This window comes from Burkholderia aenigmatica, from assembly GCF_902499175.1.
GTDB lineage: Bacteria > Pseudomonadota > Gammaproteobacteria > Burkholderiales > Burkholderiaceae > Burkholderia > Burkholderia aenigmatica.
Genome location: NZ_CABVQC010000057.1, coordinates 1 through 57328 on the forward strand (window position 1 = coordinate 1; position 57328 = coordinate 57328).

Consider the following 57328-nt stretch of genomic DNA (forward strand, 5'->3'; position numbering starts at 1 on the left):
GCGTACAACCACTATTCGATGCTGAAGAGCGTCGAGGACATCTTCGGGCTCGACCATCTCGGCTATGCAGGGCAGGCCGGCCTGCAGGGCTTCGGCGGCGACGTGTTCACGAACCTGTGAGGCCGGCACGCAGGTCCGGCCGGAGGTCCGCTGGCGGGGGCTGGCGCGCGCTGGGCGCGGCGCTGGCGATCGGGTGGTGCGTAACGGCGGCCGGCGCTGCGCCGGGCAGTGCGGCAGCGCCGGCGGTATCGCCTGAAGCCACTGCCGGCGACATGGCCGCGCTCGGCAAGCTGATGTTCTTCGATCCGGCGCTGTCGGCGTCGGGCCGGATGTCGTGCGCGACGTGCCACAGCCCCGATCACGCGTACGGGCCGCCGAACGGTCTCGCCGCGCAACTCGGCGGCGCGGACCTGAAGCGGCAGGGCACGCGCGCGGTACCGAGCCTGCGCTACGTGCTGAACCGCACGCCGGTCTGGTCGCACCCGCAGGCCGCCAGCGTGGCGGAGCGGCTGACGGAAACCGACAACGCGCCGATCGGCGGTTTCGGCTGGGACGGCCGCTTCGACCGGCCGCGTGACCAGGCGAGCTTTCCGCTGCTGAATCCGGACGAAATGGCGAACCCGAGCGCGGAGGCCGTGGTCGGAAAGCTGCGGCGCGCGCCGTACGCGGAGCGCTTTCGCCGCGTGTTCGGCGCGCATGCGCTCGACGACCCGCAGCAGGCGTTCGCGAACGCGATGCGCGCGATCGAGCGTTTCGAGCTCGACGATCCGAGCTTTCATCCGTACACGAGCAAGTTCGACTACTACCTCGACGGCAAGGTCGAACTGAGTGCGCGGGAACTGCGCGGCAAGCGGCTGTTCGACGATCCCGCGCGCGGCAACTGCGCGTCGTGTCACATCGACCAGCCGGGCGTGAACGGCGCGCATCCGCTGCTGACCGACTTCACGTTCGAAGCGCTCGGCGTGCCGCGCAACCGCGAATTGCGCGCGAACGCGAATCCCGACTACTACGACCTCGGGCTGTGCGGCCCCGTGCGGAAGGACCAGGCGGCGGACCGCGCGAACTGCGGGTTGTTCAAGACGCCGTCGCTGCGCAACACGTCGCTACGCCGGGTGTTCTTCCACAACGGCCGCTTCCACGCGCTGAAGGACGCGCTGCGCTTCTACGTGCAGCGCGATACCGACCCCGCGAAGTGGTATCCGACCGACCGGCACGGCCGCGTTGTGCAGTACGACGACCTGCCTGCGCATCTGCGCGTGAACGTCGACACGACAGACGAGCCGCTCACACGCAAGCGCGGCGAGAAACCGGTGTGGAGCGAGCACGATATCGACGACGTCGCGGCCTTCCTCGCGACGCTCGATGACGGGTATGTGCTGCCGGCGAAAGCGGCCGGCCGGCGCGTGTCGCGCTGACACGCGCCACGCGCGGCGGCAATCGCCGCCGCGTCGTGGCGTCTGCATTGCCGGGTAATGCTTATCCGGGTATCGCGTGTACCACCCAACCCACTGTTTTTATTCACTTTTCTCGTTATCGTGGTACTCCATGAGCCGATTTTGCGTGGCATAATCGATCACATCCGTAAGGCTTGTAGTCACAACGACCCCGCATACCCATGGCACAGACTCTCTACGACAAACTGTGGAACACCCACGTGGTCCACACCGAGGAAGACGGCACGACGCTGCTCTATATCGACCGTCAGCTGCTGCATGAAGTCACGAGCCCGCAGGCGTTCGAAGGGCTGAAGATGGCGCAGCGTCCGGTGTGGCGCATCAGCGCGAACCTGGCCGTGTCGGACCACAACGTGCCGACCACCGATCGCAGCCACGGCATCGCCGATCCCGTCTCGAAGCTGCAGGTCGACACGCTCGACGCGAACTGCGATGCGTTCGGCATCACGCAGTTCAAGATGAACGACGTGCGCCAGGGCATCGTCCACATCATCGGGCCGGAGCAGGGCGCGACGTTGCCGGGCATGACGATCGTGTGCGGCGATTCGCATACGTCGACGCACGGCGCATTCGGCGCACTTGCGCACGGCATCGGCACGTCGGAAGTCGAGCACGTGCTCGCCACGCAAACGCTGCTGCAGAAGAAGAGCAAGAACATGCTCGTGAAGGTCGAGGGCACGCTGCCGCGCGGCTGTACCGCGAAGGACATCGTGCTCGCGATCATCGGCAAGATCGGCACCGCCGGCGGCACGGGCTATGCGATCGAATTCGGCGGCTCGACGATCCGCGCGCTGACGATGGAAGGCCGCATGACCGTCTGCAACATGGCGATCGAAGCCGGCGCGCGCGCGGGCATGGTCGCAGTGGACGACACGACGATCGATTACCTGAAGGGCCGTCCGTTCGTGCCGACCGGCGCGGAATGGAACCAGGCCGTCGAATACTGGCGCCAGTTCAAGTCGGACGAAGGCGCGCAGTTCGATCGCGTGGTCGAGCTGAACGCAGCCGAGATCGTCCCGCAGGTCACATGGGGCACGTCGCCGGAAATGGTCACGTCGATCGACGGTCGCGTGCCCGATCCCGAGCGCGAGAAGGATCCGGTCAAGCGCGACGCGATGGAGCGTGCGCTGGCCTATATGGCGCTCGAGCCGAACACGCCGATCGAGTCGATCAAGGTCGACAAGATCTTCATCGGGTCATGCACGAACGCACGCATCGAGGACATCCGCGCAGCCGCGTACGTCGTGAAGAAGCTGAACCGTCGCATCGCGTCGAACGTGCGGCTCGCGATGGTCGTGCCGGGCTCGGGTCTCGTGAAGGCGCAGGCCGAACGTGAAGGGCTCGACAAGGTGTTCACGGATGCCGGCTTCGAATGGCGCGAGCCGGGCTGCTCGATGTGCCTCGCGATGAACGCCGATCGTCTGGATCCAGGCGAGCGCTGCGCATCGACGTCGAACCGCAACTTCGAAGGCCGGCAGGGCGCGGGCGGTCGTACGCACCTCGTCAGCCCCGCGATGGCGGCAGCCGCGGCGATCGAAGGCCATTTCGTCGACATTCGCCAGCTGGGGTAACGCGTGACGGCATCGAAACTCGTGGCGCGGCTGGTTGCCGCGCTGGCGCTCGCAGGGCTGGGCTTCGGCCTCGCGGGCTGCAATACCGTCCAGGGCTTCGGGCAGGACGTCAACGCCGCCGGCAGCGCGCTGAAGCGCGCCGCGGAGTAACGTCCCCCGCCGAGAATTTGTCGATGTGCGCCGGCTGAACGCCGGCCCTTCAACCGGATAGACGGATCATGGAAAAATTCACAGTGCATACCGGCGTCGTGGCGCCGCTCGATCGCGAAAACGTCGACACCGACGCGATCATTCCGAAGCAGTTCCTGAAGTCGATCAAGCGCACGGGTTTCGGCCCGAACGCGTTCGACGAGTGGCGTTATCTCGACCACGGCGAACCGGGGCAGGACAACTCGAAGCGTCCGCTGAATCCCGACTTCGTGCTGAACCAGCCGCGCTACCAAGGCGCATCGGTGCTGCTCGCGCGCAAGAACTTCGGCTGCGGCAGCTCGCGCGAGCACGCGCCGTGGGCGCTGCAGCAGTACGGCTTCCGCGCGATCATCGCGCCGAGCTTCGCGGACATCTTCTTCAACAACTGCTACAAGAACGGGCTGCTGCCGATCGTGCTGACCGAGCAGCAGGTCGATCACCTGTTCAACGAGACGGTCGCGTTCAACGGCTTCGAAGTGACGGTCGACCTCGATGCGCAGGTCGTGCGTACGGGCGACGGCCGTGCGTATCCGTTCGAGATTACCGCGTTCCGCAAGTACTGCCTGCTGAACGGCTTCGACGACATCGGCCTCACGCTGCGCCACGCGGACAAGATCCGCCAGTTCGAGGCCGAGCGCCTCGTGAAGCAGCCGTGGCTCAACACCAAGCTGGTCGGCTGACAGCGCCTTTCGGGCGGGCGCGCCGGCGGCGCGTTCGCCGGCCTGCCTCCATCACACTCTACCCAGTCAGGAATTTCGCATGAAGATTGCAGTGCTGCCCGGCGACGGCATCGGTCCGGAAATCGTCAATGAAGCCGTGAAGGTGCTGAACGCACTCGACGAGAAGTTCGAACTCGAACAGGCGCCGGTCGGCGGCGCGGGCTACGAGGCAAGCGGCCATCCGCTGCCCGACGCGACGCTGAAGCTCGCGAAGGACGCCGACGCGATCCTGTTCGGCGCCGTGGGCGACTGGAAGTACGACTCGCTCGAGCGCGCGCTGCGCCCCGAGCAGGCGATCCTCGGGCTGCGCAAGCATCTCGAGCTGTTCGCGAACTTCCGCCCGGCAATCTGCTATCCGCAGCTCGTCGATGCATCGCCGCTGAAGCCCGAACTGGTCGCGGGCCTCGACATCCTGATCGTGCGCGAACTGAACGGCGACATCTACTTCGGTCAGCCGCGCGGCGTGCGCGCTGCACCGGACGGCCAGTTCGCCGGCGAGCGCGAAGGTTTCGACACGATGCGCTATTCGGAACCGGAAGTGCGCCGCATCGCGCACGTCGCGTTCCAGGCGGCCCGCAAGCGCGCGAAGAAGCTGCTGTCGGTCGACAAGGCGAACGTGCTCGAAACGTCGCAGTTCTGGCGCGACATCATGATCGACGTGTCGAAGGAATACGCGGACGTCGAGCTGTCGCACATGTACGTCGACAACGCCGCGATGCAGCTTGCGAAGGCGCCGAAGCAGTTCGACGTGATCGTCACCGGCAACATGTTCGGCGACATCCTGTCGGATGAAGCGTCGATGCTGACGGGCTCGATCGGCATGCTGCCGTCGGCGTCGCTCGACAAGAACAACAAGGGTCTGTACGAACCGTCGCACGGTTCGGCACCGGACATCGCGGGCAAGGGCATTGCAAACCCGCTCGCGACGATCCTGTCGGCCGCGATGATGCTGCGCTACTCGCTGAATCGTGCAGAGCAGGCCGATCGCATCGAGCGCGCGGTGAAAGCGGTGCTCGAACAGGGCTACCGCACGGGCGACATCGCGACGCCGGGCTGCCAGCAGGTCGGCACGGCGGCGATGGGCGACGCAGTGGTCGCGGCGCTGTAACGAAACAGGTAGAAAGGGCGCGAACGGGCCGCGAATTCGGCCGGTTCGCGTGCGGTTGGCCGTTGTGCGGGCCACCGGCTTTGTGTAGACTCGAACGATGGCGCATTTTTCCCTGATCTCCCCGGTCTTGAAACTCCACGGCAACATTGCCCGTGCGGGTGCGCGCGCCATCGTCATCACGAAAACCATTACCACGAAAACGATCATTAAACGCTGATCGTCCGTCGTGCCCGCCTATTTCCCCGCGCGGTCACACCGGGGACGGAAATGGCGGGGAAGCTCCATCAAAGGGTTAGTCATGAACGTAGGTCTCGTAGGTTGGCGCGGCATGGTCGGCAGCGTCCTGATGCAGCGCATGCAGGAAGAGGGCGATTTCGACCTGATCGAACCGGTGTTTTTCAGCACCAGCAACACGGGCGGCAAAGCGCCGTCGTTCGCGAAAAACGAGACTACGCTCAAGGACGCGACCAACGTCGACGAGCTGAAGAAGTGCGACGTGATCATCACGTGCCAGGGCGGCGACTACACGAACGACGTGTTCCCGAAGCTGCGCGCGGCCGGCTGGAACGGCTACTGGATCGATGCGGCATCGTCGCTGCGGATGCAGGACGACGCGGTCATCATCCTCGATCCGGTCAACCTCGACGTGATCAAGGACGCGCTCGTCAAGGGCACGAAGAACTTCGTCGGCGGCAACTGCACGGTCAGCCTGATGCTGATGGCGCTCGGCGGCCTGTTCCGCGAGAACCTCGTCGACTGGATGACGGCGATGACCTACCAGGCCGCATCGGGCGCCGGCGCGCAGAACATGCGTGAACTGCTGTCGCAGATGGGCACGCTGAACGGCGCCGTGAAGGAGCAACTCGCCGATCCGGCTTCCGCGATCCTCGACATCGACCGCCGCGTGCTGGCCGCGATGAACAGCGATGCGATGCCGACGAGCCACTTCGGCGTGCCGCTCGCCGGTTCGCTGATCCCGTGGATCGACAAGGATCTCGGTAACGGGATGTCGAAGGAAGAGTGGAAGGGTGGCGCGGAAACCAACAAGATCCTCGGCAAGCCGGCCATGGGCCAGCCGGGTTCGATCCCGGTCGACGGCCTGTGCGTGCGGATCGGCGCAATGCGCTGCCACTCGCAGGCGCTGACGATCAAGCTGAACAAGGACGTGCCGCTCGACGAGATCAACGACATCCTTGCATCGGCGAACGATTGGGTGAAGGTCGTGCCGAACGAGCGTGAAGCGTCGATGCGCGACCTGTCGCCGGCGAACGTCACGGGCACGCTGACGGTGCCGGTCGGCCGCCTGCGCAAGCTCGCGATGGGCGGTGAATACCTGTCGGCGTTCACGGTCGGCGACCAGCTGCTGTGGGGCGCGGCCGAGCCGCTGCGCCGCATGCTGCGTATCCTGCTCGACAAGTAAGCCTGCATGTCCGGCCCGCGAGATGCGGGCCTCATTGCACGAGATTGCGCGCCGCGTCGGCCTTGAACCTATCAAGGCTGGCGCGGCGCGTTTTTCATGCGCGGGTCAGCGCATGTTCAGGAGCGTCTGGTCGACGGTCTGCTGGGTCTTGATTGTCTGCGCGTTGGCCTGGTAGTCGCGCTGCGCCTTGATCAGGTTCACGAGCTCGGTCGTCAGGTCGACGTTCGAGTTTTCCAGCGCGCTCCCCTGCAGCGTGCCGTGGTTCGTGCTGCCCGGCGCGGAGATCTGCGGCACGCCCGACGCGGCGGTTTCCACATACTGATTGCCGCCGATGTTCTCGAGCCCGTTCGGGTTGTTGAAGTTCGCGAGCGCGATCAGGCCGAGCACCGCGCTCTGACCGTTCGAATAGTTGCCGGTGAGCTTGCCGTCGGCGCCGATCGAGAACGTCGTCAGCGTGCCGCTCGCGAAGCCGTCCTGGGCGAGATTGTTCACGCCGCTTTTCCCGCCGAACTGCGTCGTGCCGCCCAGGTCGAGCGTCAGGTTCTGCGGATTGGCGCCACCCGACGCGTTGGGGATCGAGAACGCGAACTGGCCGAGGCTCGCCGTCGGCTGGCCGGTTGCGGCCGACGTCGTCGAGCTGATCCGGCCCGATGGGTCGAACGTGATGGTGCCGAGATTCGTCGGCGTCTGGCCCTGCACGCCAGCGTAGGCCTGCCACGTGCCGGCCGTGTTCTTCGTGAAATACATCGACACCTGCTGCGCGCCGCCCAGCGTGTCGTACACCTGGATCGACGAATTGTAGTTGTACGTGGCGTTGTCGCCCGCGTTGAACGGCGTCTTGGCCGGTACCTTGTCCTGCGAGTTCAGGTTGAACTGGCCGGCGATCTTCGTCGACGCCTGCGGTGCGATGTTGGTGGTCGGCGCCTGCAGCGGCACCGTCGCCGCGGTGTTGATCGCGCCGCCCGGGCCTGCTGCATAGCCCATCAGGTTGCGGTTTTGCGCGTCGACGATGGCGCCGCTCTTGTCGCGGTGGAATACGCCGTCACGCGAGTACGTCGTCACGCCGTTGTTCGACATCTGGAAGAAGCCGTTGCCGTTGATCGCGATGTCGAGCGACGACTTCGTCGTGTTGATCGTCCCCTGGCCGAATTGTTGCTGCACCGACGTGAGCCGCGTGCCGATGCCGATCTGCGTGTTGGTCGACGTCGCGACCGAATTCGCGTACATGTCGGCGAAGTTCGCGCGACCCTGCTTGAAGCCAACCGTGTTTGCGTTCGCGATGTTGTTGCCGATCACGTCGAGATGGTTCGCCGCGCCGGCCAACCCGCTCAAGCCCTGTTGATAGCCCATGTTCGATCCCCGTAACGAGCTGGTGAGTAAATGCAGTCGTGCGACTGCGCGATGCCTCCCTGGCACCTCACGGCGTCAGCCCGGCCGACCGCGTGCCCGCCTTTCCGGCGGAGGCGGGCGCGATGGTCGAATTGCGCCGATTCTTGTTTGAAGACGATCGTAGCGATGGCAATTATTCGGTCTGTGTAATTTTGTGTAATGTAATTGAATTGCTGCTGAAATGATCGATTTCGTATGAGAAATGAGGTGGGGGTGCGGCCTGGAATCCTTGATGGGCGGGGGGTTGGCGGCGTAAATTCCCAATTCGACGATAAGAGAGGGGAATTGGCCTCTTATCGATCAAATGGAATTTATTGGAATGGATTTGATGGCTGGCGGGATTTATTTTTATTGTTTGCTGTTAATCCATTTACGGCAGGCCGCGCGAATTATTGAGCAAACGTACCCGATTTCCCGGTCGTGGCGCGGCATCGAGCCCGGGGTATGTCAGCCGCCCGGTGAGCGAGCAAAGGCCGCGACGTTCGTTCGGGATGCGATGCGGTCGGTCGGTTTTTCAGCTGCGAGCGGCGTGCTTTCGACTGATCGTGGGCGCCGGCATGCGGCATGCACTCCCTGGCATCGGCGCGGCCCGGTCGCCGGGTGCGCCGGCGCGCGAATGCGACCGGTTGCACCTGCCGGCGACGAATTCGGCCCGAACCCGATCGCGTGAAGTAAACTACGCGGTTACGACGCACAGACCCGCCGAAAGCGTCGCGTTCCACGCGACGCTTTTGCATTTCTGCGGCAACTTTATTGACGCTTTCAACCGCGAATCCGAGCCGCGCCCGCGCGCGGCGATAGAGCCAACGATGTCCCGAATTTCCTTGTTTCCGCGCCTGTCCCGTCTGTCGCGCGCCGTGCGTGGCGCGCTGGCGATCCTGGCGCTCGGCACAACCGCATCGGCCTGGGCGGCCGGCACCGGCGAACTGCCGGCGTCCGCTGCCGGCGGCGCAGTGCCGCTTACCGTGACGGTCCAGCCGGGCCAGTCGCTGAACGACATCGCGAAAGCGGCGACGCAGTCGCGCGATCCCGTCGTGCTCGCGCGCGCCGGCCGCGCGCTGTTCGACGCCAATCCGCAGGCGTTCATGAAGCACGACGCGAGCCGCCTGAAAGTCGGCGCGACGCTGGCCGTGCCGGCGCTCGACGCGACCGGCGCGGCACTCGTGCCGGCCGCCGCATCCGGTGCATCGGGGGCGACGGCTGCGTCCGCGCCTGCGGCGGCATCGGGCGGCACGGCAGTCGCGCAGCATGGTGCGTCCGCACCGCATCCGGGGTCGACCGCGCAATCCGCGCCGGTGGCGCCGGCCATGCATGCGGCGCCGGTGAGCGGCGCGAGCGTGGCAGCGGCCACCGGCGCGTCGGCATCGGTCGGCGCTTCGGCTGCGCACGGCGCATCGGCTGTCGAAAGCATGCAGCCGGCGGCGCCCGTTGCCGGTGCAAGCGGTCCGCATGTGTGGAGCGGCACGATCCAGTCGGTGCCGTCGTCCGCGAGCGGTGTCGCGATCCCGCCTGCGACGGGCAGCCAGGTGCCGGGCACGAACGAACCGTCAGGTGCAGCGCCTGTCGCGGGTGCGTCGCAGCCGCGTCCGTCGAGCCTGCAGCAACTGCTGGCGCTGAAGAACCGCGTGCTGATGGAATTGCAGAAGCACGGCATCGGCAAGCCGGCCACGACGAACGACGCCGCGCCGGCTTCGTCCCCGGCACGCGCGCCCGCCGTGCCTCCGGCCGCGAACGAGGCGGGCGCATCCGCTGCCGCGCCGACGGCAGGCGAAGCCGCGTCCGGCGTCGCCGCCAGCGCGGTGCAGTCGGCATCGGTATCGGCGCCCGCGCAACCGGTCGCACCGGAGGCGGCGCCTGCACGCAGTAGCGAGATGGACTGGCGTCCGGCCGCGGTAGCCGGTGCGGCCGTGATCGTCCTCGCGGCAGGTTTCGCGTGGCGCAAGCGCCGGAAAGGCCGGGGCAAGGAAGAGGCGGGCACGGGTGCGACGGCTGCCGCGTCCGTAGCGGGCGGTGCCGCGGCTGCGGAAGCCGCAGTCGCGCCGACTGTCGAGCCCGAACTGCCGATCCGGCCCGAAATGCCGGTCGCGCGTGACGCGGCTTCCGACTTGACCCTTGCTGCGGCGACTGCTGCGGCGGCGGAGACGGTCGAGCCGTCCGACACGGATATGTCGCCGATGCCGGAAGCGGCGAAGCCGCATGACGAGCTGCCCGCGCACGCCGCAGTGCCGCCCGCAAGCGAGGCGGCTCCGGCTCCGCGCGATGCCGAGCCGGTAGAGCAGATCGCTGCCGAAAAGCCGGCGGAAAAGGCTGCCGAGACGCCGCTTGCACCCGTGGCCGCCGAAGCGCAGCACGCGGCGCTGATGCAGAACGCGATCAGCGCGCTCAACAGCGTCGACATGCCGCTGCCGCCGCGCACATCCGACGAGTCGGTGGCGGACGAGCCCGCTGCACGGGCAGGGCAGTCCGACACCGATAAAATCGCAACTAACGGTCAAGCCGCCCGGCACCTGCCGATGGGCTCGGCCGCACCGGCACCGGAACATCCGGCCGACCAGGACGACGAGTTCGATTGGGATCCGGACGCGGCGACGCCTGCCGTCCACACGGGCAGCCCGTTCGCGACGTCGTCGCTGCCGCCGCTCGGCGGCGCGCAGTTCGGTGCGCTGAAGCTCGATTTCGATCTCGACCTGCCGTCCGCGCCGGGCGCCGCATTGCCGGCGCTGACACCGGACGAGCTCGCCCGCATCGCGCGCAACAAGCTCGATCTCGCGTCCGAGTACGTCGAGCTGGGCGATCTGTCCGGCGCGCGGACGCTGCTGCAGGAAGTGGTCGACGCGAACGACGCCGCGACGCGCGACGATGCACGCGCGCTGCTCGCGAAACTGGCGGACGAGGCGTGATGCGGATCGCGCTCGGCATTCAGTACGACGGCGCCGCGTTCTGCGGCTGGCAGGCGCAGCCGCACGGCAAGACCGTACAGGATCGGCTCGAGCACGCGCTGGCCGAGTTCGCGCGCGTGCCGCTGCATACGACGGTGGCCGGGCGGACCGACACGGGCGTGCACGGGCTCGGGCAGGTCGTGCACTTCGATACCGACCTCGATCGCGAGGTGTTCTCGTGGGTGCGCGGCACCAATGCGTTCCTGCCGTCGACCGTGGCGGTGCAGTGGGCGAAGCCGATGCCGGAGACGTTCCACGCGCGCTTCTCGGCGTTCGAACGCACGTATTACTACACGCTGTACGTGCATCCCGTCCGCTCGCCGATGCTGGCGGGGCGCGCGGGCTGGATCCACACGCCGCTCGACGACGATGCGATGCGTGCCGCCGCCGCGCACCTGATTGGCGAGCACGATTTCTCGTCGTTCCGGTCATCGGAATGCCAGTCGAAGACGCCGGTCAAACACCTGTACCAGATCGACGTGCGGCGCGTGGGCCACTTCATTCATTTCCGCTTCCGCGCCAACGCGTTCCTGCACCACATGGTGCGCAACCTGATGGGCTGCCTCGTCGCGGTCGGTCGTGGCCGCTATCCGGCCGACTGGCTGGCCGACGTGCTGGCCGGGCGCGACCGCAAGCTTGCGGCGCCCACGTTCATGGCCGACGGGCTGTACCTCGCCCACGTCGGCTACCCGGCGGAATTCGCCGTCCCGCCCGCGCAGCTCGGCAGCGTGCCGTGGAGTAGCGTCTGGGCCGATCTGGACCCTCAATCATGACGGATCACGCCGTGTCTCCCTCGATTCCCGCCGCGGCCGGCCTGCCGCCGCGCACGCGCATCAAACTGTGCGGGCTGTCGAAGCCCGAGGACGTGCTGCACGCGGCCGCGCTCGGCGCCGACGCGATCGGCCTCGTGTTCTACCCGAAGAGCCCGCGCGCGGTGTCGATCGCGCAGGCGGCCGAGCTGGCGCGCCTCGCGCCGCCGTTCGTGTCGGTGGTCGGGTTGTTCGTGAACGCGACCGAAGCCGAGATCGAGGCCGTCGTGCGCGACGTGCCGCTCACGCTGCTGCAACTCCATGGCGACGAGACGCCCGAGCAGTGCGACGCGCTTGGCCGCGCGGCACGCCTGCCGTGGCTGCGCGCGGTGCGCGTGGGCCCCTCGACGCAATCGGCCGATTTGGTAGAATCGGGTCTTCATTATTCGAAAGCGCGCGGCCTCCTGTTCGACACCCTGGTGCCGGATTACGGTGGTAGCGGCAAGGTCTTCGATTGGTCTCTTATTCCCGCAGAGCTCGCGCATCGGGCCGTTTTGAGTGGTGGCTTGAGCGCGCAAAACGTCGGTGATGCGATTCGCCAGTTGCGCCCGTTTGCTGTCGATGTCTCGAGTGGCATCGAAGTGGAGGGCGCGAAGGGCGTGAAGGATCACGCCCGGATGGCGGCGTTCGTACGCGCGGTGCGCGAAGCGGACGCCGGGTGATGCAAGCCGGCGCAGCCCCGAAAGCGGGGTGCACCGACCGATCGAGAGAGACACCATGTACAACCTTCCTGATGACCGCGGCCACTTCGGCCCGTATGGCGGCACGTTCGTCGCCGAGACGCTGATTCACGCGCTGGACGAGCTGCGTGCCGCGTATGAAAAATTCCAGAACGATCCCGATTTCGTCGCCGAATTCGAGCGCGAGCTGAAGCATTTCGTCGGCCGTCCGTCGCCGATCTATCATGCGCAGCGCTGGAGCGAAACGCTCGGCGGCGCGCAGATCTACCTGAAGCGTGAAGACCTGAACCACACGGGCGCGCACAAGATCAACAACGTGATCGGCCAGGCGCTGCTCGCGAAGCGCATGGGCAAGAAGCGCGTGATCGCCGAGACGGGCGCCGGCCAGCACGGTGTCGCGACCGCGACGATCTGCGCGCGCTTCGGGATGGAGTGCGTCGTCTACATGGGTTCGGAAGACGTGCGCCGCCAGGCCGCCAACGTCTACCGGATGAAGCTGCTCGGCGCGACGGTGGTGCCGGTCGAATCGGGTTCGCGCACGCTGAAGGATGCGCTGAACGAAGCGATGCGCGACTGGGTCACGAACATCGAGAACACGTTCTACATCATCGGCACGGTCGCGGGCCCGCACCCGTACCCGATGATGGTGCGCGACTTCCAGCGCGTGATCGGCGACGAGTGCAAGGTGCAGATGCCCGAGCTCGCGGGCCGGCAGCCCGACGCGGTGATCGCCTGCGTCGGCGGCGGTTCGAACGCGATGGGCATCTTCTATCCGTACATCGACGACACTTCGGTGCAGCTGATCGGCGTCGAAGCGGCCGGCGACGGCCTCGACACGGGCCATCACGCGGCGTCGCTGATCGCCGGCAGCCCGGGCGTGCTGCACGGCAATCGTACCTACCTGCTGCAGGACGACGACGGCCAGATCATCGAGACGCATTCGGTGTCGGCGGGCCTCGACTATCCGGGCGTCGGCCCCGAGCATGCGTGGCTGAAGGACAGCGGCCGTGCGCAATACGTCGGCATCACCGACGAGGAAGCGCTGAAGGCGTTCCATGACTGCTGCCGGATCGAGGGGATCATTCCCGCGCTCGAGTCGAGCCACGCGATTGCGTATGGCGTGAAGCTCGCGCCGACGTTGCCGAAGGACAAGATCCTGCTCGTCAACCTGTCGGGCCGCGGCGACAAAGACATGCACACGGTCGCCGAGCGATCGGGCATCGAGCTCTGACCCCGACCGATGCGTGACCTGATCGAAGAACCGGGCGGCGGTGCCGCGAGCGAGGCGGGGGCGGTTCAGCCTGCCGCCGCCGTGCCGCGCGCGCTGCCGTCCGGTATCGAACTGCATAACCGCGATTTCCTGACCCATGCCGCGCACCTGCCGGACGCGTCGATCGACCTGATCGTCGCCGATCCGCCGTACGGGCTCGGCAAGGACTACGGCAACGACTCGGACAAGCGTTCGGGCGACGATTTCCTCGCGTGGACGCGCGAGTGGCTCGAGCTCGCGATTCCGAAGCTGAAGCCGAGCGGGTCGATGTACATCTTCTGCACGTGGCAGTACGCGCCGGAAATCTTCAGTTTCCTGAAGACGCAACTCACGATGGTCAACGAGATCATCTGGGACCGGCGCGTGCCGAGCATGGGCGGCACGACGCGCCGTTTCACGTCGGTGCATGACAACATCGGCTTTTTCGCGGTTTCCAAGGCGTATTACTTCGATCTCGATCCGGTCCGCATCCCGTACGACGCCGACACGAAGAAGGCCCGCTCGCGCAAGCTGTTCGAGGGCAGCAAGTGGCTGGAGATGGGCTACAACCCGAAGGACGTCTGGTCGGTTTCGCGCCTGCACCGGCAGCACGCGGAGCGCGTCGATCATCCGACCCAGAAGCCGCTGGAAATCATCGAGCGGATGGTGCTCGCAAGCTGCCCGCCGGGCGGCCGCGTGCTCGATCCGTTCATGGGCAGCGGCACGACCGCGGTGGCCTGCGCACGGCAGGGGCGCGACTTCGTCGGCTACGAGATCAACGAAAGCTATTGTGCGATCGCGCACGAGCGCGTGAACGCGCTCGCTGCGCCGGCGTGCGCGTGAATCGCGCCGCCGCATCGCCGAACGCAACCCGTACTTTGTATGGGACCGGAGTAAGCGCCAAAGCGCTCACTCCGGATCGATACTTTGTATGGGACCGGAGTAAGCGCTAAAGCGCTAACTCCGGATCGACACAGGAAAATTGCCATGTCCCGTATTCAGCAGACCTTCGCCGCGCTCGCCGAACAAGGCCGTAAGGGCCTGATCCCGTTCATCACGGCCGGCGACCCCGATCCGGCCAAGACCGTCGAATTCATGCACGCGCTCGCCGAAGGCGGCGCGGACGTGATCGAACTCGGCGTGCCGTTCTCGGACCCGATGGCCGACGGCCCGGTGATCCAGCGCTCGTCGGAACGCGCGCTCGCGCGCGGCGTCACGTTGAAGAGCGTGCTCGCCGACGTGAAGCGCTTTCGCGAAACCGACCCCAAAACCCCCGTCGTGCTGATGGGCTATGCGAACCCGATCGAGCGGATGGGCGTCGACGTGTTCGCGGCCGAAGCACAGGCGGCCGGGGTCGACGGCGTGCTCGTCGTCGACTATCCGCCGGAAGAGGCGGGCGTATTCGCCGAGAAAATGCGCGCCGCGCAGATCGATCCGATCTTCCTGCTCGCGCCCACGTCGACCGACGAACGCATCGCCGACGTCGGCAAGATCGCGAGCGGCTACGTGTATTACGTGTCGCTCAAGGGCGTGACCGGCGCAGGAAATCTGGATGTTTCGAGCATTGCGGGTAAAATCCCGGCCATCAAGTCGCGCGTGCCGGTTCCGGTCGGCGTCGGCTTCGGTATCCGCGACGCCGAAACGGCGCGCGCGGTGGCCGAGGTATCGGACGCGGTCGTGATCGGCAGCCGCCTCGTGCAGCTGCTCGAAAGCGCTGCGCCGGAGGGGGCTGCCGCCGCGCTGAAGACTTTCATCGCCGAGCTGCGCGCCGCCCTGGACGGCGCGGGCAAGACGGCGCGATAAACACAACACAGGAAGCGGGAGCGGGCCATGCGGCCCGGCCCGCCACGGAACAGGAAACCATACGATGAGCTGGCTCGACAAACTGTTGCCGCCGAAGATCAAGCAGACCGATCCGAAAAGCCGCAAGGGCATTCCGGAAGGCCTGTGGGTCAAGTGCCCGTCCTGCGAGGCCGTGCTGTACCGCAACGACGTGGACGCGAACCTGCACGTGTGCCCGAAGTGCGATCACCACATGCGCATCGGTGCGCGTGAGCGCCTCGACGGGCTGCTCGATGCGGAAGGCCGCTACGAGATCGGCCAGGAAATCGTGCCGGTCGACACGCTGAAGTTCAAGGACAGCCGCAAGTACCCGGATCGTCTGAAGGAAGCGATGGACGACACGGGCGAAACCGACGCGATGGTCGTGATGGGCGGTGCGATCCACACGCTGCCGGTGGTCGCGGCCTGCTTCGAGTTCTCTTTCATGGGCGGCTCGATGGGCTCGGTGGTCGGCGAGCGCTTTGCACGCGGCGCGCAGAACGCGCTCGAGCAGCAAGTGCCGTTCATCTGCTTCACCGCTTCGGGCGGTGCACGGATGCAGGAAAGCCTGCTGTCGCTGATGCAGATGGCGAAAACCACCGCGATGCTGACCAAGCTGGCCGAAGCCAAGCTGCCGTTCATCTCGGTGCTGACCGACCCGACGATGGGTGGCGTGTCGGCGAGCTTTGCGTTCCTCGGCGACGTCGTGATCGCCGAACCGAAGGCGCTGATCGGCTTCGCCGGCCCGCGCGTGATCGAGCAGACGGTTCGCGAGAAGCTGCCGGAAGGCTTCCAGCGCGCCGAATTCCTGTTGAAGACGGGCGCGATCGACATGATCGTCGACCGCCGCAAGATGCGCGACGAGATCGCGCAGCTGCTCGCGCTGCTGCAGCGTCAGCCGGCCGACGCGCTGGCTTGACCGGCGCAAGGTTGTGAATACTGCGCGTCGCCTGGCTTCAGCGCCAGGCGGCGCGCTTCGTTTTTTTGCGTAGTGGCGGTCCCGATCCAGATTTGATCCGATGAGCACTTTTCCCACTCTCGACGCGTGGCTTTCGCATCTCGAACGCGCGCACCCGGTCGGCATCGACATGGGCCTGACCCGCATCGGGCAGGTCAAGGCGGCGCTGCAGCTCGAATTCGCGTGCCCCGTCATCACCGTCGGCGGCACGAACGGCAAGGGCTCGACCTGCGCGTTCCTCGAGACGATCCTCGTGCGTGCCGGCTACAAGGTCGGCTGTCACACGTCGCCGCACCTGCTCGAATTCAACGAGCGCGCGCGCGTGAACGGGCAGAACGTCACCGATGACGAACTGCTGCCGCACTTCGAGGCCATCGAAGCCGCGCGCACGTCGCTGCCCGAGCCGGTGTCGCTCACGTATTTCGAATTCACGACGCTCGCGATCCTGCACCTGTTCGCATCGCGCGGGCTCGATGCGGTGATCCTCGAAGTCGGCCTCGGTGGCCGGCTCGACGCGGTCAACATCATCGACACCGACTGCGCGATCATCACGAGCATCGACATCGACCACACCGAGTATCTCGGCGACACGCGCGAGAAGATCGCGTTCGAGAAGGCCGGGATCTTCCGTCCGGGCAAGCCGGCGGTCTGCGGCGATCCGGCCGCGCCGCAGACGCTGATCGACCATGCGGAAGCGATCGGCGCGGATCTGTGGCTGGTCGGCCGCGATTTCCGCTACGAGGCGCAGGCAGGCGCCGAGCGCCAGCAGTGGAGCTACCTCGGCCGCGAGAAGCGCTATCCGGCGCTCGCGTATCCGGCGCTGCGCGGGGCGAATCAGCTGATCAATGCCTCGGCCGCGCTCGCTGCGCTCGAAGCGCTGCGCCCGGTGCTGCCGGTGTCCGCGCAGGACATCCGGCTCGGCCTCGCGAACGTCGAGTTGCCGGGGCGCTTCCAGGTGCTGCCCGGCAAGCCGGCGATCGTGCTCGACGTCGCGCACAACCCGCATGCTTCGGCCGTGCTCGAGCAGAACCTCGGCAACATGGGGTTCTTCCCGTACACCTACGCGGTGTTCGGCGCGATGCACGACAAGGACATCGATGGCGTGCTGCAGCATCTGAAGGGCGAGATCGACCACTGGTGCGTGACCGACCTGCCGCTGCCGCGCGCGGCCTCCGCGGAGCAGCTCGAAGCCGCGCTGCGCAAGGCCGGCGTGGAGGAGGGGCCCGATTCGAGCGTGACGCGTTACACGTCGCCCGCTGAAGCGTTTCGCGATGCACTAAAAAGAGCATCCGAGAATGATAGAATCGTGGTTTTCGGCAGTTTCCATACGGTTGCCGGCGTGCTGGCCTACCGTAAATCGCAGCAACACTGACTGACGGGCAGTTTCGGACTCAGCCATTCATGGGAATTTTCTCGTTCGGCAAAAAAGACGACGACGCGCCCCCGCGGCGCGGCGGTCGCACCGGGACCTCCCGGAACGTGCGCACGGAGCGCACTGAACGCGTCGAGCGACGCTCGCGCCGCACGGAGCGTCCGGAATCGGACGCCCTGCTCCTCGATCCGACCCTTCCAGAAAAGCAACGCGCGCGCCGTCGCCTCGTCGGCGCGATCGCGCTCGTCGTCGCCGCCGTGATCGTGCTGCCGATGGTGCTCGATTCGCACCCGAAGCCGGTCACGGACGACATCGCAATCGACATTCCGAACCGGCCCGCGCACCAGGCGGTCGCACCGCGCGACGATGACGCCTCCGACGTGCAGGCAGGTGTCGCGCACGACGAACCGCCGGCATCCGACGTCGCCGTTGCGGCTGCACCGGCTCCGGTGCCGAAGAGCGCTGACAAGCCGGCCGCGAAACCCGATACCACGACCACGGCGAGCGTGACGCCGCCGAAGCCCGCGCCGAAACCGGCTGCCCCCGTGGCGAAGCCGGCTGCGCCGAAGCCTGCGCCCGCGACCGTCGCGAATGTCGACGCCGCGAGCCCGGACAGCGGCGATGCGTCGTCGCCGTCGTCGCCGGCCGGTGCGCGCTTCGCGGTGCAGCTCGGGTCGTTCAAGGACGACGCGACGGCCCGTTCGTGGGCCACCAAGTTGAAATCGGCGGGCGTGCCCGCATATGTCGAGCATCGCAAGCAGGCAGACGGCAGCACGGCTACACTGTTGCGTGCGGGCCCGTTCGCGGATCGCGCGGCGGCTTCCGCCGCGATCGCGAAGGTGCGCGAAGCCGGTCTGACGCAGTAACGCACGATGCTGACGGCTTTCGACTACGCTGTATTGGCGGTGATCGTGTTGTCGGCGCTGCGCGGTGCGTGGCGCGGCTTCGTGTCCGAGATTTTCGGGCTGATCGGCTGGATCGCGGCGATCGTGATCGCGGGCCGCTACGTCGGACTGGTCGTGCCGTATATTCCGGCGAACTGGCCGGGCGGCGCGCTGACGCAGTGGGTGATCGCCTTCGCGTTGCTCGTGATCGGCGTGGTGCTGGTCGCCGGTGTCGCAAACGCGCTGCTGTCGCGGATCGCGCAGGCGAGTGGCCTGGGCGGCGTCGACCGCTCGCTGGGCATGATGTTCGGGCTCGTCCGCGGCTGCGTGCTGGTGGTGCTGCTGGTCGCGGCGGCCGGGCTGACCGAGCTGCCCAAACAGGATTTCTGGCGCAATGCGCTATTGCGTCCTTTCGCCGAACAGGGCGTGCACGAGCTGAAGCAGCTCCTGCCCGACGGCATGGCCCAGTACGTACGCGTGTGACGACGCGGCCGGGCAGGACGGAACCGATTTTGTCATTCTGAAGGACATGCCATGTGCGGCATCGTAGGCGTTATCTCCCAATCCCCGGTCAACCAGCTGATCTATGACAGCCTGCTGCTGCTGCAGCATCGCGGTCAGGACGCGGCGGGCATTGCGACGGCGGACGGCAGCAATTTCCACATGTACAAGGCGAACGGCATGGTGCGCGACGTGTTCCGCACGCGCAACATGCGCAGCCTGCCCGGCACCTACGGCATCGGCCAGGTGCGTTACCCGACCGCCGGCTCGGCGTCGAGCGAAGCCGAGGCGCAGCCGTTCTACGTGAATGCGCCGTTCGGGATCATCCTCGCGCACAACGGCAACCTGACGAACTGGCAGCAACTGAAGGACGAGATGTTCCGGATCGACCGCCGGCATCTCAACACCAATTCCGACAGCGAAGTGCTGCTCAACGTATTCGCGCACGAGCTGCAACTGTCGACCACGGGCCTCGAGCTCGATCCGGCGTCGGTGTTCAAGGCCGTCGCGGGCGTGCATCGCCGCCTGCAGGGCTCGTACGCGATCGTGTCGCTGATCGCCGGCTACGGCCTGCTCGCATTCCGCGATCCGTTCGGCATCCGCCCGCTGTGCATCGGCAAGCTCGAAACCGAGCACGGCACCGAGTGGATGGTCGCGTCGGAGTCGGTGGCGGTCGAAGGCATCGGTTTCGAATTCGTCCGCGACGTGCAGCCGGGCGAAGCGATCTTCATCGATCCGGCCGGCAACTTCCACAGCCAGCAGTGCGCGGAGCAGCCGACGCTGAACCCGTGCATGTTCGAATACGTGTACCTCGCGCGTCCGGATTCGTGCCTCGACGGCGTGCCGGTCTACAACGTGCGCCTGCGCATGGGCGACTATCTCGCCGAGAAGATCAAGCGCGAACTGCCGAACGTGCCGATCGACGTCGTGATGCCGATTCCCGATTCGTCGCGCCCGGCTGCAATGCAGGTCGCCGCGAAGCTTGGCGTCGAGTATCGCGAAGGCTTCTTCAAGAACCGCTACGTCGGCCGTACCTTCATCATGCCGGGGCAGGCCGTGCGCAAGAAGTCGGTGCGCCAGAAGCTCAATGCGATGAGCATCGAGTTCAAGGACAAGCACGTGCTGATCGTCGACGATTCGATCGTGCGCGGCACGACCTCGCATGAAATCGTGCAGATGGCACGCGATGCAGGCGCGAAGTCGGTGATCTTCGCGTCGGCGGCGCCGCCCGTGAAGTTCCCGAACGTGTACGGCATCGACATGCCGACGCGCGGCGAGCTCGTTGCGCATGGCCGCACCGATGAAGACGTCGCGAAGATCATCGGCGCCGACCACCTGATCTACCAGGACGTCGACGACCTGCGCCGCGCGGTGCGCGACATCAACCCGAAGCTCGAAGGCTTCGAGGCGTCGTGCTTCGACGGCAACTACATCACCGGCGACGTGACGCCCGAGTATCTCGATGCAATCGAGCGCGCGCGCCTCACGCCGGCATCGCAGGCCGATCGCGATACGGCTGGCGATACCGAACGCTCGCAGATGAACCTGCAGCTGTCGGTCGAGTGACACCGGCGCACGCTTCTGACGAGGCGTGATAGGATGTGGCCTTGCGTCGATTTGATATCAGCTTGCGGACGCGGGGCGATTTCCCAAAACAGCTAAAGCGAAGGCCGGTGGCAACCGGCCCGAGTCGATCGCTGTCGTACCGCACCGAAGCCCGCTGATGCCGACGCATAGCGGGCTTTTTGTTTTGGCCTGGTTTTGACTGGGTTCGCGCCACTCGCGCGGCCATCGAATACGGAAAACGGAACATGGACGACTCCCTCAACTTCGACACGCTTGCCGTGCGCGCGGGCACGCTGCGCAGCGACTTCAACGAGCATTCGGAAGCGCTGTTCCTCACGTCGAGCTTCTGCTTCCAGAGCGCGGCCGACGCAGCCGAGCGCTTCGCGAACTCGGAAGACTACTTCACCTATTCGCGCTTCACGAACCCGACCGTCACCATGTTCCAGGAGCGTCTCGCGGCGCTCGAGGGCGGCGAGGCGTGCATCGCGACCGCGTCGGGGATGGCCGCGATCATGTCGGTCGTGATGGCCGCGCTGCAGGCGGGCGATCACCTCGTCAGCTCGCGCAGCCTGTTCGGCTCGACGCTCGGGATGTTCTCGCAGATCTTCAGCAAGTTCGGGATCACGACGACCTTCGTCGACCCGACCGACCTGAACGCATGGCAGGAAGCCGTGCGCCCGGAAACGAAGATGTTCTTCCTCGAGACGCCGTCGAACCCGCTGACCGAACTTGCCGACATCGAGGCGATCGGCAAGATCGCGAAGGCATCGAACGCGCTGTTCGTCGTCGACAACTGTTTCTGCAGCCCGGTGCTGCAGCAGCCGCTGAAGCTCGGCGCGGATGTCGTGATGCACTCGGCCACCAAGTTCCTCGACGGCCAGGGCCGCGTGCTCGGCGGCGCGCTGGTCGGCTCGAAGGAATTCATCATGGGCAAGGTGTTTCCGTTCGTGCGCAGCGCGGGCCCGACGCTGTCGGCGTTCAACGCGTGGGTGCTGCTGAAGGGGATGGAGACGCTGTCGCTGCGCGTCGAGAAGCAATCGGCGAACGCGCTGGAGATCGCGCGCTGGCTCGATTCGCATCCGGCCGTCGCGCGTGTGTTTCATCCGGGCCTCGAATCGCACCCGCAGCACGAACTCGCGAAGCGTCAGCAGAAGGCGGGCGGGGCGATCCTGTCGTTCGAGCTGAAGGGCGACACGCCCGAACAGCAGCGCGCGAACGCGTGGCGCGTGATCGACAACACGAAGCTGATCTCGATCACCGGCAACCTCGGCGATACGCGCACGACGATCACCCATCCGGCGACGACCACGCACGGCCGCATCACGCCGGAAGCGCGCGCGGCAGCGGGGATCAGCGAAGGGTTGATCCGCTTGTCGGTCGGCCTGGAGGATGCGGGCGACCTGCGCCGCGATCTCGCGCGCGGCCTCGAAGGCTGAGCGCGGCACGTCACGCCTGTCGTGACGTGATTTGACGTGATGATGGACGAAGGGCCGTTCGCTTGCGCGAACGGCCCTTCGTTTTGGTGTCGACGCCAATCGCCCGGCTTACCCGGCGGGATGCCCGCCCGCATGCGCGTCGTTGCGCATCGCCTCCACCATCCATCGCAGCGTTTCATCGAGCGGCGTGACAGGCAGCTCGCCCACCGCGCGCCGCAGCTTGTCGCGCGACCCGCTCAGGCTCTTCACCTCGTTGTGCCGCACGAAACGCGGATCGATCGTCACGTCGATCACGTAACCGGCGATGCGCGACAGCATCGCCAGCACTTCCTTCAGCGAATACGCGCGCTCCGAGCAGACGTTGAACGTCTCGCCGGCCGGCGCGGCTTCGACCAGCTTCAGGTACGCGGCCGTCACGTCGCGCACGTCGGAGAAATCGCGGCTCACGTCGAGATTGCCGAGCGAGATCCGCGGTGCGTTGCGCGCGTAGTGCGCGACGAGCTTCGGCAGCAGGTACGCATCGCTCTGGCCGACACCCGTATAGTTGAACGGCCGCGCGATCACGATCGGCAGCCGGTCGGCCCACAGCTTCGCCGCGTATTCCATCGCGAGCTTGCTGACCGCGTAGTCGTTCGCCGGGGCGGGCGCGACGGTTTCGTCGAGCACGCCCGCCGTCGAATTGCCGTAGATGTTCGCGCTGCTGGCGAGCAGCACGGCCGACGGGCGGCGGTCGAGGCCCGCAAGCGCGGCCAGCAGGTTGCGCGTGCCGACGATGTTGACCGCGTAAGTCTGCGACGGCTCGTCCTGCGCGACATGTGCGCGGGCGGCGAGATGCACGACCGCATCGGGCCGGGCGTCGGCGGCGGCCGCGCGCATGGCCTCCGCGTCGAGCAGATCGACCGGCAGCAGCGTGCAGTGCGCGAAGGCCGGATCGTCGGGCCGCGCCATGCCAGGCGCGACCGTGCCCCAGACGTCATAGCCGGCCGCCTGCAGGCGCTCGGCCATGTAGCGGCCCGTGAAGCCCGTCAGGCCCGTGACGAACGCACGGCGCGACGGGCGTCCGGCTTCAGAACGTGTCATGGTGTTGATTCCGCGTCAAATCCGCTTCGACCATCATCTGGCAAAGTTGTTCGAGCGTCGTCTTCGGTTCCCAGCCGAGTTTGCTTTTCGCCTTGTCGGCGCAGCCGATCAGCAGGTCGACCTCGGCAGGGCGGTAGAACTTCGGGTTCACTTCCACGAGCACGTTGCCGTTCGACGCGTCGAGGCCACGCTCCTGCTCGCCCTTGCCGGTCCATTCGATCTGGTAGCCCGCGGCCGCGAACGCCATCCGCACGAAATCGCGCACGGTCTCGGTGCGGTTGGTCGCGAGCACGTAGGTGTCGGGTTCGTTGGCCTGCAGCATGCGCCACATGCCTTCGACGTACTCGAGCGCGAAGCCCCAGTCGCGCTTCGCGTCGAGGTTGCCGAGCTCGAGGCGGGTCGCCTTGCCGAGCTTGATCTTCGCGATGGTGTCGGTGATCTTGCGCGTGACGAACTCGCGGCCGCGCAGCGGCGATTCGTGGTTGAACAGGATGCCGCTGCTGCCGAACAGGCCGTACGACTCGCGGTAGTTCACCGTCATCCAGTGCGCATACAGCTTCGCGACACCGTACGGGCTGCGCGGATAGAACGAGGTCGCTTCCGTCTGCGGAATCGACTGCACCTTGCCGAACATCTCGGAGGTCGACGCTTGGTAGAAGCGCGTCTTCGGGCTCACGACGCGGATCGCCTCGAGCAGGTTCAACGGGCCGATGCCGGTCACTTCGGCAGTCGTCGTCGGCTGGTCGAACGACACGCCGACGAAGCTCTGCGCGGCCAGGTTGTACAGCTCGTCCGGCTGCACGCGTTCGAGCAGGCGCAGGCTCGAGCCGGCGTCGGTCAGGTCGTGCTCGACGAGCGAGAGATTCGGGTGCGTGTCGACGCCGAGCTCGGCGATGCGCCAGAAATTCACCGAGCTGGTGCGGCGGTAGGTGCCGGTGACCTCGTAGCCCTTGTCGAGCAGCAGCTTGGTCAGGTAGGCGCCGTCCTGCCCCGAAATCCCGGTAATGATGGCCTTCTTGCGAGTTTGGCTCATGACGTTGTCCTGGTAGAAACGATGGATGATGAAATTCAGGCGGCCGTGCTGGCGGCGGCCGGCAGCGCGCGGCGCGCGGGGCCGCGCGTCAGGCGCCGTTCGAAGCCGTACCAGCTCGCGGTTGCGTACGCGAGCGTGATCGCAAGCGCCAGCGCGGCCGTGACGAAGCGGTTCAGGTGCAGCGGCCACAGCGCATACAGCACGCTGAGGTGGATCAGGTACACGGTGTAGCTGACGGTGCCCACGTAGACGAGCATCGGGTTCGTCAGCACGCGCTGCACGATGCCGCGGCCGCGCAGGGCGATCACGACGATCGACGTGCACAGCAGCAGCGAGATGCTGTAGAGCGCGGCATTCGACAGCGGCGTGTTCGCGGCGCGAAAGCGCGGGAACGACAGGTGCAGCCAGCCGAGGATCGCGAGCGACACGAGCGCGCCGACGATCGCGAGCGGGTAGAACGGATCCAGCGCGCGCCGGTCGCGGCGCAGCACGATCGCGAGCAGCGCGCCCGCGGCGAGCAGGTCCATCCGGAACGGCGTCAGGTAGTAGATCGGCCAGAACGAGTCAAACCATGGCGTCGCGATCGCGCGCAGCACGGGCGCGGCGACGATCAGCGCGGCGGCGACCCACAGGAGCGCGCGCTCAGAACACCACAGCACGACGAACGGCCAGAAGATATAGAACTGCTCCTCGACCGCGAGCGACCACAGCACGTTCAGGCTGTCATGGCCGATGCTGCCGAGCGACAGCCCGATATTGGTCGAGAAGAACGCGAACCACGGCCAGTGCGGCAGCCAGCTCGCGCCGAACAGGATCGTCGACACCACCAGCAGCAGCACGTACGGCGGCAGGATGCGGCGCACGCGGCGTGCGTAGAAGTGGCTGAAGTACGACTGCCCGCGCGCCTTGCGATCGAGCAGGATGCCGGTGATCAGCAGGCCGCTCAGCACGAAGAACAGGTCGACGCCCATCCAGAGCGGCGCCTTCAGCGCGTGCTGCAGGAACACGGCGCCCACCGCGATCGCGCGCAGCCCGTCGAGCTGCACGATACGGCCGTGTTGCGGCGGGGTGAGGTCTGCGGGTTGCGAGATGCCCGTCATCGCGCCGCTCCTTCGCGACGCGCGGCGTGAGCCGGGGCGTGTCGCACATCCGATGCGTAAACGTGAACGTAATGCATGCCATTAAATGAAATATCGAATCGAAATCGATTCTAGGGAAAAGAAATCGGTAAAAAAACGCGTGTCATTTATCTGATGGAAAACATTCAAATGCCGATTATTCCGGTCGCGGAATGAAAGGTTGCCGCCCGGACAGCCCCGACAGGCGGCGCGAGGCGGCATTTTCTACAGACTGGAAAGCGAAAGGCGGTCGTTATTGCCGCTTTTGAGCGTCTTTTCGACCCTGTTCCGGCTCGATATTTCAGGCGGAAACATCCCCAAATATTTCCAAATTTCTTGTGATTATTTTTGCTTGTAACCTGCATCGCGACGTTTGAAACCCATTTAGCGACAGGACGGTCGGGCGGCCATGCGCCGTGGTCCCGGTCGCTTACGCATCGAGTCTGGAGAAGCGCATTGCGACGTCTGATTCTGGTAGGCATGACGGTAGGTGCGGCGCTGCTGGCGAGTGCCGCATCGGCCGAAACGGTGTTGCCCGCGACGACGTCGTGGATCGGCAACACGTTCGGCTATGGCGACGGCAGCTGGACGCAGATCGACATCCGCGCGATCGCGGTGACGCCTGACGGCAAGGTGTATACGAATGCGCCGTGGGATGAGAGCGGGGCCGAGGCGAGCGTCTACCAGGACGGGAAGATGCTCGGCTTCGCCGGCGGCACGCACGGCTGGGGCAACCTCGGCGGCAGCGCGATCGCCGTGAACAGCAAGTACGTGTACGTCGCGATCGGTGTCGGCAACGAGCGCGGCCACCTGCAGTCGCCCGGCATCTGGCCGGACAAGGGCAAGCAGTGGTTCGGCATCTCGCGCCGCACGATCGGCGACATGAAGCAGCCCGCGCCGTTCCGCGCGGCGCCGCAGGTGGCGCCGGGCGGACGTGCCGATGCCGGCCGCGCGCGGATGGCCGCGAGCTTCATGATGATGAACGAGGTGCCGGCGCCCGCGCGCTCGGAAGTGGGCGAGCAGAAGGCGGAAGTCGGCGGCCTCGCGGCCGACGACAAGACGCTGTTCGCGACGAATCCGTCGCGCGACGCGGTGGACGTGTACGACGCGGAGACGATGCAGCAGAAGGGCACGTGGAGCGTCCATGAGCCGGGCCGCATCGCGCTCGCGGGCGACGGCACGCTATGGCTGCTCACGGACACGATCAACGGGTCCGCGCATCTGGTGCACGTGCGTGCCGACGGCCGCAAGCTCGACGACGCGCCCGCGCTGCCGGAAGGCACCGATGCGGTGGACGTGGCAGTCGACGCGAAAGGGCGCGTGCTGGTCGCGGACAACGGGCCGCGCCAGCAGATCCTGATCTTCTCGAAAGGCGGCAAGGGCTACGCGCAGTCGGGCACGCTCGGCGAGCGCGGCGGTATTTTCGCGGGCCCGGTGCCGGGCCGGCCGGGGCCGCAGCGTTTCAACGGGCTGACGGGCGTCGGCGTCGACCGTGCGGGCAACATCTATGTGTCGATGAACGGCATCGGGCCGCGCCACGCCACGATCGGCGCAGGGCTCGGCGCGGTGCTCGACAGCTACACGCCCGACGGCAAGCAGCGCTGGCAGGTGCAGGGGCTGCTGTTCGTCGATGGCGCATGGCTCGACCCGGCGCGGCCGAACAGTGTGTACACGGGCAACAAGCGCTTCGAGCTCGACCTGTCGAAGCCGCCGGGCCAGGACTGGAAATACGTCGGCTTCCTGTCGAACCGCTTCAAGTATCCGGACGACCCGGTGTTCCATACGGACCAGTGGCCCGGCATGCCGATCGCGCGTCGCCTCGACGGCCGCACGTTCCTGTACCTGACCGACATGTACGCCGATCACCTGAAGATCTACCGCTTCGACGCGAAGCGCGACGGCGAAGTCGCGATTCCGTCCGGGCTGATCGCGGGCCGTGCGCGGCCGGTCGACAACGTGCCGAACAAGCCGCCGGGCGGCGACTGGCTGTGGCGCGATGCGAACGGCAACGGCCGGCTGGATGCCGACGAGTTCACGATCAACACGACCGGCAAGGCGAAGGCGGGCGGCTGGGGCTGGTGGGTCGACACGAAGGGCGACATCTGGCGCACCAGCGACGTGCGCGGGATCCACCGCTTCCAGTACGGTGGCGTCGACAAGGCTGGCAACCCGATCTACTCGTACGACAAGGTCACGACCTACCCGATGCCGCAGCCGTTCACGCAACTGCGCCGCTCGATCTACGACGCGCAGACGGACACGCTGTACGTGACGGGTTACACGGCCGACGCACCGCCGCAGCCGGGTATCAACAAGGAAGTGGGTCGCGTGCTGGTGCGCTTCGACAAGTGGTCGACGGGCTCGCCGGTCGTGCGCTACCAGGTCGCGCTGCCGTGGCAGCTCGACGCGAAGCCGATCTTCGACCTGATCGGGCTCACGGCCGAGGGCCGCTACCTGTTCGGGGTGGAGCCGGTCGGCAAGATCCACGTGTACGACAAGGAAACCGGCAAGGAAGTGGGCGTGATGAGCCCGGGCACGGAGGTCGGCAAGGCATCCGGCTGGGTCGACGTGCCATTCGGCATCAGCGCATTCCGTCGCGAGAACGGCGAGTACCTCGTGTTCGTCGAGGAAGACGCGCGCGGCAAGGTGCTGATGTATCGCTGGAAACCGTGACGAGCGGTGTCACACAAGGCAGAAGCATGGACAAAGGCATACTCAAGAACGTTTCGATCAACTTCATCGGGCTGATCCTGCCGACCTTCGTGTCGCTGGTGACGGTGCCCGCCTATATCCACGCGCTCGGCGTCGAACGCTACGGCGTCGTCAGCCTCGTGTGGACGCTGATCGGCTATTTCGGGATCCTCGATCTCGGGATGAGCATGGCCGCGCAGAACCACATCTCGAAGGCGCTCGCGAGCGGCAACGCCGACGAAAGCGCACGCGTGTTCTGGAGCGCGTTCTGGCTGAACCTCGGCACCGGTATCGTGGGCGGGCTGCTGATCTATTTCGGCGCGTTCATCTATACCGCGTACTTCACGAAGGTGTCGGCGGCGATGCAGCACGAGGTGTATCTCGCGCTGCCGTGGCTTGCGCTCGCGATTCCGCTCGCGAACGTGTCGTGGGTGTTCGCCGGCGCGATCAACGGCGCCGAACGCTTCGGCGTGTTCAACACGAACCAGACGATCGGCACGTTCCTGTTCCAGTTGCTGCCGCTCGGCGCCGCGTGGTGGATCGCGCCGAACCTGCAGACGGTGCTCGCCGCGGCGGTCGTCGCGCGCCTGGTCGCGGCGGTGATGCTCGGTCACGCCAGCATCAAGGTGCTCGGGATCCGGCGCATCGATCCGCCGCAGTGGGGCACCGCGAAAGGGCTGTTCAACTTCGGCGGCTGGATGCTGATCGCGAGCACGACGAGCATGATCGCCGACACGCTCGACCGCGTGATGCTCGGCGCCGGCATGGGTGCGAAGTTCGTCACTTACTACACGGTGCCGCAGAACCTCGTCACGCGCCTGAACATGCTGCCGAACGCGCTCGTGCGCACGCTGTTCCCGCGCCTGTCGGCCGTCGGTCGAGACCACGCGGACACGCTCGCGCGCCAGTCGCTCGAATTCCTGAACGGCGTGTTCACGCCGGTCGGCATCGTCGCGATCTTCGCGCTCGCGCCGTTCCTCACGTTGTGGGTCGGCTCGGATCTCGCCGCCCATTCGGCGCCGGTCGGCCGCGTGCTGGTGATCAGCGTGTGGCTGGTCGGCCAGGCGAGCGTCACGCGAATCCTGATCCAGTCGCAGGTCAACCCGGCCCGCGCGGCGTTCGCCGGGCTCGTCGAGATGCCGTTCTTCGTCGGCGGCCTGTGGTACGGCATCCATCACTTCGGGCTGATCGGCGCGGCGGTGGTCGTCGCGGCGCGCGCGCTCGTCGACTACGGCGTGCTGCTGTATCTGTCGGCGATCCGGATGCGCGCGATCGTGCTCGACATGCTCGCGCACCTCGCGTTCCTGCTGGCGAGCCTGTTTCTGGCGCAAGCGTGGCCGGGGCTCGTCGAGTCGATCGGCATGTGCGCGGTCGTGCTGCTGTTGAATGTTGCGTGGTCGCTCACGATGACACCGGGGTTGCGTGCGCTGGTGCGCGACCTGTTCGTCCGTCTCAATGCGAGGAAAACTGCATGAATCGCGATCTGGCGGAACACGCCGTATTGAATCTTGCCACCGCCGATGCGGCCGTGGCCGAAGCGGGCGATGCCGCCGCGCTGCGCCGGTCCGTGCCGGCCGAACGCGCCAGCGCGCGCCATGCGTCGCGCACGCTGCGCGTGGCGATCGTCCACGACTGGCTCGTCACCTATGCGGGCGCCGAGCGCGTGCTCGAACAGATCGTCGCGTGCTTTCCCGACGCGGACCTGTTCAGCCTCGTCGACTTCCTCGACGATCGCGCGTTCGTGCGCGGCAAGCCGGTGACGACGTCGTTCATCCAGAAGCTGCCGTTCGCGCGCACCAAGTACCGCAGCTACTTGCCGCTGATGCCGCTCGCAATCGAGCAGCTCGACGTATCGGAGTACGACCTGGTGATCTCGAGCAGCCACGCGGTCGCGAAGGGCGTGCTGACGGGGCCGGACCAGGTGCACATCAGCTACGTGCATTCGCCGATCCGCTATGCGTGGGACCTGCAGCACCAGTACCTGGAGCAGTCGAACCTCACGCACGGGCCGAAATCGCTGCTCGCGCGGATGATCCTGCATTACATCCGCAACTGGGACACGCGCACCGCGAACGCGGTGGACGGTTTCGTCGCGAACTCCGCGTTCATCGCGCGGCGCATCAAGAAGGTCTATCACCGCGACGCGGCGGTGATCTTCCCGCCGGTCGACGTCGACGCGTTTTCGCTGAATGCGGAGAAGGAGGACTTCTACCTGACCGCGTCGCGGATGGTGCCGTACAAGAAGATCGACCTGATCGTCGAGGCCTTTTCGCGTACGCCCGAGCGCAAGCTCGTCGTGATCGGTGACGGCCCCGAGATGCAGAAGATCCGCGCGAAGGCCGGCCCGAACGTCGAGATCATGGGCTACCAGCCGTTCGCGGTGCTGCACGACCGGATGCGGCGCGCGAAGGCGTTCGTGTTCGCGGCCGAGGAGGATTTCGGGATCTCGGTCGTCGAGGCGCAGGCGTGCGGCACGCCGGTGATCGCGTACGGGAAGGGTGGCGCGCTCGAAACCGTGCTCGACCCGCAATCGAACCTGAACCCGACCGGGCTCTTTTTCGACGAACAGACGCCGCACGCGATCGTCGCGGCCGTCGACGATTTCGAGCGCGCGCCGCAGCGCTTCACGCCGAACGCATGCCGCACGAATGCGGAGCGATTTTCTGCCGATAAATTCCGCCGGCGCTTTCTTGATTATGTGGAAGCGGCGCTGCCCGGCTCGACCGCGCAGCGCGACACGGCCATCGCGCCGATGCCGGCCGCGCGCGGCCCGGCGACGCTCGTGCTCGACCAGAGCGGTGTGCTTGGTGGCGCCGAGCTGTCGCTGCTCGAGATCATGAAGCACATGCGCGCGAACGCCGACGTGCTGCTGTTCGACGACGGCCCGTTCCGCGCGGCGCTCGACGAGATCGGCGCGCGCGTCGACGTGGTCGACCAGGGCGCGCTCGCGGGCGTGCGCAAGCAGGGCGGCGTGTCGGTCGGCGCGGTGAAACAGCTCGTGCGGCTGGTGCGCGACGTCGCGCGGCGCGCGCGCCGCGCCGAGGTGATCTACGCGAACACGCAGCGTGCGATGGTGGTCGCCGCACTGGCCGGGCGGCTCGCCCGCAAGCCGGTGGTGTGGCACCTGCGCGACATCGTCAGCACCGACCATTTCGGCAGCAAGCAGTTGCTGGCGATCAAGTACTGCGCGCGGCTCGGCGTCACGCGTGTGATCGCGAACTCGGACGCGTCCGCGCAGGCGTTCCGCACGCTGACGGGCTTCACGCCGCAGCACGTCGACGTCGTGTTCAACGGCATTTCGGCCGAACCGTTCGATGCGCTGGAAGGTGTCAGCCAGGCCGCGCTGCGCGCGCGGCTGGGGTTGCCCGAGCACGCGTGGCTCGTCGGCTCGTTCAGCCGTCTCGCGCACTGGAAGGGGCAGCACGTGCTGCTGGAGGCCGCCGCGCGGCATCCCGACATGCACGTGGTGCTGGTGGGTGCACCGCTGTTCGGCGAGGACGAATATGCCGCGCAGTTGCGCGAATACGTCGCGCGGCACGGGATGGGCGGGCGCGTGCATTTCCTCGGGTTCCAGCGCGACGTGGCCGCGTGCATGACGGCGGTCGACGTCGTCGCGCACACGTCGATCACGCCGGAGCCGTTCGGGCGCGTGATCGTCGAGGGGATGCTCGCGCGCCGGCCGGTCGTCGCGGCCCGTGCGGGCGGCGTCGTCGAGATCATCGAAGACGGCGACAACGGGCTGCTCTGCGCGCCGGGCGATGCGACTGCGCTGGCCGATGCGCTGGATACGCTGAAGCGCGACGGCGCGCTGCGCGAGCGGCTCGTCGCGAGCGGGCGCGCGACGGCGGTACGCCGGTTCGGCACCGAAACCTACGTGGAGCGGGTCGAGAAGATCCTCGCGGATACGGCGAAGGCCGCGAAGGCGAAGAAGCAGTAGCCGGCGCGAGCCGGCGGGAAATGGGCCCTCATGCGGCGGTGCGCTGCGTGGGGGCTTTGTTTTTTGGCGCCGGGGGCCTTTGTCGGGCGGGTGGTGGGCAGGTTGCCGCGTGCGGTGTAGGGCGCGTGCTTGACCGGTCGTCGGTTGGAAGGGCGCGGTTGGTGACGCGAGAAGGCGATGCCAAGAGGCGATGCCAGAAGGCGATGCCAGAAGGCGATGCCAGAAGGCGATGCCAGAAGGCGATGCCAGAAGGCCGCGCCCAGGCAGTCCAGGTGGTGAAAGTCGGTCGAGGACGGCTCATGCGGGCCGTAGCGCGGCCCGATGCCGGAAGGCTATCCCATCACGCCAACCCGGCATACCAACGCGTTCAGGCCATGAAAAAGCCCCCGCGCGGCGGGACGCCGCGCGGGGGCTCGGGAAAGCGGACCTGTCGGGTCAGACGGCCCGTTCGGGCGCCGGCGTGACGACGCGAGCGGGTCGGGTCGGCTTGAAGCTGGCCGACCATGTCATCGCGGGCCGTTCGAACATCCGGTAGAACAGGTACGCGACCGGGATCGCGGCGGCCATGAACGCGAACGACGGCCAGATCGACAGCTGCAGCTCGGAATGGAACAGCACCGAGCCGAGGCAGACGAACAGCGGCAGGTGGATCAGGTACAGCGAGTAGCTGAAGTCGCCGAACCAGCTCAGCACGCGCAGCGGCGGCGTCGGACGCGACGGGCGGGCAAGCGCGCGGTACAGGAAGCACGCGAAGCCGGCCGACCAAAGCTGGAACGCGCCGTACTGACCGAAATGGAACGCGCCGCAGCCGGCGGCGAGCAGCACGGCGGCCGCGCCGTACCACGCGCGCGACGGCACGGTGGCCGCGCCGCGCGCCTGCTGCGCACGCACGTCGGCGATCCACGCGCCGATCGTCCAGGACAGCCAGTACGACGTGAAGAACTGCAGGTCATGCCGTTCGAGCAGCCACGCCGACGCGACGTTGACGAGCGCGACCGCGGCCACGACCGCCGGCATGCCGATGCGCCGGCGGATCGCGAACAGCAGCGGATAGATCGCGTAGAACTGCACTTCGAGCGACAGCGTCCACAGCGCGCCGTTCGACCCGTACGTGTAGCCGGCGACGCCCTGCAGCGAGAACAGGTTCACGAGGAACGCGATCAGGCCGACGTCGCGGATCTTGTGGCTGACCGGCTCGATTTGCAGGCTGACCGAGTCGAGCGCGAGCGTAAACAGCAGCGCGGCGAGCAGCACCGGGTAGATGCGCGCGAACCGGCGCACCCAGAAGTTCGGCACGTCGAGCCGGTACGCGGGATTGGCCGAGAGCTTGAGCGCCGCGTTGCGGTGGATGCAGTAGCCGCTGATCACGAAGAAGATCGGCACGCCGGCGGAGCCCCACGCGAACGGGAAGGTCAGGTAGCCGGCGATCGCGCTCGGGGTGAGCGCATGACCGTAAGCGTGATGGAAGCTCTGCATGCCGACCCAGACGACCTGGCGGCAGTGGAAATAGGCGACGAGCAACGCCGCGAAGCCGCGCATCGCGTCGATCACGTGTTCCTTGTGGTCGGCGACGGGCGGCGCGGTCAGAGACGATCCGCTGAAAGCTTGCATGCGATTCGATTCCTTGCGACGGATGGACGGGAAGTTTCATCCAATCGTAATGCGCAAGAATTCGATCAATGAATAAAAAAATCTCGCCGGGAAATATCGGAATTCCACATCATGGTTTTATCGCGTTCCGAAAGCGGTTCCGCGAGGCGGGTCAATTATTTGCCGATTTTTTTCTGATAGTTTGAAGCTCCAGTTGATTGATGCAAGGAGCGGCAAGATGGACATGCATTGGATCGCGAGCGCTGCAGTACTGCTGGTCATGGCCGTGCTGTCGGCGTACCGCGAGGCGCTGAAGAACGAACCGATTCGCCCGGGTCTCGAACGGGGCGGCGTGCCCTATATCGAGGAATTCGAATCGTAAGAATTTGTATCTGGAAAATCGGTAATTTGTTTCTGCTTCGATACTCGGTTCGGCAATATCGACCGGGTTGAAGGGATTATATTTTTTCCGGAATCATTGGGCAATCAGTCCATATCGAAAATGAGCGGAGTCGAATTGGCAGTACCGTCGATTCTCGATATGCCGTTCGGAACACAATCGCGCCGGGTCGCTGGTCGACGCGGCGTAGTCAACGCAATCAGGATGCGAACATGTTGAAAGTCACCAAGGCCGTGTTCCCCGTTGCCGGTCTCGGCACGCGGTTCCTCCCGGCAACGAAGGCGAGCCCGAAGGAAATGTTGCCCGTCGTCGACAAGCCGCTGATTCAGTACGCGGTCGAGGAAGCGATCAACGCCGGTATCACCGAGATGATCTTCGTCACCGGGCGCAGCAAGCGCGCGATCGAGGATCACTTCGACAAGTCGTACGAGATCGAGGCCGAGCTCGAGGCGCGCGGCAAGGAAAAGCTGCTGGAGCTCGTGCGCGGCATCAAGCCGAGCAACGTCAACTGCTTCTACGTGCGCCAGCCGGAAGCGCTCGGCCTCGGCCACGCGGTGCTGTGCGCGGAGAAGCTGGTGCACGGCGAGCCGTTCGCGGTGATCCTCGCCGACGACCTGCTGCACGGCGAGCAGCCGGTGCTGAAGCAGCTCGTCGACGTGTTCGACCACTATCACAGCTCGGTGATCGGGGTCGAGACGATCGCGCGCGAGGACAGCCGTTCGTACGGCGTCGTCGAGGGCCGCGAATGGGAAGAGGACGTCATCAAGCTGTCGGGCATCATCGAGAAGCCCGCGCCCGAGGATGCACCGTCGAATCTCGGCGTGGTCGGCCGCTACGTGTTCATGCCGACGATCTTCGATCACCTGCGCAAGCTCAAGCCGGGCGCCGGCGGCGAGCTGCAGCTGACCGATGCGGTGCAGTCGCTGCTCGCGAACGAGCAGGTGCTCGCGTATCGCTACTTCGGCACGCGCTTCGACTGCGGCAGCAAGATCGGCTATCTCAAGGCCACAGTCGAGCTCGCGCTCCAGCATCCGGAAGTGAGCCGCGAATTCGAGGCCTACCTGCGTACCTGCTTGCCCGCGCTGGCTGCTGTCGCCTAAGCAGCTGCGCGCTCCGTTGTTTCAGGTGGTGGTTGTTCCGTTGGCCCCGGCCGCTCGCGCGCCGGGGCTTTTTTGCGTGTGCGGGTGCCGGGTGCGTGAGCGTGGTGCGCGCCGTCGGCGGGTTTGCGGTGGCGGGTTTGCTTCGAGAGCGGTGCCGCGTGTGGCGCAGGGCGCTCTGACAAAAACGCGCGTCACGCCTGAAACCGGTGCCGCGGCGGGCGAGACCGGGCGACCGGATCGGCGGTTCTTCAATTGCGAATTGCGCGATGCACATCGACGCTCGTGACCGCACCGGTTCTGCCGACGCCGGTCGCCGACGCGACACCTCGCTCGCTGCGCATCAGCGTCAGCGTCCGGACGTGGCCGGTATCGCGGTTTTCCCGCTCGATCGTTACCGCGTCGGCGTGGCGTTCAACGCGCCGACGTGCTCGGCCGCGCGACGAAATGCCGGGCCAGCCTCGCGGCGACCGGCTTCTTGAAGTCGAGCAGCCGCTTTTCAAGATAGCGCCAGGACAGGTGCGCGAGCAGCACGGCGAGCGCGAATTGCAGCATCTCGGATAGCGCTTCGCGGGCGATTTCCGGTATGGCCACGTGCGCGACGTGCGCGGGCAGCAGGCCGAAGCGCGCCGGAATCAGGTTGTGGAACAGGTAGAAGCCGTAGCTGATCGTGCCGAGATAGACGAGCGGCGCCCAGTCGAGCAGCGCCACGACGGGGTGCTCGGGTTCGCTGACGATCCACAGCAGCAGTGCGCCGAGCGATGCGGACAGGCCGAGATCCGCGAGCCCCGCGATCGCGTCGGGCAATGCCGTGCAAGCGGGCAGCACGAGGAAGAACACGACGCCTGCCGCGCCGAGCCAGCCGGGCGGAATCCGCCGCAGGGCGGCCGCGCCGCGATCGGCGAGCGCCATCGCGCCGACGCCGCCGAGCGCGATCAGCGCGAAATTCCACGGCGAAAACGCATAGATCAGCACCGGCGACGCGTCGGACAGGTAGAGCGCGAGATGCGCGACCGCACACAGCGCGATGGCCGCGATGCCGAGCGCGACGTGTCGCGCGGCGGGCACCGCGAGCAGCGCGAGCGGTGCGATCAGATAGAACTGCTGTTCAACCGCGAGGCTCCAGAAGTGTGACGTGGAGCCCGGCCAGCCGTCCTTGACGACGCCGATCCAGTAATTCGACAGGAACACCGCGTGCCACGCGAGCCCGAGGTTGACGCCGCGCTGGTAGAACAGCGCGTGCGCGATCGCGAGCGCGGCGAGCAGCAGGTAATACACGGGAAAGATCCGCAGCGCGCGCTTCGCGAGGAACAGCGCGAGCGCATGGCGGCGCGTCATGGTGCCGCACTCGACCGCCTGACGATTGCGATGCAACTCGCCGACGATCAGGAATCCGCTGATGAGGAAAAACGTCCACACGCCAAGCTTGCCGACGTCGACGGCAAGGACATGGCCCTTGTGGGACAGGAAAACGAGGATGACGGCGAGGGCTCGCAGGCCGTCGAGTCCTTTGACGTATCTGGCTTCGCGCATGGCGGCATCCGAGCATTGAGCGAGCCCAGTATAGGTGCGCAAATATCGAACGTAATTCGCATTTGGGTGCCTACGTGAAGGCGTTTTCTGATGCTGGAGCGTCGATGAAATCGGTCGCATGCAAAAAAACCTGCGGGAAACCCCGCGAAAACGCACAAAAGTACTCCACGAAGCGTCAAGGCGCTTGTAGAATCCGGCGTTGAAGCGCGCGCGTTGCACGCTTCGTGTATCCAACGACCACACCTGGTAGGAGAAACATGGCGACTTCCGCAAAAAAGGTGGCCAAGAAGGCTGCCGCACCGGCCACCAAGAAAGTGGCTGCCAAAAAGGCTGCGCCCGCGAAGAAAGTAGTGGCCAAGAAGGTTGTCGCGAAGGCGGCACCGGCTGCTCCGACGCCGCTGAAGGACAAGTTCACGAAGGCATCGCTCGCAACGCACATCGCTGAGCGCGCAGCTGTCGAAGTGAAGGCGGTCAAGGCAGTGCTCGTCGCACTCGAGAACGTCGTGCTGGGCTCGGTCCACAAGAAGGGCGCGGGCGAGTTCACGCTGCCGGGTCTGCTGAAGATCACGGCACAAGTCGTGCCGGCGAAGAAGAAGCGCTTCGGCAAGGATCCGTTCACGGGCGAAGAGCGTTGGTTCCCGGCGAAGCCGGCCAGCGTGCGCGTGAAGGCACGTGCGCTGAAGAAGCTGAAGGACGCGGCAGCGTAATGCTGCGCAACGGCGCCGAATGCATGTCGGCAGCCGTTGCGATGTCCGACGATCCCCGTACGCGAAAGCGTGCGGGGATTTTTATTGCGCTGCGCCAATCGCGCGGCAGCAACCGTGACGCAGCGCAAGAGCGCATGCCCGTCGACGCGTGACGCACGCGGGATGACGTGCCGCGCATGCGCGATGACGAACGGCAATCCTCGTCCGTGCTCGCGGTCGATCCGTCGCGGCCCGTCACGCTCGCTGCACGTGTTGCGCGGACATCGCGAGACACACGCATCGTGACTGACTCCATTCCCGACGAAATCGCGGTGCAGGTTGCCGCCGCATGCGACACGATCGAGCGGCATCTCGGCACGACGCTGAAGGCGATCCACCTGTTCGGATCGGCGCTCGATGGTGGACTGAAGCCGCGCAGCGACATCGACCTGCTGGTGACGGTGTCGGCCCGGCCCGACGACTCGACGCGGCGTGCGCTGATGCTCGACCTGCTCGCGGTATCGGCGCCGCCCGGTCGCGCCGACGGCCTGCGCGCACTGGAAGTGACCGTCGTCGCGCACGATGAAGTCGTGCCGTGGCGTCATCCGGCGCGGCGCGAACTGCAGTTCGGCGAGTGGCTGCGTCGCGATCTCGAAGCCGGCATCGTCGAACCGGCGCTCGTCGATCACGATCTGGCGATCCTGTTGACGAAGGTGCGACAGCACAGTGTCGTGCTGGCCGGCCCGTCGGCCGCCACGCTGCTCGAGCCGGTGCCCGCACACGATTTTGTCGCCGCGCTGCTGGCGACCGTTGCGCAGTGGAATGTTGAACCCGACTGGCGCGGCGACGAGTGCAACGTGGTGCTCGCGCTCGCGCGCATCTGGTACAGCGCCGCGACCGGCAGGATCGCGCCCAAGGACGTCGCCGCGGCATGGGTGCTGGCGCGCCTGCCGGACACGTACCGGCCGGTCGTAGCGGCGGCGCGCGCCGCCTATCTCGGCGGCGAGGAAGACGCGGCGATCCTGTCGGGCGAACCGCTCGCCGCATTCATCGGCCATGCGCGGCGGACCGTCGAATCGATGCTGTCGACGTCGCGACAGATGCCGCGAACGTGATCGGCTAGCGGGCGACACCGATGAGGATCATGAGCCCTTACCCGGCGGCCGCACACGCACACGCATGCCGTCGAGCCGGACGTTTGTCGGCGGCCCGGTGCGTCATCGCGCGCGCTGTTGCCGTGCGGCGTGCTTCGTCAGCCCGCCGTACCGGCATAGGCGGCTTTCAGCGCGGCGTCGTCGAGCTTGATCATCTGCATCATCGCGGCGGCCACGCGCGCAGCCTTGACCGTGTCCCGGTCGGACACCATCGGGATCAGCGCTTCCGGAACGATCTGCCACGAGACGCCATAGCGGTCTCTCAGCCAGCCGCAGGCGTCGGCCGTGCCGCCGTTGTCGAGCAGGGCGCTCCAGTAGCGGTCGAGTTCCGCCTGGTCGGCGCAACTGACCAGCAGCGAGATCGTGTGGTTGAACGTCTCGGTGCGCGGGTGGCTCATCGCGAAGAACGGCTGCCCGAACAGCTCGAACTCGACCATCCGCGTGCCGTCGGTGCCGGGCACCGCCGTGACGCGCACGATGCGCGAATCCGGAAAGATGCCCGCATAGAAGGCGGCCGCTTCTTCGGCTTCCGCCGCGTACCAGAGGAAAGGCGTGATCTTCTGAATCGTCATGGCGTATCTCCTGTCTGTATGGGCCGGGGCGCACATCGCGTGCCGACCTCGATACGACGGATGAAGGCCGTCGAAATCGACACGCCGGGGCGAACGGCCGTCGCACCGGATTCGTGGCACCGACAGTGCGGATGGTAGTCGTCCGGCGCGCACACAGCGAGGGAAGCCGGCATCGGGAAAGCGCGTTTCCGGCGCATGGCAGCCGTCAGGCGCCGCTGCCGGCCGATGGACATGCCATCGTGTTCGGCGATCGACCGTCGGCCGCTGCAGGCCGTGCCGGCCCGCGGGCGACGGACGAAAAAAAAGCCAGCCACGGCCGAAACCGATGACTGGCTTTCCAGTTCGGCGACAAGGCGTCGGAGACGCCTTGCACGCCGGGTACGTCGTTTTTAGAACTTGTGGCGCAGGCCGAGTGCGACCAGCTCTTGCGAGCTCTTGCCGGCGATACCGTACGAGCCGATCGACGCTTGCGCATCGCTGCCGTCTGCGTTCTTGCCGCTTGCGTGCTGGTACGCGCCAACCAGGTAGACGTCCGTGCGCTTCGACAGCGAGTAGTCCGCGCCAAGCGAAACCTGGTGGTACTTGCCGTTGTTGTCGCCGTTACCCTTCGTGTAGATGTAGCCGAGGCCCAGCAGCAGCGGTGCCGATGCCTGATACGTCACGAATGCGCGACCGGTGTTGTACTTCTGGTTCGTGCCGAACACCGAATTGGCATCCGACTTGTACTGCGCGTTGCTGTAGCCGAGGCCGAACGTCACCGGGCCGAATGCGTACTGGCCGGCCACTTGTGCGATGCCGATCGACGACGACGACGTGAATGCATTGTTGATGAACGTCGTGCCCGGATCGCCGTCGAAGATTGCGTCGGACGAACCGGTCCAGCCGGTACGCTTGCCGGCGGTGATCGGAGCCGAGTTGTTCGCGTGGAAGTAGCCAGCAGCCAGGCCGAGCGGGCCGTTGTTGTAGGCTGCTGCCGCTGCCCACGTCTGGCCGCTGCCGGTTGCGCCGGCAACACCGCCGAATGCGTACATTGCTTCGACTTGCAGGCCTGCCCAGACCGGCGACGTGTACTTCACTGCGTTGCTGACGCGCAGGCTGTTGTCGTTGTTGTCGACGTCGCCCGGCGTGGCGAACACGCTGCCGAAGTAGTTGTCAGCCGTGACTGCCTGAACCATGTCGACGAGCGGGTCATATTGACGACCCAGCGTGACCGTACCGTACTGGTTGCTTTGCAGGCCGACGAATGCCTGGCGACCGAACATGCGACCACCCTGGCCCAGTGCGCCCGATGCCGAGTTGAAGCCGTTTTCCAACTGGAAGATCGCCTTCAGGCCGCCACCGAGGTCCTCGGAACCCTTCAGGCCGAAACGGCTGCCTTGCAGGTTGCCGCTACCCATCGACCACGAATTGTTGCCTTGACCTGCGTTACCGTGAACATAGGTGATCGACGTGTCGATCACGCCGTACAGCGTCACGCTCGACTGGGCCTGAGCAGCGCCGGCGGCGCCCAGCAGGGCGAGCGAGAGGGTCGAGAGAGCAAGTTTCTTCATCGTTGAGTTTCTCCACGCAAGTGATTCATCGTTATTTGTTGCGGATTGGAGAATAGCTCAGTGCCATAGACGCAAGAAAGCTTAAAAAATAAAGTGTCTCGAAAAGGTAACAGCGTGAAAAAGTCCATATATATCAAGCACATCAACGACTGTTCCTGTTTTTGAAATAGTTGACAATTGCTGCGACGCGATTGTTTCAATAGGTGATACGCATGGCAGCATCTCGCCTGTTTCGGCCCGTTGGCGCACGAAAACAATGGCGTGCAAACGTTTGCGTTTGCAGCGGCGAATGCGCGGTCATGCAAAGAGCGCATCAACGCCACGCGAATGCGTGGCGGGCAGCGTGGTTGCAACGACGCGGGCAGGTGTGCGGGGGTGTGCGGCGGTGCGGCGAAGGGGCGAGTCAGTCGTCGCGCAGGCGATCGGTGGGGCGATCGGCTTGCGCGGAAGCGGCCGGTGCGGTGGTGCCGGCGAGCCGATGTGCGTTGCCGCGCGCCGCCGCGAATTCCGCTCCGAGCAGCAGCACGATCGCGGAGAAGTACAGCCACATCAGCAGGACCGCGAACGATCCGGCCGCGCCGAATGCGCTGGCCGTGCCCGCATGTGCGAGGTACAGCGCGAACAGCTTCTTGCCGCCGGAGAACAGGATCGCGGACACGATGCCGCCGATCGCAGCGTCGCGCCACGCGACGCGCGCATCGGGCAGGAACTTCATCAACGACGCGAACGCAGCCGCGAGCACCGCGATGCCGACGAAGAACTGCACGAGGTTCGTGACGATCACGTACGGCGAATTGCCCAGCAGCCAGGTGCCGACGAACGTGATCGCGGTGTCGAGCACGAGCGACACGATCAGCAGGAACGCGACCCCGAGCACGAGCCCGAACGAGATCAGCCGCACGCGCACGAGCCCGAGCATGCTCGACCAGCGATTTTCGGTGGCCGGCCAGATCACGCTGAGCGCGGCGCTGAGCGACGCGAAGGTGGCCGACGCGCCGATCGCGAGCGCCGCGAACGAGATCAACGTGGCGAGGCCGCCGCGCTCGCCCGCGCGGTGCGCGTTCTGCACGATCGTCTGGATGCTGGCCGCCGCGTCGTCGCCGATCAGCTGGTGCGCCTGTTCGAACACCTGGCCGCGCGCGGCATCGTCGCCGTAGAACCAGCCCGCCACCGCGATGACCATCACGAGCATCGGCGCGAGCGAGAACGCGGAGAAAAATGCGATGCCCGCGGCCATCGCGGAGCAGCGGTCGGACGAGAAGCGCTTGAACGCGGTGAGGGCCCAGTTGGCCTGTTGTTGCGCGAGACGGGTGGCTTCGGAGGTGATCTGTCGTTTCATGACGGTTCGGTTGTGCGCGGAACGCGGATCATCGTTGGTAATCAGACAATTCAGTATTGATCCGAGGATTCGAACATAGTTGCGCGAACTGTCTATAATTCCTTTCAGTTTCCCCACCCCCACAATAAGCCGAGACCAGCCATGCTACAAATGTCCCGGCGCCAGTTCCTGAAGGTGACGGCTACGTCGCTTGCCGGATCGAGTCTAGCCCTGATGGGCTTCTCTCCATCCGAAGCGCTCGCCGAAGTCCGACAGTACAAGCTGGCGCGCACAGTCGAAACGCGCAACACCTGTCCTTACTGCTCAGTGGGTTGCGGCATCCTGATGTACAGCCTCGGAGACGGCGCGAAGAATGCGCAGCCGAGCATCATCCACATCGAAGGCGATCCCGACCATCCCGTCAATCGCGGCACGCTGTGCCCGAAGGGCGCGAGCCTGATCGACTTCATCCACAGCCCGAGCCGCCTGACGCACCCCGAGTATCGTGCGCCCGGCTCGGACAAGTGGGAACCGATTTCGTGGAATGACGCGCTCGACCGCATCGCGAAGCTGATGAAGGCCGACCGCGACGCGAACTTCGTCGAGACGGCGGAAGACGGTGCGAAGGTCAACCGCTGGCTCACCACCGGCATGCTGGCCGCGTCGGCGGGCAGCAACGAGGTCGGCTACCTGACGCACAAGACTGTCCGCAGTCTCGGGATGCTCGCATTCGACAATCAGGCGCGTGTCTGACATGGCCCGACGGTGGCAGGTCTTGCCCCGACGTTTGGCCGTGGAGCGATGACGAACCATTGGGTCGACATCAAGAACGCGGACGTGATTCTCGTGATGGGCGGCAATGCAGCCGAGGCCCATCCGTGCGGTTTCAAGTGGGTGACGGAAGCGAAGGCGCACCGCAAGGCGCGGCTGATCGTCGTCGACCCGCGCTTTACGCGTACGGCCTCGGTGGCCGATTACTACGCGCCGATCCGCACGGGCACCGACATCGTCTTCCTGGGCGGCGTCATCAACTATCTGCTGACGAACGACAAGATCCAGCATGAGTACGTGAAGAACTACACGGACTTCTCGTTCATCGTGCGCGAGGATTTCGCGTTCAACGACGGCATCTATTCCGGCTACGACGCGGAGAAGCACGCGTACCCGGACAAATCGAGCTGGGATTACGAGCGCGGCGACGACGGCTTCGTGAAGGTCGACCCGACGCTGCAGCATCCGCGCTGCGTGTACAACCTGCTGAAGCAGCACTACGCGCGCTATACGCCGGACATGGTTCAGCAGACGTGCGGCACGCCGAAGGAGAAATTCCTGAAGGTGTGCGAGATGCTCGCGACCACCGCCGTTCCCGGCCGCGCCGGCACGGTGCTGTATGCGCTCGGCTGGACGCACCACTCGATCGGCGCGCAGATCATCCGCACCGGCGCGATGGTGCAATTGCTGCTCGGCAACATCGGCATCGCCGGCGGCGGGATGAACGCGCTGCGCGGCCACTCGAACATCCAGGGGTTGACCGACCTCGGGCTGATGTCGAACCTGCTGCCGGGCTACATGACGCTGCCGATGCAATCCGAGCAGGATTTCGACGGCTACATCAAGAAGCGCGTGCAGCTGCCGCTGCGGCCGAACCAGTTGAGCTACTGGAAGAACTACAAGGCCTTCCACGTGAGCTTCATGAAGTCCTGGTGGGGCGACGCGGCGACCGCCGAGAACAACTGGGGCTACGACTACCTGCCGAAGCTGGACAAGCAGTACGACCTGCTGCAGGTGATCGAGCTGATGAATGCCGGCAAGATGAACGGCTACATCTGCCAGGGCTTCAACCCGCTTGCCGCGTCGCCGTCGAAGGTGAAGACGGCAGCCGGCCTCGCGAAGCTGAAGTGGCTCGTGATCATGGATCCGCTCGCGACCGAAACTTCCGAGTTCTGGAAGCATCACGGCGACTACAACGACGTCGATGCGTCGAAGATCCAGACCGAGGTGTTCCGTCTGCCCACCACGTGCTTTGCGGAGGAAAACGGTTCGCTCGTGAGTTCGAGCCGCGTGCTGCAATGGCACTGGAAGGGCGCGGAGCCGCCGGGCGAGGCGCGTAGCGACCTCGAGATCATGTCGGGGCTGTTCCTGCGCATGCGCAAGATGTACCAGAAGGACGGCGGCAAGTATCCGGATCCGATCGTCAACCTGACGTGGCCGTATGCGAACCCGGAAAGCCCGACACCCGAAGAGCTCGCGATGGAGTTCAACGGGAAGGCGCTCGCCGATCTGCCCGATCCGAAGGATCCGGCCAAGACGCTCGTGAAGAAGGGCGAGCAGCTGGCCGCGTTCGCGCAGTTGAAGGACGACGGCACGACCGCGAGCGGCTGCTGGATCTTCTGCGGTGCATGGACGCAGGCCGGCAACCAGATGGGGCGGCGCGACAACTCCGACCCGACCGGCATCGGCCAGACGCTGAACTGGGCGTGGGCGTGGCCGGCGAACCGGCGCATCCTGTACAACCGCGCGTCGTGCGACGTCGCCGGCAAGCCGTTCGACCCGACCCGCAAGCTGATCGGCTGGAACGGCAGCGCGTGGAAGGGGGCCGACATCCCCGACTTCAAGGTGGACGAATCGCCTGAAAACGGGATGGGGCCGTTCATCATGAACCCGGAGGGCGTTGCGCGCTTCTTCGCCCGCGCAGGGATGAACGAAGGTCCGTTCCCCGAGCACTACGAGCCGTTCGAGACGCCGCTCGACGCGAACCCGCTGCACCCGAACAACCCGCAGGCGCTGAACAACCCGGCTGCCCGCGTGTTCCCGGACGACCGCGCGTCGTTCGGCAAGGTGGCGGAGTTCCCGCACGTGGCGACGACGTACCGGCTGACCGAGCATTTCCACTACTGGACCAAGCATGCGCGGCTGAACTCGATCATCCAGCCCGAGCAATTCGTCGAGATCGGCGAAGACCTCGCGAAGGAAGTCGGCGTCGCGCATGGCGAGCGCGTGAAGGTGTCGTCCAAGCGCGGCTACATCATCGCGGTCGCCCTCGTCACGAAGCGGATCAAGCCGCTGACGGTCGACGGCAAGAAGGTCCAGACGGTCGGCGTCCCGTTGCACTGGGGCTTCAAGGGTCTGACGAAGCCCGGCTATCTCGCCAATACCCTGACTCCGTCCGTGGGCGACGGCAACTCCTATACACCGGAATTCAAGTCGTTCCTGGTGAAGGTCGAAAAGGCGTAAGGGGGAAGAGATGGCATTGCAATCGCTGGATATCAAACGCGTCTCGGCCACCACGACGCCACCGCCCACGGTGCGCGAACCGGTGACCGGGAGCGTCGCGAAGCTGATCGACGTATCGAAGTGCATCGGCTGCAAGGCATGCCAGACGGCATGCATGGAGTGGAACGACCTGCGTGACGAGGTCGGCACCAACGTCGGCGTGTACGACAACCCGGCCGACCTGACCGAGCATTCGTGGACGGTCATGCGGTTCTCCGAATACGAGAACCCGGCGGGCGACCTCGAGTGGCTGATCCGCAAGGACGGCTGCATGCATTGCGAGGATCCGGGCTGCCTGAAGGCGTGTCCGTCGCCGGGCGCGATCGTGCAGTACAACAACGGGATCGTCGATTTCCACGAGGAGAACTGCATCGGTTGCGGCTATTGCGTGACCGGTTGCCCGTTCAACGTTCCGCGGATCTCGAAGAAGGATCATCGCGCGTACAAGTGCACGCTCTGTTCCGACCGCGTCGCGGTCGGCCAGGAACCGGCCTGCGTGAAGACCTGCCCGACGGGCGCGATCGTGTTCGGCACCAAGGAGGACATGAAGCAGCACGCGGCCGAGCGGATCGAGGACCTCAAGGAGCGCGGCTTCGAGCATGCGGGGCTGTACGACCCGCAGGGCGTCGGCGGCACGCACGTGATGTACGTGCTGCACCACGCGGACAAGCCGTCGCTGTACCACGGGCTGCCCGACAACCCGTCGATCAGCCCGATGGTGAAGCTGTGGAAGGGCATCGCGAAGCCGCTCGCGGTCGCCGGTATCGCGCTGACGGCGCTCGCCGGGTTCTTCCACTACGTCCGGGTCGGCCCGAACGAGGTGAGCGACGAAGAGGAATCGGCCGCGCGCGACGAGGCGCGACGCATCAAGGAGGACGCGAAATGAAACACGACGACCCCAACCTGATCGTCCGCTACTCGGCGAACGAGCGCACGAACCACTGGATCACCGCGATCACGTTCGTGCTGCTCGCGCTGTCCGGGCTCGCGCTGTTTCATCCGTCGATGTTCTGGCTGACCGCGCTGTTCGGCGGCGGCCAGTGGACGCGGATCCTGCATCCGTTCGTCGGCCTCGTGATGTTCGTGTCGTTCGCGATCCTGGTGGTGCGTTTCTGGCATCACAACGCGCTCGACGCGGACGACCGGCAGTGGCTCAAGCAGATCGGCGACGTGCTGACCAACCAGGAAGACAAGCTGCCGCCTGTCGGGCGCTATAACGCCGGGCAGAAGCTGCTATTCTTTACGTTGGTGGCGTGCCTGCTGCTGCTCCTGCTGTCGGGAGTCGTGATCTGGCGGCGCTACTTCTCGTTCTACTTCCCGATCGGGGTGATCCGCGCGGCCGCTGTCGTGCATGCCGTGGCGGCCTTCGTGCTGATCGCGAGCATCATCGTGCACATTTACGCGGCGTTGTGGGTGAAGGGCTCGATCGGCGCGATGGTGCGCGGCACCGTCACGCTGGGCTGGGCTCGCAAGCATCACCCGAAGTGGTTCCGTGAAAGCGTGAAGTAACGCACCGGAGCGGGGCGGCTCGCCGATCACGGCGGGCTGCTCCGATCCTTCGCCGGAACCGCCCGAAAGCGCCGATGCGTCGGCGCTTGTTTTTTTGGAAGACATTTTTGTGACACAACGCATCCTCGAACCGACCGAGATCTCGGCCCTCGATCATTCGGCCATCCCGCGCTTTCGCCTGCCGGAGCGCGCCACCGCGTTCTCGGCGCGCGCCGCGCGGCTGCGCAAGCTGGCCGACCTGAACCCGATCAGCGGCTACCTGCGGCTGATGGCCACCGTCGCCGATGCGCAGCACGCGACGCTGCAAACGCTCGAACTGCCGCTGCCGTCGAAGGAAGCGATCGCGCGGGCGCAGCAGCATTCGATGCCGCTCGTGCCGGCGCTCGACGGCGAGCGCGATCCGCGCTGGCGTGCCGTGCTGTACGAACTGCTCGACCGTGTCGACGGCGCCGGGCTCGTCAACCCGTCGCTCGCGAAGCTGCTCGACCGGCTGCGCCTGATGGCGCCCGCCGAACTCGACGCGCAGGCCGACGCGATCCTCGCGCTGCGCTTCGCGGAAGTCGACCCGGCCACCGCGCCGTTCCTGATGGCCGCGCTGCAGGTCGTTTGGACCGATCTCGCCAGCCGTGTTGCGCCGGCCGACGTCCCGTATCTCGACCAGCCGGGGCTGTGCCCCGTGTGCGGCACGCATCCGGTCGCGAGCGTCGTGCGGGTGGGCGGCCAGTACCAGGGCTACCGTTTCCTGCAATGCGGGCTGTGCACGACCGAGTGGCACATGGTGCGCACGAAGTGCTCGCACTGCGATTCGACGAAGGGCATCGCGTATCACGGGATCGAAGGCGGCAGCGAAGCCGTCAAGGCCGAATCGTGCGACGAGTGCAAGACTTATCGCAAGATCGGCTATCAGGAGAAGGACTACGAGTTCGAACCGCTGGCGGACGATCTCGCGAGTCTCACGCTCGACCTGCTGATGAACGAAGCCGGCTACCAGCGCAGTTCGCCGAACCCGCTGCTGTGGCCGGATGTTTCGCGGGAAGCAGAGTGACGACACGGGGCCGGAGGCGGTGCGTGAGCGCCGGCTTCGGCCGACTGCGAAGCATGAGACTGGAGCCACCACGACGTGACCGAACCGGGTTTGAATGAACTGAATGCCGTGCTGGCACGCGTACCGTCGGTCGAGCGGGTGCTGTCGTCGGTGCCGCTGCAACCGCTGCTCGCCGACTACGGCCGCACGCGCGTGCTGAACGCGGTGCGCGCCGAGCTCGAACGCTGGCGTACCGCCGCGCAGCATGATCCGGCGGCGGCCGAGCCGCTCGACGAGCCGCGCATCGCCGCGGCCGTCGCGCGCACGCTGGCCGCGCAGAGCGCCGGTGCGGTGCGCGTCGTGTTCAACCTGACCGGCACCGTGCTGCACACGAACCTCGGGCGCGCGCTGTTGCCCGACGACGCGGTGCGCGCGGTGGTCGACGCGCTCACGTGCCCCGTCAACCTCGAATTCGACCTCGCCACGGGCCGCCGCGGCGATCGCGACAGCCTGATCGACGATCTGCTGTGCGAACTGACGGGCGCCGAGGCGGCGACCGTCGTCAACAATAACGCGGCGGCCGTGCTGCTGACGCTGTCGGCGCTGGCGACGAAGCAGGAAGTCGTCGTGTCGCGCGGCGAGCTGGTCGAGATCGGCGGCGCATTCCGCATTCCCGACATCATGAGCCGCGCCGGCGCAAAGCTGCGCGAAGTCGGCACGACCAACCGCACCCATCTGCACGACTATGCGGACGCGATCGGCCCGCGCACCGCGATGCTGATGAAGGTGCACTGCAGCAATTACGCGATCAGCGGCTTCACGAAGGAAACGACGCTCGCCGAACTCGCGCCGCTTGCGCGCGAGCATGGGCTGCCGGTTGCCGTCGACCTCGGCAGCGGCATGCTCGCCGATCTGTCGCAATGGGGCCTGCCGCACGAGACGACCGTGCAGGAAACCGTCGCCGCCGGCGCAAACGTTGTCACGTTCAGCGGCGACAAGCTGCTCGGCGGGCCGCAGGCCGGCCTGATCGTCGGCGATCGCGCACTGATCGCGAAGATCAAGAAACATCCGCTCAAGCGCGCGCTGCGCGTCGGCAAGCTGACGCTCGCGGCGCTCGAGCCCGTGCTGCGCCTCTACCAGTCACCCGAGTTCCTGCGCGACCGGCTCACGACGCTGCGCCTGCTGACGCGCCCGCAGCGCGAGATCGCCGAGGCCGCCGAACGCGTGCGTCCGGCGCTGCAGGCCGCGCTCGGCAGCGGTTTCGACGTGACGGTCGAGCTGATGTTCAGCCAGATCGGCAGCGGCGCGCTGCCGGTCGACCAGCTACCGAGCGCCGGCCTCGTCGTACGCACGGCGGACGGCAAACGCGGCGGCCGCGCGCTGGCGCAACTCGAGAAACGGCTGCGCGAATGGCCGCGCCCGGTGATCGGCCGCGTGGCCGACAACGCGCTGCGGCTCGACCTGCGTTGCCTCGAAGCCGCCGACGAGGCGGCGTTCGTCGCGCAATGCGTGCCGCTGGCGGGGGCCGCTGCATGATCGTCGGTACCGCCGGACACATCGACCACGGCAAGACGACGCTGGCGCGCGCGCTGACGGGCGTCGATACCGATCGCCTGAAGGAAGAGAAGGCGCGCGGCATCTCGATCGAACTCGGTTACGCGTATACGCCGCTCGACAACGGCGACGTGCTCGGCCTGATCGACGTGCCGGGCCACGAGAAGCTGATTCATACGATGGCGGCCGGCGCGTGCGGGATCGACTTCGCGCTGCTGGTGATTGCCGCCGATGACGGCGTGATGCCGCAGACGCGCGAGCATCTCGCGATCCTGCAGCTGCTCGGCGTCACGCATGGCGCCGTTGCGCTGACGAAGTGCGATCGCGTCGACGCCGCGCGCGTGGCCGAGGTGCGCGACGAAATCGCCACGTGGCTGAACGATACGACGCTCGCCGGCGTGCCGATCTTCGAGACGCGCGCGACGGCCGCGGACGATCCGGGCGTCGCCGCGTTGAAGCGTTACCTGGCGGACGCGGCGATCGTGTGGCGTGCCCGCCGCGACGACGGGCTGTTCCGGCTGGCAGTTGATCGCGTGTTTACGCTCGCGGGGCAGGGCACCGTCGTGACGGGCACTGCGTTCGCGGGCCGCGTCGCGACCGGCGATACGCTCGCGATCGTGCGTAGCGGCGGCGCGGCGCGCGTGCGCAGCATCCATGCGCAGAACCGGCCCGTCGAGGCCGGCCGCGCGGGCGAGCGTTGCGCACTGAATCTCGCTGGCGTCGACAAGGCCGATGTCGAGCGTGGCGACACCGTCGCCGATGCGCGGCTCGTCGCGACGTCACCGCGTCTCGACGTCGAACTGACGCTGCTCGCGGATGCGGGGCTCACGCTGACGCACTGGGCGCCGCTGCACGTGCATCTCGGCACGCTGCACCGCGTCGCGCATGTCGCGCTGCTCGACGGCGACACGCTCGCGGCCGGCCAGCGGATGCGCGTGCAACTGGTATTCGACGAGCCGGTGTTTGCGCTGCCGGGCGACCGGTTCATCGTCCGCAATCCGCAGGCGACGCGCACGGTCGGCGGCGGCCGCGTGCTCGACCCGTTCGGGCCGGCGCGCAAGCGTCGTACTCCCCAGCGCCGCGCGTGGCTCGACGCGCTGGCCGAATGGCTCGACGAAGGGCGCCTCGATGCGCTGCTCGCGCAGGCGCCGCTCGGCATCCCGCGCGCGATGCTCACGCATCTGACGGGTTTTGCGCCGAACGCACTGGCGTTGCCGGACGACGCGCTGGCGATCGGGCAGCGCGACGCCGCGTCGAACGACGGTGCGGTGATTGCGCATGCGCACTGGCGCGCATTGCAGACCCGGGCGATCGATACGCTGCGCGCGTATCACGAGCGCATGCCCGACGAGCAGGGGCTCGACGCCGCACGGCTGCGGCGGATGGCCGCGCCGCTCGCCGGCGATACGCTGTGGCGCGCGCTCGTTGATGCACTGGTGACCGGTGGCGAAGTCGCGCGAAGCGGGCCGTGGCTGCACCTGCCATCGCATTCGGTGAGCCTCGAACCGCGCGAGGAAGCGCTGGCGCAGCAACTGCTGCCGCGGCTGGATGTGGGGCGCTTCGATCCGCCGTGGGTGCGCGACCTGGCCCGCGACACGGGCGAGGCCGAGGATGCGGTGCGGACCTTGCTGCGCAAGCTCGCGCGGCGCGGTGACGTGCACCAGGTCGTGCGCGACCTGTTCTATCACGCGGACGTCGTGCGGGAGCTTGCGCAACTGGTCGCGCATCTCGCGCCGTCGCGCGGCGGCGGGCTCGATGCCGCGACGTTCCGTGACGCGACGGGGCTCGGCCGCAAGCGCGCGATCCAGATTCTCGAGTTCTTCGATCGGGTTGGGTATACTCGCTTCCACCGCGATCTTCACTTCCTGCGGCCTGACAGCGGTTGGGCGGGTAATCAGGCGTAGGCGCTCGTCGTTTCTTTGGTTCTTTTCCCCACGGAAGGCATTCGTATCCGGTGGTACGGCCGGGCTTCAAACCCGGTTGGGGGTGTCAGACACTCCCGGGTCGGTTCGACTCCGGCTGCCTTCCGCCAGTCAAGGCTTCCCGCGCATTCCGGCGGCTCCCGTAAACGCGCCCTAGATCGCTGATTTCAAAGCGATTTGTGGGTAGCGGCGTGCTTGCGACTTCCGCCACGGCTCCGCACAATCTCCCCATGAAACATGGGTAGCGAGCTGGGTTTTGTGGGTAGGAAAGGAGGACGACATGGCGGGACGACACTTGCATCGGCTCAGCGCACCGCGCGTCGCGAAGGCGGCCGATCCAGGCCATTACGCAGACGGCGGTGGCCTCTACCTTCGGATCGCCGACAGCGGCGCACGCTCATGGGTGTTTCGCTTCACGCTCGATGGGCGCGTGCGCGAAATGGGCCTTGGACCGCTGTCGCGCGTTTCGCTTGGGGAAGCCCGGAAACTGGCTATCGGATATCGCGACATGGCCGGTAACCAGGTCGATCCCATTCTCGCCCGACGCGAAGAGCAGCGTCGGCGACAGCTTGATATCTCGATCGACGCCAATGTGACGTTCCGTGAGGCTGACCTGCCCACGAAATCACGGATAGGTCCGACTCGCGAGAGGCCGGATACATTTACGCAAACTGACATGCGTCGGCTCGACAACGCTCGCCTTGCAAAGCCGGGGCGGACCATACATTTTTTGAAAGCACATCCTGCAACATGGCCTTGTCCAGCGACAGATCAGCAACGAGTCGCTTGAGCTTCGCGTTCTCTTCACCAAGCTGCTTCAGCCGGCGCAGCTCCGCCGGCTTCAAGCCAGCCTCAGCTTCCATCACGATGCCGATGATTTGTTCTTCGGTGAATCGCTTTTTCATTGCCGTTCCGCTCTGGAACGGACTCTACATCGTCACCGTACTAAACGCGGGGAGCCGGTCATATGGCTCGAAGATGCCTACGAAAAGCTGGTCGGTCCGCATTTGACGTGAGTCAAGGCGAGCCGGTGGCGCTCATGAGAATCTCACGTCGATCAAAATTTGAATAACAGGTTCCCTTGAGGCCAACGAAGGCAATGGTGCCGGCGATGTACTTGCTTGCGCCAAAGATTCGCGGGGGCGGCTCGCGTGATAGCGGGAACGGGATGCCTTGTCCGAGAAGATGACAGTGACTTTGAGATCCACCGCAATACTCGCCGTGCTGTGCGGTTTGCTGAGCCAGCCGGCGTTCTCTCGGGAACCGCAGACGGAGCGCGCGCCCGATTCGATGGAGGCACGCGTGCTGGCCTGTGCCGCGTGTCATGGCCGCCAAGGGCAGGGGACGTCGGACGACTACTTCCCGCGCCTGTCGGGCAAGCCGGCCGGTTACTTGTACAACCAGCTCGTCGCGTTTCGCGATGGCCGGCGCAAGTACCCGCCGATGAACTACCTGCTTGCGTACCTGCCCGACGCGTACCTGCATCGGATAGCCGACCACTTCGCGAGCCTGCGCCCGCCATTCCCTGCGATCGCAGCGCCCGCCGTCGCGCCCGCGATGCTGGAGCGAGGGCAGCAACTGGTGAAGTCGGGCGACCCGGCGCGCAAGATTCCCGCATGCGTGTCGTGCCATGGCGCGGCGCTCACGGGGATGGAGCCTGCCGTTCCCGGCCTGCTCGGCCTGCACGCGAGCTATCTGAGCGCGCAGCTCGGCGCGTGGCGCTACGGAACGCGCACATCGATCGCGCCCGACTGCATGCAGGAGGTCGCATCCCGGCTCACCGACACCGACGTGACCGCGGTCTCCGCGTGGCTCGCGTCGCGGCCCGCGCCTGCCAGTCCGTCGCCCGCGCCCGTGGGCTCGCTCGTCATGCCGCTCGCATGCGGTGGCGAGCCCCGCTAATGGAGACCTCCGTGCACAAGCAATTGATCGTGAAACTGCGCCGCGCGCTCGCATTCGCCGGCGTCCTGTGCGCCGTCGCGGGCTCGGCATTCGCGCAGCCGTCGAACGACGCCGCGACCGTCCGGCGGGGCGAGTACCTTGCGCGTGCGGGCGACTGCATCGCGTGCCATACGGTGCCGGGCGAGAAGCTCTTCGCGGGCGGCCGCGAGATGCCGACGCCATTCGGCACGCTGTACTCGCCGAACATCACGCCCGACGACGGAACCGGCATCGGCAAATGGACGGCCGACGAGTTCTTCTCGATGATGCACACCGGCCGGTCGCGCGACGGCTCGCTGCTGTATCCGGCCATGCCGTTCGCCGCGTACACCAAGGTGACGCGCGCGGATTCCGATGCGATCTTCGCGTACCTGCGCTCGGTGCCGCCTGTGAAGCTGGCAAACCGGCCGCACGACCTGCGCTTTCCGTATAACAACCGGCAACTCCTGATCGGCTGGCGCACGCTGTACTTCAAGGAAGGCGAGTATCAGCCGGATACCACGAAGTCGACCGAATGGAACCGCGGCGCGTATCTCGTGCAAGGGCTCGGCCATTGCTCGATGTGCCACACCGCGATCAATGCGCTGGGCGGCAGCTCGGAAGCGAACGCGTTCGAAGGCGGGCTGATACCGATGCAGGCGTGGTATGCGCCGTCGCTCACGTCGAACAAGGAAGCGGGGCTCGGCGAGTGGAACATCGCCGAAATCACCGACCTGCTACAAGCGGGCGCGTCGCATCGCGGCACGGTGTATGGCCCGATGGCGGAAGTCGTCTACAACAGCTTGCAGCACCTGTCCGACGATGACGTGCGTGCGATGGCCGTCTACCTGAAGTCGCTGCCGCAACGCGGGAGCGAAGCCGCGTCCGCGCGGCCGACGAAGGTGCCCGCGTCGGAGCAGGCGCGACTCAACAAGCTCGGCGCGAAGATCTACGGCGCCCAGTGCGCAAGTTGTCATGGCAAGACCGGCCTCGGCAAGCCGCCGGCGTTCCCGCCGCTCGCGGGCAACCAGTCGATCCAGATGACGTCCGCGGTGAACCCGATCCGCATGGTGCTGAATGGCGGATACGCGCCCGGCACCACGAAGAACCCCGAACCCTACGGCATGCCGCCTTTCGCCCAGTCGCTGTCGGACGACGAGGTGGCGGCCGTGACGACCTTCATCCGGACCGCCTGGGGCAACCGCGGCACGCCGGTTTCCGCGAAGGAAGCCAATGCGCTGCGTTCGGCTCCGCTCTATTGAGGACATCATGAGCGACACATTTCAACGGCCCGGCAACGGTCCCGAACCGCACGACGACGCGGTTGACGAGATCGTCCGCGCGGGTCCGCACGGCGCGCTCGCGCTCGCAGGCACCGCAACCGCGATCGTGATCGCACTGTGGTTTGCCTTCTACTTTTTCGTTTTCCTGCCCCGCGGCCTGATCCAGTAACCGGGTTCCCATGTCCAAACAACCTTTGCCAGACCGTCTCGACGGCGCGCAGCTCGCGGCCCGGATCGAGCGCAGATGGGCGATCCTGGCCGTCGGCCTGATGGTCCTCCTCGTCGCCATGATGGTATACACCGGCCTGCATTGGGCCATGATGCCGCCGTCTCGCGTCGAGACGGTCGACCCGACGACGCTGCACGTCTCGGGCGAATTCATCGAGAGCAACCTCGGTACCGCGCGCGAGCCGGACGGCTCTGTCACGGTGCGCGTGATCGGCCAGCAGTACTCGTTCACGCCGCAGTGCATTCTGGTGCCGGCGAACACGCCGGTGACGTTCCGCGCGACGAGTGCGGACGTCGTGCACGGCTTCCTCATCACCGACACCAACATCAATTCGATGCTCGAGCCGGGCTACGTCGCAACGTTCCGGACGACCTTCAACAAGCCGAAGGACCACCTGATGCCGTGCCACGAATATTGCGGAACCGGCCACGAGGGGATGTGGGCGCACGTCAAGGTGATTGATCGTGCGGAATTCGACAAACTGGCGTCCGGCGCGCGGAGACTGAGCTGTGTTAAAGAATAATCGACTGGTACTCGCGCATTTCTGGCTCGCGTTCGCGGTCTTCGGCGTCGCGCTGCTGCTCGGCGCATGGCAGATGCTTGCGCGCAGTCCGCTGCATCCATGGCTCGGCAATCCCGAGCTCTACTATCGCTCGGTGACGGCGCACGGCTCCGTGATGGGCTACGTATTCCCGACGCTGATCGCGATGGGCTTCGGCTATGCGATCAACGAGCTCGCGCTCAAGATGCCGCTGGTCGGCCGCAAATGGGCGTGGGCCGGCCTGGGGCTGATCGCGGTCGGCTCGGTCGTCGCGATGGTGCCCGTGTCGCTCGGCCTGTCGTCCGTCCTCTACACGTTCTATCCGCCGATGATCGGCAGCCCGTTCTACTACCTCGGCGTCGTCCTCGTCGTCGTCGGTTCGTGGATCTGGGTCGCGCTGACGTCGGTGAACCTGTACGTATGGAAGAAGGCGAATCCCGGCGTGCCGATCCCGCTTGCGATGTTCGCGAACGTCGCGGGCGCGTATCTGTGGGGCTGGACCTCGATCGGCGCCGCAATCGAGATCCTGTTCCAGATCCTGCCGGTCGCGGTGGGGCTCAAGACGACGATCGACGCCGGTCTCGCCCGCGTGTTCTTCTCGTGGACGCTGCATGCGATCGTGTACTTCTGGCTGATTCCGGCGTATATCGCGTATTACACGCTCGTGCCGCGCGCTATCGGCGGCAAGCTGTACAGCGACGGCATGGCGCGCATCTCGTTCATCCTGTTCCTCGTCGGCGCGATGCCGATCGGCATTCACCACCTGTTCGCCGATCCTCAGGTGGGCTCCGGCTTCAAGTTCCTGCAGTCGGTGTTCACGGCGATCGTCGCGGTGCCGACGCTCCTCACCGTGTTCACCGTGTGCGCGTCGGTCGAGATCGCCGCGCGGCTGCGCGGCGGCAAGGGGGCGTTCGGTTGGCTGCGCGCGCTGCCGTGGCATGAGCCGATGATGCTTGCCGTCGCGTTCTCGTTCGTGATGCTCGGCTTCGGCGGTGCGGGCGGGCTCATCAACATGAGCTACCAACTCGATTCGACGATTCACAACACGCAGTGGATCACGGGCCACTTTCACCTGATCTTCGGCGGCGCGGTCGTCATCATGTACTTCGCGATCGCGTACGAGCTGTGGCCGTATCTGACGGGCCGTGCGCTCGGCAGCGCGCGTCTCGTCAAGACGCAGCTCTGGCTGTGGTTCGTCGGGATGATCGTCACGACGTTCCCGTGGCATTACGTCGGCATCCTAGGCATGCCGCGCCGGATGGCCTATTACGACTACAGCGATCCCGCGCTTGCGCCGCAGGCGATCTGGGTGATCCTGTCGGTGATCGGCGCGCTGATCCTGGTCGCGTCGGCGGTGCTCTTCTTCGTCGTGCTGATACGCGGCCATCGCGGCGCGAAGATCAAGCCCGCGGAGTTCACGTTCAGCTCGGCCGTGCACGAGCCGAAGAAGCTGCCCATCGCGCTCAACAGCTTCGGGCTGTGGATCGCGCTGATGATCGGCCTCACGGTCGTCAACTACGGCTACCCGATCGCACAGTTGATGGTGCTCAAGCAGCCGTCGGTACCAGCCATCTACCTGGGGACGCAACGATGAGCACGGAACGCCTGTTTTCGCTTCGCAACCGCTGGTTTACCGTGAGCGTCGGGATCACGCTGTTCACGGTGGCCGCGTCGGTGCTGATCGGTTTCGTCTGGCTGCCGTCCGTGCAGAAGGATGCGCAGTTCCAGGGAATCTGGAATGCGATCTGCAGCGCGGCTGGCGTGCCGCGGGCGTGGCTGGCCTCGCAGCCGGAGCCGTCGACGATCAAGACCAGCACGGTGGTCGTCACGCCGCAGATGATGTCGAAGACGGACAGCCTGTCGATCGGCCGCGGCGCGACGCTCGCGATGCGCTGCACGATGTGTCATGGCGCGCGAGGCATGAGCGACGCGGATTCGCCGAACCTCGCGGGCCAGTATGCGGCGGTCGTCTACAAGCAACTGAAGGACTTCCAGGCGGGGGCACGCACGAACGCGGTGATGGAGTCGATGGCAGCGAATCTGTCCGACCAGGACATGCGCGATCTGGCGGCGTACTACGCGTACTTGCCGCGCGCCGTGACGAAGTCTGCGGTGAATCCGCCGAAGATCGTCGCGAGCGGCGCGCCGATGCGCAACATCGCGCCATGCGCGTCGTGCCACGGGGGGATGGACAACAAGGTCGGCGGGCCATGGCTCGAAGGCGAGCCCGAGGCCTACATCAAGACGCA

General features: G+C 66.2%; 49 protein-coding genes, 1 tRNA gene and 1 pseudogene (1 of these 51 cut by a window edge). 41 read left to right on the plus strand and 10 right to left on the minus strand.

What is annotated here, in order from left to right; translation table 11 throughout:
• Positions 1 to 272 precede the first annotated feature (272 nt).
• The 6 genes from BDO18943_RS31135 to asd all read left to right on the plus strand — a co-directional run bounded on the left by BDO18943_RS31135 (position 273) and on the right by asd (position 6461).
• Entirely contained in the window at positions 273 to 1415 is a 1143-nt protein-coding gene (locus BDO18943_RS31135) for a cytochrome-c peroxidase (RefSeq protein ID WP_235996235.1), read from the plus strand.
• 200 nt (positions 1416 to 1615) lie between these two features.
• Entirely contained in the window at positions 1616 to 3025 is a 1410-nt protein-coding gene (gene leuC, locus BDO18943_RS31140; RefSeq protein WP_089453366.1) for a 3-isopropylmalate dehydratase large subunit, read from the plus strand.
• A 3-nt stretch (positions 3026 to 3028) separates the two neighbouring features.
• Entirely contained in the window at positions 3029 to 3175 is a 147-nt protein-coding gene (locus BDO18943_RS31145) for an entericidin A/B family lipoprotein (protein ID WP_043177617.1), read from the plus strand.
• 68 nt (positions 3176 to 3243) lie between these two features.
• Positions 3244 to 3894: a 3-isopropylmalate dehydratase small subunit gene (gene leuD, locus BDO18943_RS31150; protein WP_175025300.1), complete on the plus strand. Its 651-nt coding sequence runs from the start codon at positions 3244 to 3246 to the stop codon at positions 3892 to 3894.
• 79 nt (positions 3895 to 3973) lie between these two features.
• The gene (gene leuB / locus BDO18943_RS31155; protein ID WP_175025301.1) at positions 3974 to 5041 is read left to right on the plus strand and encodes a 3-isopropylmalate dehydrogenase; all 1068 of its coding nucleotides are present in this window, start codon (positions 3974 to 3976) and stop codon (positions 5039 to 5041) included.
• Positions 5042 to 5339: 298 nt separating this feature from the next.
• Positions 5340 to 6461, plus strand: coding sequence for an aspartate-semialdehyde dehydrogenase (gene asd, locus BDO18943_RS31160; RefSeq protein ID WP_043177609.1), 1122 nt, complete (start codon positions 5340 to 5342; stop codon positions 6459 to 6461).
• A gap of 105 nt (positions 6462 to 6566) precedes the next feature.
• On the opposite strand, the gene flgE is transcribed toward asd, so the two are convergent.
• Complete coding sequence (gene flgE, locus BDO18943_RS31165) at positions 6567 to 7811, minus strand: flagellar hook protein FlgE (protein ID WP_175025302.1); 1245 nt, start codon at positions 7809 to 7811, stop codon at positions 6567 to 6569.
• 38 nt (positions 7812 to 7849) lie between these two features.
• Here flgE and BDO18943_RS31170 point away from each other — a divergent pair, with 38 nt between their 5' ends.
• From BDO18943_RS31170 to BDO18943_RS31230, 13 genes are all read left to right on the plus strand, one after another.
• Complete coding sequence (locus tag BDO18943_RS31170) at positions 7850 to 8035, plus strand: hypothetical protein (RefSeq protein WP_175025303.1); 186 nt, start codon at positions 7850 to 7852, stop codon at positions 8033 to 8035.
• A gap of 624 nt (positions 8036 to 8659) precedes the next feature.
• Positions 8660 to 10750: a FimV/HubP family polar landmark protein gene (locus tag BDO18943_RS31175; protein WP_175025304.1), complete on the plus strand. Its 2091-nt coding sequence runs from the start codon at positions 8660 to 8662 to the stop codon at positions 10748 to 10750.
• On the plus strand, positions 10750 to 11562 hold the full coding sequence (truA, locus tag BDO18943_RS31180; RefSeq protein ID WP_175025305.1) for a tRNA pseudouridine(38-40) synthase TruA: 813 nt from the start codon (positions 10750 to 10752) through the stop codon (positions 11560 to 11562). Before BDO18943_RS31175 ends, truA begins: the two co-directional genes overlap by 1 nt.
• Complete coding sequence (locus tag BDO18943_RS31185; protein ID WP_175025306.1) at positions 11559 to 12260, plus strand: phosphoribosylanthranilate isomerase; 702 nt, start codon at positions 11559 to 11561, stop codon at positions 12258 to 12260. The genes truA and BDO18943_RS31185 overlap by 4 nt, the downstream gene beginning before the upstream one ends.
• Positions 12261 to 12315: 55 nt before the next feature.
• Positions 12316 to 13509 carry a tryptophan synthase subunit beta gene (gene trpB, locus BDO18943_RS31190; protein ID WP_043177597.1) on the plus strand — a complete coding sequence of 398 codons (1194 nt, stop codon included), beginning with the start codon at positions 12316 to 12318 and terminating at the stop codon, positions 13507 to 13509.
• A gap of 9 nt (positions 13510 to 13518) precedes the next feature.
• Positions 13519 to 14370, plus strand: coding sequence for a DNA-methyltransferase (locus tag BDO18943_RS31195; RefSeq protein WP_011355718.1), 852 nt, complete (start codon positions 13519 to 13521; stop codon positions 14368 to 14370).
• A 144-nt stretch (positions 14371 to 14514) separates the two neighbouring features.
• Positions 14515 to 15330 (plus strand): tryptophan synthase subunit alpha, encoded by an 816-nt coding sequence (trpA, locus tag BDO18943_RS31200; protein ID WP_175025307.1) that lies wholly within the window; start codon positions 14515 to 14517, stop codon positions 15328 to 15330.
• A gap of 64 nt (positions 15331 to 15394) precedes the next feature.
• Positions 15395 to 16267, plus strand: coding sequence for an acetyl-CoA carboxylase, carboxyltransferase subunit beta (gene accD, locus BDO18943_RS31205; RefSeq protein WP_043177592.1), 873 nt, complete (start codon positions 15395 to 15397; stop codon positions 16265 to 16267).
• Positions 16268 to 16367: 100 nt separating this feature from the next.
• Positions 16368 to 17678 (plus strand): bifunctional tetrahydrofolate synthase/dihydrofolate synthase, encoded by a 1311-nt coding sequence (gene folC, locus BDO18943_RS31210; protein WP_175025308.1) that lies wholly within the window; start codon positions 16368 to 16370, stop codon positions 17676 to 17678.
• Positions 17679 to 17707: 29 nt separating this feature from the next.
• Positions 17708 to 18544, plus strand: a complete 837-nt coding sequence (locus BDO18943_RS31215; RefSeq protein WP_175025309.1) for an SPOR domain-containing protein — start codon at positions 17708 to 17710, stop codon at positions 18542 to 18544.
• A 6-nt stretch (positions 18545 to 18550) separates the two neighbouring features.
• Positions 18551 to 19045, plus strand: a complete 495-nt coding sequence (locus tag BDO18943_RS31220) for a CvpA family protein (protein WP_027782633.1) — start codon at positions 18551 to 18553, stop codon at positions 19043 to 19045.
• Between the two features lie 51 nt (positions 19046 to 19096).
• On the plus strand, positions 19097 to 20629 hold the full coding sequence (purF, locus tag BDO18943_RS31225) for an amidophosphoribosyltransferase (protein WP_175025310.1): 1533 nt from the start codon (positions 19097 to 19099) through the stop codon (positions 20627 to 20629).
• Between the two features lie 245 nt (positions 20630 to 20874).
• On the plus strand, positions 20875 to 22065 hold the full coding sequence (locus BDO18943_RS31230) for an O-succinylhomoserine sulfhydrylase (protein ID WP_175025311.1): 1191 nt from the start codon (positions 20875 to 20877) through the stop codon (positions 22063 to 22065).
• A gap of 108 nt (positions 22066 to 22173) precedes the next feature.
• On the opposite strand, the gene BDO18943_RS31235 is transcribed toward BDO18943_RS31230, so the two are convergent.
• The 3 genes from BDO18943_RS31235 to BDO18943_RS31245 are packed head-to-tail and all read right to left on the minus strand — an operon-like array spanning position 22174 to position 25278.
• Entirely contained in the window at positions 22174 to 23145 is a 972-nt protein-coding gene (locus tag BDO18943_RS31235) for an NAD-dependent epimerase/dehydratase family protein (protein ID WP_175025312.1), read from the minus strand.
• The gene (gene gmd / locus BDO18943_RS31240; RefSeq protein WP_175025313.1) at positions 23132 to 24178 is read right to left on the minus strand and encodes a GDP-mannose 4,6-dehydratase; all 1047 of its coding nucleotides are present in this window, start codon (positions 24176 to 24178) and stop codon (positions 23132 to 23134) included. Before gmd ends, BDO18943_RS31235 begins: the two co-directional genes overlap by 14 nt.
• Positions 24179 to 24213: 35 nt before the next feature.
• The gene (locus tag BDO18943_RS31245; RefSeq protein WP_175025314.1) at positions 24214 to 25278 is read right to left on the minus strand and encodes an acyltransferase family protein; all 1065 of its coding nucleotides are present in this window, start codon (positions 25276 to 25278) and stop codon (positions 24214 to 24216) included.
• A gap of 498 nt (positions 25279 to 25776) precedes the next feature.
• On the opposite strand from BDO18943_RS31245, the gene BDO18943_RS31250 reads away from it, so the two are divergent.
• From BDO18943_RS31250 to BDO18943_RS31260, 3 genes are read left to right on the plus strand one after another with little or no spacing between them, the layout of a single operon-like run.
• Positions 25777 to 27969 (plus strand): NHL repeat-containing protein, encoded by a 2193-nt coding sequence (locus BDO18943_RS31250; protein WP_175025336.1) that lies wholly within the window; start codon positions 25777 to 25779, stop codon positions 27967 to 27969.
• A gap of 26 nt (positions 27970 to 27995) precedes the next feature.
• Positions 27996 to 29462 (plus strand): oligosaccharide flippase family protein, encoded by a 1467-nt coding sequence (locus BDO18943_RS31255; RefSeq protein WP_043177567.1) that lies wholly within the window; start codon positions 27996 to 27998, stop codon positions 29460 to 29462.
• Positions 29459 to 31924: a glycosyltransferase family 4 protein gene (locus BDO18943_RS31260; RefSeq protein WP_175025315.1), complete on the plus strand. Its 2466-nt coding sequence runs from the start codon at positions 29459 to 29461 to the stop codon at positions 31922 to 31924. The genes BDO18943_RS31255 and BDO18943_RS31260 overlap by 4 nt, the downstream gene beginning before the upstream one ends.
• 435 nt (positions 31925 to 32359) lie before the next feature.
• On the opposite strand, the gene BDO18943_RS31265 is transcribed toward BDO18943_RS31260, so the two are convergent.
• Complete coding sequence (locus BDO18943_RS31265; RefSeq protein WP_175025316.1) at positions 32360 to 33535, minus strand: acyltransferase family protein; 1176 nt, start codon at positions 33533 to 33535, stop codon at positions 32360 to 32362.
• Between the two features lie 217 nt (positions 33536 to 33752).
• Between BDO18943_RS31265 and BDO18943_RS31270 the strand changes: the two genes are divergently transcribed.
• Entirely contained in the window at positions 33753 to 33896 is a 144-nt protein-coding gene (locus tag BDO18943_RS31270) for a hypothetical protein (protein WP_006479318.1), read from the plus strand.
• Positions 33897 to 34126: 230 nt separating this feature from the next.
• Positions 34127 to 35014: a UTP--glucose-1-phosphate uridylyltransferase GalU gene (gene galU, locus BDO18943_RS31275; RefSeq protein WP_034185830.1), complete on the plus strand. Its 888-nt coding sequence runs from the start codon at positions 34127 to 34129 to the stop codon at positions 35012 to 35014.
• A gap of 411 nt (positions 35015 to 35425) precedes the next feature.
• On the opposite strand, the gene BDO18943_RS31280 is transcribed toward galU, so the two are convergent.
• Complete coding sequence (locus BDO18943_RS31280) at positions 35426 to 36544, minus strand: acyltransferase family protein (protein ID WP_175025317.1); 1119 nt, start codon at positions 36542 to 36544, stop codon at positions 35426 to 35428.
• Between the two features lie 257 nt (positions 36545 to 36801).
• On the opposite strand from BDO18943_RS31280, the gene BDO18943_RS31285 reads away from it, so the two are divergent.
• The 3 genes from BDO18943_RS31285 (at position 36802) to BDO18943_RS31295 (ending at position 38345) form a co-directional block, all read left to right on the plus strand.
• Positions 36802 to 37251 (plus strand): HU family DNA-binding protein, encoded by a 450-nt coding sequence (locus BDO18943_RS31285; protein WP_011355701.1) that lies wholly within the window; start codon positions 36802 to 36804, stop codon positions 37249 to 37251.
• Positions 37251 to 37403, plus strand: a complete 153-nt coding sequence (locus tag BDO18943_RS31290; RefSeq protein ID WP_175025318.1) for a hypothetical protein — start codon at positions 37251 to 37253, stop codon at positions 37401 to 37403. Before BDO18943_RS31285 ends, BDO18943_RS31290 begins: the two co-directional genes overlap by 1 nt.
• Positions 37404 to 37532: 129 nt before the next feature.
• Positions 37533 to 38345 carry an AadA family aminoglycoside 3''-O-nucleotidyltransferase gene (locus BDO18943_RS31295; RefSeq protein WP_175025319.1) on the plus strand — a complete coding sequence of 271 codons (813 nt, stop codon included), beginning with the start codon at positions 37533 to 37535 and terminating at the stop codon, positions 38343 to 38345.
• Between the two features lie 137 nt (positions 38346 to 38482).
• Here BDO18943_RS31295 and BDO18943_RS31300 read toward each other — a convergent pair whose 3' ends face one another.
• The 3 genes from BDO18943_RS31300 to BDO18943_RS31310 all read right to left on the minus strand — a co-directional run bounded on the left by BDO18943_RS31300 (position 38483) and on the right by BDO18943_RS31310 (position 41845).
• Positions 38483 to 38956: a VOC family protein gene (locus tag BDO18943_RS31300; protein WP_175025320.1), complete on the minus strand. Its 474-nt coding sequence runs from the start codon at positions 38954 to 38956 to the stop codon at positions 38483 to 38485.
• A gap of 389 nt (positions 38957 to 39345) precedes the next feature.
• The gene (locus BDO18943_RS31305; RefSeq protein WP_175025321.1) at positions 39346 to 40506 is read right to left on the minus strand and encodes a porin; all 1161 of its coding nucleotides are present in this window, start codon (positions 40504 to 40506) and stop codon (positions 39346 to 39348) included.
• A 403-nt stretch (positions 40507 to 40909) separates the two neighbouring features.
• Positions 40910 to 41845 carry a YihY/virulence factor BrkB family protein gene (locus BDO18943_RS31310; RefSeq protein ID WP_175025322.1) on the minus strand — a complete coding sequence of 312 codons (936 nt, stop codon included), beginning with the start codon at positions 41843 to 41845 and terminating at the stop codon, positions 40910 to 40912.
• A gap of 141 nt (positions 41846 to 41986) precedes the next feature.
• Between BDO18943_RS31310 and fdnG the strand changes: the two genes are divergently transcribed.
• The 8 genes from fdnG to BDO18943_RS42790 all read left to right on the plus strand — a co-directional run bounded on the left by fdnG (position 41987) and on the right by BDO18943_RS42790 (position 51896).
• Positions 41987 to 45058 carry a formate dehydrogenase-N subunit alpha gene (fdnG, locus tag BDO18943_RS31315; RefSeq protein WP_175025323.1) on the plus strand — a complete coding sequence of 1024 codons (3072 nt, stop codon included), beginning with the start codon at positions 41987 to 41989 and terminating at the stop codon, positions 45056 to 45058.
• 10 nt (positions 45059 to 45068) lie between these two features.
• Positions 45069 to 45983 (plus strand): formate dehydrogenase subunit beta, encoded by a 915-nt coding sequence (gene fdxH, locus BDO18943_RS31320; protein ID WP_043177545.1) that lies wholly within the window; start codon positions 45069 to 45071, stop codon positions 45981 to 45983.
• Complete coding sequence (locus BDO18943_RS31325; RefSeq protein ID WP_039370262.1) at positions 45980 to 46606, plus strand: formate dehydrogenase subunit gamma; 627 nt, start codon at positions 45980 to 45982, stop codon at positions 46604 to 46606. Before fdxH ends, BDO18943_RS31325 begins: the two co-directional genes overlap by 4 nt.
• Before the next feature lie 109 nt (positions 46607 to 46715).
• Positions 46716 to 47651, plus strand: a complete 936-nt coding sequence (gene fdhE, locus BDO18943_RS31330) for a formate dehydrogenase accessory protein FdhE (RefSeq protein WP_175025324.1) — start codon at positions 46716 to 46718, stop codon at positions 47649 to 47651.
• Between the two features lie 75 nt (positions 47652 to 47726).
• On the plus strand, positions 47727 to 49166 hold the full coding sequence (gene selA, locus BDO18943_RS31335; protein ID WP_175025325.1) for an L-seryl-tRNA(Sec) selenium transferase: 1440 nt from the start codon (positions 47727 to 47729) through the stop codon (positions 49164 to 49166).
• Entirely contained in the window at positions 49163 to 51088 is a 1926-nt protein-coding gene (gene selB / locus BDO18943_RS31340; RefSeq protein WP_175025326.1) for a selenocysteine-specific translation elongation factor, read from the plus strand. The genes selA and selB overlap by 4 nt, the downstream gene beginning before the upstream one ends.
• 32 nt (positions 51089 to 51120) lie before the next feature.
• Positions 51121 to 51216 (plus strand) — tRNA-Sec (locus BDO18943_RS31345).
• Positions 51217 to 51386: 170 nt separating this feature from the next.
• On the plus strand, positions 51387 to 51896 hold the full coding sequence (locus tag BDO18943_RS42790; RefSeq protein ID WP_235996236.1) for an Arm DNA-binding domain-containing protein: 510 nt from the start codon (positions 51387 to 51389) through the stop codon (positions 51894 to 51896).
• On the opposite strand, the pseudogene BDO18943_RS31355 reads toward BDO18943_RS42790, so the two are convergent.
• Positions 51835 to 52011, minus strand: a pseudogene (locus BDO18943_RS31355) (IS3 family transposase); the annotation flags it as partial. The gene BDO18943_RS42790 and the pseudogene BDO18943_RS31355 sit on opposite strands and share 62 nt — an antisense overlap.
• A 280-nt stretch (positions 52012 to 52291) precedes the next feature.
• Between BDO18943_RS31355 and BDO18943_RS31360 the strand changes: the two are divergent.
• The 6 genes in view from BDO18943_RS31360 to BDO18943_RS31385 are tightly spaced (at most 25 nt apart) and all read left to right on the plus strand, a layout consistent with a single transcriptional unit that may run on beyond the window.
• Positions 52292 to 53008: a c-type cytochrome gene (locus tag BDO18943_RS31360; protein WP_175025327.1), complete on the plus strand. Its 717-nt coding sequence runs from the start codon at positions 52292 to 52294 to the stop codon at positions 53006 to 53008.
• Positions 53008 to 54288 carry a c-type cytochrome gene (locus tag BDO18943_RS31365; RefSeq protein ID WP_175025328.1) on the plus strand — a complete coding sequence of 427 codons (1281 nt, stop codon included), beginning with the start codon at positions 53008 to 53010 and terminating at the stop codon, positions 54286 to 54288. Before BDO18943_RS31360 ends, BDO18943_RS31365 begins: the two co-directional genes overlap by 1 nt.
• Positions 54289 to 54295: 7 nt before the next feature.
• Positions 54296 to 54478: a hypothetical protein gene (locus tag BDO18943_RS31370; RefSeq protein WP_175025329.1), complete on the plus strand. Its 183-nt coding sequence runs from the start codon at positions 54296 to 54298 to the stop codon at positions 54476 to 54478.
• Between the two features lie 25 nt (positions 54479 to 54503).
• Positions 54504 to 55061 (plus strand): cupredoxin domain-containing protein, encoded by a 558-nt coding sequence (locus BDO18943_RS31375; protein WP_175025337.1) that lies wholly within the window; start codon positions 54504 to 54506, stop codon positions 55059 to 55061.
• The gene (locus tag BDO18943_RS31380) at positions 55048 to 56673 is read left to right on the plus strand and encodes a b(o/a)3-type cytochrome-c oxidase subunit 1 (RefSeq protein WP_175025330.1); all 1626 of its coding nucleotides are present in this window, start codon (positions 55048 to 55050) and stop codon (positions 56671 to 56673) included. The genes BDO18943_RS31375 and BDO18943_RS31380 overlap by 14 nt, the downstream gene beginning before the upstream one ends.
• Positions 56670 to 57328, plus strand: the 5' portion of a protein-coding gene (locus BDO18943_RS31385; RefSeq protein WP_175025331.1) for a c-type cytochrome. The gene runs 124 nt beyond the window's last position; the window shows 659 of its 783 coding nt (coding positions 1-659); the start codon lies at positions 56670 to 56672; its stop codon lies off the right edge, out of view. Before BDO18943_RS31380 ends, BDO18943_RS31385 begins: the two co-directional genes overlap by 4 nt.

Coding starts and splice junctions, on each gene's coding strand:
- BDO18943_RS42790 (WP_235996236.1), top strand. CDS start 51,387: ATGGCGGGACGACACTTGCATCGGCTCAGCGCACCGCGCGTCGCGAAG.
- BDO18943_RS31135 (WP_235996235.1), top strand. CDS start 273: ATGGCCGCGCTCGGCAAGCTGATGTTCTTCGATCCGGCGCTGTCGGCG.
- trpA (WP_175025307.1), top strand. CDS start 14,515: ATGTCCCGTATTCAGCAGACCTTCGCCGCGCTCGCCGAACAAGGCCGT.
- BDO18943_RS31185 (WP_175025306.1), top strand. CDS start 11,559: ATGACGGATCACGCCGTGTCTCCCTCGATTCCCGCCGCGGCCGGCCTG.
- BDO18943_RS31230 (WP_175025311.1), top strand. CDS start 20,875: ATGGACGACTCCCTCAACTTCGACACGCTTGCCGTGCGCGCGGGCACG.
- BDO18943_RS31325 (WP_039370262.1), top strand. CDS start 45,980: ATGAAACACGACGACCCCAACCTGATCGTCCGCTACTCGGCGAACGAG.
- BDO18943_RS31255 (WP_043177567.1), top strand. CDS start 27,996: ATGGACAAAGGCATACTCAAGAACGTTTCGATCAACTTCATCGGGCTG.
- BDO18943_RS31235 (WP_175025312.1), bottom strand. CDS start 23,145: ATGACACGTTCTGAAGCCGGACGCCCGTCGCGCCGTGCGTTCGTCACG.
- leuD (WP_175025300.1), top strand. CDS start 3,244: ATGGAAAAATTCACAGTGCATACCGGCGTCGTGGCGCCGCTCGATCGC.
- folC (WP_175025308.1), top strand. CDS start 16,368: ATGAGCACTTTTCCCACTCTCGACGCGTGGCTTTCGCATCTCGAACGC.
- BDO18943_RS31300 (WP_175025320.1), bottom strand. CDS start 38,956: ATGACGATTCAGAAGATCACGCCTTTCCTCTGGTACGCGGCGGAAGCC.
- accD (WP_043177592.1), top strand. CDS start 15,395: ATGAGCTGGCTCGACAAACTGTTGCCGCCGAAGATCAAGCAGACCGAT.
- BDO18943_RS31265 (WP_175025316.1), bottom strand. CDS start 33,535: ATGCAAGCTTTCAGCGGATCGTCTCTGACCGCGCCGCCCGTCGCCGAC.
- BDO18943_RS31220 (WP_027782633.1), top strand. CDS start 18,551: ATGCTGACGGCTTTCGACTACGCTGTATTGGCGGTGATCGTGTTGTCG.
- BDO18943_RS31305 (WP_175025321.1), bottom strand. CDS start 40,506: ATGAAGAAACTTGCTCTCTCGACCCTCTCGCTCGCCCTGCTGGGCGCC.
- BDO18943_RS31270 (WP_006479318.1), top strand. CDS start 33,753: ATGGACATGCATTGGATCGCGAGCGCTGCAGTACTGCTGGTCATGGCC.
- trpB (WP_043177597.1), top strand. CDS start 12,316: ATGTACAACCTTCCTGATGACCGCGGCCACTTCGGCCCGTATGGCGGC.
- fdxH (WP_043177545.1), top strand. CDS start 45,069: ATGGCATTGCAATCGCTGGATATCAAACGCGTCTCGGCCACCACGACG.
- truA (WP_175025305.1), top strand. CDS start 10,750: ATGCGGATCGCGCTCGGCATTCAGTACGACGGCGCCGCGTTCTGCGGC.
- BDO18943_RS31310 (WP_175025322.1), bottom strand. CDS start 41,845: ATGAAACGACAGATCACCTCCGAAGCCACCCGTCTCGCGCAACAACAG.
- galU (WP_034185830.1), top strand. CDS start 34,127: ATGTTGAAAGTCACCAAGGCCGTGTTCCCCGTTGCCGGTCTCGGCACG.
- leuB (WP_175025301.1), top strand. CDS start 3,974: ATGAAGATTGCAGTGCTGCCCGGCGACGGCATCGGTCCGGAAATCGTC.
- BDO18943_RS31175 (WP_175025304.1), top strand. CDS start 8,660: ATGTCCCGAATTTCCTTGTTTCCGCGCCTGTCCCGTCTGTCGCGCGCC.
- selB (WP_175025326.1), top strand. CDS start 49,163: ATGATCGTCGGTACCGCCGGACACATCGACCACGGCAAGACGACGCTG.
- BDO18943_RS31195 (WP_011355718.1), top strand. CDS start 13,519: ATGCGTGACCTGATCGAAGAACCGGGCGGCGGTGCCGCGAGCGAGGCG.
- purF (WP_175025310.1), top strand. CDS start 19,097: ATGTGCGGCATCGTAGGCGTTATCTCCCAATCCCCGGTCAACCAGCTG.
- BDO18943_RS31290 (WP_175025318.1), top strand. CDS start 37,251: ATGCTGCGCAACGGCGCCGAATGCATGTCGGCAGCCGTTGCGATGTCC.
- BDO18943_RS31245 (WP_175025314.1), bottom strand. CDS start 25,278: ATGACGGGCATCTCGCAACCCGCAGACCTCACCCCGCCGCAACACGGC.
- leuC (WP_089453366.1), top strand. CDS start 1,616: ATGGCACAGACTCTCTACGACAAACTGTGGAACACCCACGTGGTCCAC.
- BDO18943_RS31370 (WP_175025329.1), top strand. CDS start 54,296: ATGAGCGACACATTTCAACGGCCCGGCAACGGTCCCGAACCGCACGAC.
- BDO18943_RS31285 (WP_011355701.1), top strand. CDS start 36,802: ATGGCGACTTCCGCAAAAAAGGTGGCCAAGAAGGCTGCCGCACCGGCC.
- BDO18943_RS31365 (WP_175025328.1), top strand. CDS start 53,008: ATGGAGACCTCCGTGCACAAGCAATTGATCGTGAAACTGCGCCGCGCG.
- BDO18943_RS31360 (WP_175025327.1), top strand. CDS start 52,292: ATGACAGTGACTTTGAGATCCACCGCAATACTCGCCGTGCTGTGCGGT.
- BDO18943_RS31215 (WP_175025309.1), top strand. CDS start 17,708: ATGGGAATTTTCTCGTTCGGCAAAAAAGACGACGACGCGCCCCCGCGG.
- asd (WP_043177609.1), top strand. CDS start 5,340: ATGAACGTAGGTCTCGTAGGTTGGCGCGGCATGGTCGGCAGCGTCCTG.
- BDO18943_RS31260 (WP_175025315.1), top strand. CDS start 29,459: ATGAATCGCGATCTGGCGGAACACGCCGTATTGAATCTTGCCACCGCC.
- flgE (WP_175025302.1), bottom strand. CDS start 7,811: ATGGGCTATCAACAGGGCTTGAGCGGGTTGGCCGGCGCGGCGAACCAT.
- gmd (WP_175025313.1), bottom strand. CDS start 24,178: ATGAGCCAAACTCGCAAGAAGGCCATCATTACCGGGATTTCGGGGCAG.
- BDO18943_RS31280 (WP_175025317.1), bottom strand. CDS start 36,544: ATGCGCGAAGCCAGATACGTCAAAGGACTCGACGGCCTGCGAGCCCTC.
- BDO18943_RS31250 (WP_175025336.1), top strand. CDS start 25,777: ATGACGGTAGGTGCGGCGCTGCTGGCGAGTGCCGCATCGGCCGAAACG.